A 57671-nucleotide genomic window follows, 5' to 3' on the forward strand; every position below is an offset into this window, starting at 1 on the left:
AAGATTATAAGAAAATCTATTCTGGACAGCTCAAATTATTTTAATACCTCGTGGGCTTGCCCCGAGGTAGTTTATTAAAAAAGTATGTAGAGCTTAACAAGGCGGAGTTTGCGATCCAGCCTATTGAAAACAAAGGAACTCTTGTTATACTTTGTTTTGATAAAAACTAACGCTTATTTTTTGTCTTTATAGCGTTAAAACTATCAAGGGCTACAAAAAAAATGCATACCCACATAGGTATGCATTTTATATTTTAAACACTTATTATCATTAAGCCGTAACTTGAGGCGCCCAGTAAGAACATAACATATCGGGTGCTGCTTTTTTAGGGTGAGCACAAGTAGGGCTCATATATCTTGAACAAGTGGTACAGTTTTCTTTGTCCAAAAATCTATTTTTCATCGTAAAACTATCACACGTATGCCTATCACTTACCGATGTATCGTGTTTTATACAAAAATCATTTTCAAATTTTTTACAGTTTACACAGCTGTTTCCTAATCTAATACTCATAGCTCTCTTTTTTTAGTGAATAACTTAAAAATAGAAGTTTAATAAGGAAGAAGCAATATAAATAACTGAATTTGAGTATTTTGTAATTGGATTGATTGAAAATAAAAAGCTACTCTATACAGAGTAGCTTAAAATAATTTGGGTGGTATTGGCTAATTAATTTAGAATCAACTTTTGAGTTGTACTATGACTTCCTGCTTGATATTTAACAATGTAAGTACCATTTGCTAATTGCGACAAGTTTAATCTTTGATTGGTAAACCCAGCATTTTTCAATTGAGAAGTGTATACTTTTTTACCCATAAGGTTATAGATTTCTACCGTTTGATTAGCATCTTCGCTTTCAACTAAAATATTAATTTGTTTGTCTGAAGAAGGGTTAGGGTAGATACTAAATGAATTTTCAGCATCAAAAGCCACCGTGCTTAACTGGCTAGTTACATCTTCATAGTTAAACTGAATGTTTCCTGTAGAACTTCCTCCAAAATCAGTAAAATTTAATTTGTAAACTGTTCCGTCAAGGTATTTTACATAAAAATAAAGATCTGGTTCTACATCATACGTATAACTTGCATTAAGGGTTTTCCAGTCGTAACCAATTGTATTGATCTCATCTGAATAATTAAGATTACTAGTATCTCCATTTCCGTTAGGCTCTATATTTTCTGCTATGACTAGGTCTGGATGTTGTAAAGCTCCTGTTACTACATACTTCATAGTTCCTCCGCTATAAGCATAATCTGTAGTGAATTTTGTAAATTTTAGATCCCAGTCTGTACTTGCAGGTTCAGCAACTACTTCAGAAGCGGTAGTGAAATTGTAGTAGTTGAACATGTTGTTAGGATTGCTGGTATTAGAAACAGTTTCGGTAGTATCTGCACTCCAAGTAGAAGTGGTCTCGTCCCAAGAAGCATATTTAAATGTATATCCACTAAAATAATCTTCAATGAATAATTTTTTGAAGCTCCCGTCAGCATATTTTAATAAAAAAGTAACGGTTCCCTCTACGTGGTGGTTGGCTGGATTATATTCTCCAAAACCATAAGAAGCAGAACCTGTATTGAAAGCTCCTTCAAACCAACTGATGTCACTGTTATATAGCTGTGTGAAGTTGGCAATATTATTCACATCTACAGTAGTATAATCTGCAGGGGTATTGGCTGCTTCAAAAACTTCTAAACCAATTCCGTCGTTAATTCTAATGGCAAAATTCATATTATTATTTCTCAAAAAAGCAATTTCCCAATCGGTTGCAGTATGGTCGTAACTTTGATTGGTAGAAAACTTATAATAAACTTCGTTTGCATAAGAAGGATCTAAGCTAAGATTTACGGTAGTTTGTGCTGTTGCGGCCAAGCAAAAGCTAAAAAACGCTAAGAAAGATAGTTTTAAATTCATGAGGTGTAGTTTTTAGTTATAATTGTATATTTAATTAAGGATTTGATATTCAAATTTCGGGTAACCGCGTACGCCGTTTTCATTCACCATCGAAGTGAATTTTAATTTATAAGTATTTCCGTCAGTATCTTTAATGATGTAAAAACGTTCGTTAAATAGCCCGTTAAAAACATCTCTCCAGTTGGCTCCAATTACTCTTTGGTCAACTTCATATAATGAATTATCGATATTTGCTGTAGTGAAATCTTGATAAGCAATATCTTCAGTCATTACTTGATAAGCTCTGGTGTTAGAAAGTACGTTAGTAGCAACATAATCAGAAAAACCATAAGCAGATTCTCCACCTTCTGGAAGATCTAACACTTCCGTGAAAACGGTAAAATTAAGATCCCATTTCCCTTTTGCAGGAGCTACATCTACCACATTTTCATTGACCATACTGAAATAGGTGAAATCGTGATGGTTATCCTTTCCAATAGTAATTTCTTGGTGAGTAGTTGCGTCTAAATCGGCATAAAGCAATTTATAAGCACCACTTTCTTGTACAACTCTTATTTTTTTCCAACCTCTATCGGCTCCAGCAACGGCAACACTTCCAGTTTCTGGAGTGTCAGTTCCTATCTCGTTCCCCATTTTGATGAGGTAAACTTTATTCTCTTCAAGGTTGATAGAAATTTCTTCGATCACCGTTTCGTTTAAATTTCCGCTAGGAGCATCTACAAATTCATTAGATCCTTGCACTAGGAAAGCCATTTGTGACTGTAAACTAGCAACATCAGCTTCGGTAATAGCATCAATATTCGTAGTTTCTAATGGGGCAGCCATCATAAATAAAGAGCTATTTAGCTTAACGCGGAATTGATCTCCGTTATAAAAAGCTAAATCCCATTTATCTCTACTGACTACGGTTTCTTGTTGTGTACTTAAATCTAAATACACTTGATTTCCTTCATTAGGTCCTCCTAAATTGGGAGAAATACTTCCGCCAAGAGAAGCAGTATCAGAGAAACTTACAAGATTAGTAATGTTTCCTTGAGTAAAACCATTAGGAATATTTACTTCTGTTATGGAGAACTCAATAGATTTATCAGTGTCATTTTGAGCAGGATTTGAGTTTAATCTTTCTAGACTAAATGAAGTTTGAATGGTTCCCATTACAATAGGAATTTCAATAATTCCGCTTTGCGCGGATGGAGTAGTGCTATAATCCTCACCGTAAGTTAAGTTGGTTTCGGTATAAGTAATAACGAGCATTCCGTCTTGTGGCGCTTCATTAGAAAAAACAAGGTCTATTTCTTTTTCATTATCAGTTTCCGCGAAAGCTGTAGAAGGATTTTTAAAAGCCACGACAAATTCAGAATCATTGGCTGTCGAATCATCATCTTTATTACAAGCCGTAAAGAAGATAATAAAGAGAGAAAAAAGAATTAAATAGTTAGATTTCATAATTAAAAATTTATATGGTATAAAAGTTTTACGAAGAAAGACCTGCCATATCCTAATAACTGGGATGAAGATGCTGCAGAGTGAGTACCACCTTGGCCTGTACTAGAGTTTACTTCTGTAATATCTAATACATTTCTTGCGCCTATAGTGATATCTAAGTCTTTGTAGAATGTCTTTTTGATAGATGTATTTAACCAACCGTACCCGTCTAGTTTTCCTCTAGTAATTTCAGTTTCTCCATCGTCATTAATGCTAGAAACAAATTGATATTGCGGACCATTTACTTTAAAAAAAGTAGAGAAAACAGTATTCCATTTAGGAACTTGGTAAGAAAGATTAGTGTTGAATTGAAAAGCGTATAAGAAATCATCATTATACACATCGCTACTGTTTAATACTTTTGATTCTCCAGAGAAAGCAAGTCCTAGGATAGCAGAAAGGTTTCTGTATTTAAGTGTATTTCTTAAGGATAATCCCCAAGTTTTGTATAGATCTATATTGTTATATTGGTAGGCTAGAGGAGAAGTATTTGTAATAATTAAATCTATTTTATCTTCAACATCTAGATACCAAGCCGATAGTTTTGGAGTATATTTTAATTCGTAATCGTTTAACCAAAATGCTTTTTTAAAATGTAAGAATATAGATTTTCCATATTCCGGATTTAGGTTCTCATTTCCTTGTACATTATGATTGCTATCAACCATATAAAAATAGAGTTGCTCAAACGTAGGCGTTTTTGGTGCTGTACCAATGATAGTTCTTAGTTGATAACCATCTTTAAGGCTATACTTTCCACTAAGGGAAACTGCATACTGAGGTGAAAACTGCGAAGAGGTAATAATTCTAGTTCCAGGTCTTAAGGATAAGCGGGTGGCAGGTTTTATTTCTGAAGAAGCAAAGAAACTATATGAATTAAGGGTATTGTTTTGAGTTCTATTTTCGACGTTCTGAGATGAAAGTCCGCTTGCAGAACCTTCATCCAGCGTAGTTTCATAACCTAATTCTAATTTAAAATTTTCCTTATTAAAAAAGTTGTTGAAAGTTCCTCTTGAGAAAAAGCCTTTGCGGGTATTGTAATCATAATTTTCAATATTAGACTTCTCTTCAGATTTTATGGTGTAAGTAAAAGTTTCAATATTCTTAATTTGTTCTTGGTAAGATGCAGAAATATTGAAGTTGATTTGGTCTCTAATTTTCCCTGTAGCATTTAGATGATGATAAAACCTGTCTGAATTAAAGATCTCATCATTGGCTGTTGGTTTATTAGTTTGCGTAGAACTGTTATGATTTAATAAAACATTGGTATTGTACTTATTAGTTTCTTCCGTAAAGTATTCGAACTTGTAAAAAACGGTAAAGTTTTTAAAACGATAATTAATTAAAGTTTTAATACTATTTTGTTCTTTAGGAAGCCATTCATAACCTCTTAAACCATCATTTTCATCCTCAGGATTAAAATAATTTTTTCCTTGATTTTGATTTAGAAACCCTTGAAAATCATTTCTGGTAAATAATACATTGGCGTAGAGCTTATCTGTAAAATTATGTCCCACTTTCAAAGACTGTATATGTCTACCTTCATCAAACAATCCATATTCGCTACCAATGGTTTCTTCTTGAATATATGGCGTGATTTGCCATTTCGCTTTCGCGGATTTTTTTGTAATAATATTCACCACACCGGTTACTGCATTAGAACCGTATTGTACTCCCATAGCGCCCTCAATAATTTCTATTTGTTGGATATCATCTAAGTTAATTTGAGAAATATCTATAGCATTCCCAAAACCTTCATCCCCTACGATGGGTACATTATCTACTAAAATTTTTACATATTCTGAGTTAAATCCAAACTGTTGAATTCCCGATCTGCCTTCACCAGCTTGCGGAATAATATTCATATTTAATGTTTGGGTAAGAACATCTGCAAGGTTATTTCCTGCCATTAATTGAATGTCTTTTTCTGTAATCACCTGTACTTCAAAAACCGATTTTTTTACAGATTGGGAATTGTACTGTCCTGTGAGAATGATCTCCTCTAGATCATTCACTTTTACGCTATCTTTTTTTTTGTGATTCGTTTCTTTTTTAACCTCAGTCTCTTGAGCTTGAATGTTAAAAAAGTTTAAGAGTAAAATGATAAGTAGAAATCTATTTTTCATTATTTAGACTAAGTCTTAATTAAAATATTTCGACAAATATATATATTATTTTAAATCAATCTAAATAAATTTAATATTTTTGTCACCAGAATCAATCTATAAAAAACTAATAAAAATGAATTTCAAGAATTTATTATTGACAAGTGTTTTGATGGCAGCCACTAGCGTTGGTTTTGCCCAAAAAAATCTAAAAGAAGATAAACAAGCTATAAAAGATATGTGCGGCTGTTTTGAGGTTACCTTTAAGTATACCGAGACATTTTCTCCAGAAATTGATTATGAAAAGCACTATGATTATACAGCTACAGCGTTAGAATGGGCAGAGTTGATAAAAGATGAAAAAGACGAAATTTCTATTCAGCACCTTTTAGTTCTTAATGATACCATGGTCATTAAGCACTGGAGACAAGATTGGTTGTATGAAAATACAAAGCGTTATGACTTTAACCACGATAACCAATGGACTTTTGTAAATATGAATAAGAAAGATGTAAAAGGACAATGGACACAAAATGTATATCAGGTAGATGATAGTCCGCGTTACTCAGGTTCTGCAACTTGGATTCATGCAGATGGAAGACATTATTGGAATAATACTACAAGTTCTCCTTTGCCGCGTAGAGAATATTCTAAACGAAGTGATTATAATGTAATGATGCGTGGTAATCAAGTTGAAATTACAAAAGAAGGGTGGTTGCACGAGCAGGATAATGAAAAAGTTATTCGTGAAGATGGTAAAGAAGATGTGCTTTTAGTAGAAGAAAAAGGTTATAACGTATATCGTAAAGTAGCCGATGAAAAATGTAAAGCTGCCAAAAACTGGTGGGCAACTAATAAAGATTTTTGGAGTAGAGTAAGAAATAAGTGGAGTGATGTTTATGGTCGTGATAAAGATTTAGCTTTAGAGAAAGCGGTAAACGGTCAAGCTTTATTTATGCAATTATTCCCAATGGATATTGAAACAAAACAAGCAAAAATTGATAGTACTGTAGAAGAATACGTAAAAAATAAATGATGATTAAAAGGTTATTAGTATTTTGTGGTCTATTAAGTTGTTTTGCTTTTACGATTACGACAACCCAAGATAGGCTTCAAGAAAAATTTGATAAGGCGATAAAAAGCACTTACGAAGTAAAGGATTATGAGTTGGAATCTATTACGGCTTCAGGAAATATAGAAGAAAAAATTCCAGCGAAGACCGCAGCTAAAAACCTTTCAAGAATTTCTGTACAAGGAGAACTTATAGGTTATACCTATTTAGGAACTGCTCCAAGTAAAAAGAAGAAATTTGAATATGTGGTGTTGTTTGATAAAGATTTGAAGATTAAAAAATCTAAAGTTCTTATCTACAGAGAAGATTACGGACTTCAAATAGGGTCTCAGCGTTGGCTTAAGCAGTTTATAGGTATGACACCAGACTCTAAAATTGAGTATGGAGAAAATATAGCTGCCATTAGTGGAGCGACTATTTCTGCCTCATCTATGGCAAGAGCTGTAAATAATGTATTAAAAACAGTGCATATTTTAAAACAGGAAAATCAATTATGATCAACCTTAACGGATTTATCTTTAGGTTACCCAAAGAAGTAAAATTATTAATCGGCGCTTTTCTAGTAGTGTTAAGCGTCGGTTATTTTACGGGTTTGACTTTTGTAAATGATACTACAGAAAATCATCCTCAAGGCATTCAAGAAAACTATTTAGGTAACGAAGAAGACCTGGAAGCAGAAGTGATGAAGTTTAAAAAAACAGAAAGAGAAATGCTTACCATCATTCATACGCACATTCTCTCTATGTCTGTTATATTTTTTCTTCTTGGCGGATTGGTTTCAATAACCAAGTCTAACAAAAACTTAAAGAAAGCTTTGATGATAGAGCCGTTATTGTCGATCTTATTAACCTTTGGCGGAATTTATTTAATGTGGACTGGTTTACATTGGATGCGTTATGTGGTGGTGGTTTCAGGAATACTTATGACTACATCTTTTGTCATATCTGTACTTCTGGTTTTCTCACAATTGTTTAGAAAATAAATAATAACATTATTACAAGTTTCTTAGCATAAAAGCTTACTTTTGCATGCAATTAAATCTTTAATTGCGATGACTGCACACGATAATAAAATTGTAGGAGAAGGATTAACATATGATGATGTTCTTTTAGTTCCTGCATTTTCCGAAGTTCTTCCTAGAGAAGTTAACATTCAAACCAAATTTACCAAAAATATCACTATTAACGTTCCTATTGTTTCGGCAGCTATGGATACGGTGACAGAATCTCGTATGGCTATTGCTATGGCTCGAGAAGGAGGTATTGGTGTTTTGCATAAAAACATGACGATCGAGCAGCAAGCACTTAAAGTCCGTAAAGTAAAAAGAGCAGAAAGCGGAATGATTATAGATCCGGTTACCTTGTCTATTCATGCCAACGTAAAAGATGCCAAAGATTTAATGCGCGAACACAGTATTGGAGGAATCCCAATTGTGGATAAAAATGAAACTTTGATAGGAATTGTTACCAATCGGGATTTACGTTTTGAAAAAAATAACAGCCGACCTATAGAAGAGGTCATGACGACCAAAAATTTGGTTACTGTGGCAGAAGGAACTTCACTAAGTGAGGCCGAAGTAATTTTACAACAAAATAAAATTGAAAAACTCCCCGTTGTTAATAAAGACAATAAGCTGGTAGGTCTCATCACCTTTAGAGATATCACTAAACTTACCCAAAAACCTAATGCTAATAAAGATCAATACGGAAGATTGCGTGTTGCTGCTGCCTTGGGAGTAACAGCAGATGCCGTAGAAAGAGCAGAAGCTTTAGTTAAAGCAGGTGTAGATGCTGTAGTGATTGATACGGCACACGGACATACAAAAGGAGTGGTTCATGTATTACAAGAAGTTAAAAATAAATTTCCAGATTTGGAAGTTGTGGTAGGAAATATTGCTACTGCGGAAGCTGCCAAATATTTAGCAGATGCAGGTGCAGATGCCGTTAAAGTTGGAATTGGCCCAGGCTCTATTTGTACCACTCGTGTGGTCGCAGGTGTTGGTTTTCCTCAGTTTTCTGCGGTTATCGAAGTTGCAGCAGCGCTAAAAGGTACAGGTGTGCCAGTTATTGCTGATGGAGGAATACGTTATACTGGTGATATCCCAAAAGCCTTAGCGGCAGGAGCAGATTGTGTAATGTTAGGTTCTCTTTTAGCAGGAACAAAAGAATCTCCCGGAGAAACCATTATTTACGAAGGAAGAAAATTTAAGTCGTATCGCGGAATGGGATCTGTAGAAGCCATGCAGCAAGGCTCTAAAGATCGCTATTTTCAAGATATAGAAGATGATATTAAAAAATTAGTACCAGAAGGTATTGTTGGTAGAGTTCCATATAAAGGAGAATTACTGGAAAGTATGAATCAATTCATTGGAGGTTTACGTGCAGGAATGGGATATTGTGGAGCTAAGGATATGGAAGCTCTAAAGAACGATGCTAAATTTGTGAAAATTACCTCTTCTGGGATTTTAGAGAGTCACCCTCACGATGTAACCATTACCAAAGAAGCACCTAACTATTCTAGATAGTATAAGAAGTATTATTTAAAAAATGCCTTGTGATTTTTTCACAAGGCATTTTTTTATTCTTGATACAATTGTCCGCGATGAGGTTTTAGAGCATCTCGTATAGGTTTCATTTCTTCTTTATTCACCACCATAAACGCGAGAGAATGCATTTCCGATAAGGTTTCTACGCCTGTAATCTCTAGTTCTGTGTTTTCTATTTTGATATAATCCTTTAAATGGATCTCGTGGTGTTGCGCTGTTTTCTTAGCATGCGGACCTCTAAAATCCCATATGAGTTTAATTTTTTCCATGGCTGCTATGGTTTTCTGCCTAAATACGCTAATTATCTTTTAAGCGATGAGTTAAAGTTTTAAGCTTTTTAATTTAAATTAATTTTTTTAATTTCTTTCTATAAAGTTTCATTCTAAAATATTTTTTTCAGGTTGTTTTAATGCTTATTTGAAAGATGTATATCATAAAATTAAAGTAGAAATTGAAGCATCAAATATAATTAATAATTTATTGCTGCGTTAGTCTTAGCGAGAAGCTTTAATCTCATTATATGATCTTTAAAATAAAATATAAGGTTTCGTTTTTCGCTTCGCGGAATTGCTTCAGGTTCTTAATTTAAATGCTTGTATAACCTTTTATATTTCTTATTTTTGACCACTTTTAAAAATGACACAATGAAAAATCTGCTTTTACTTGTTTTCTTAACAACAAGTTGTTTTGCCTTCGCGCAAAAAAATGAACAAAAAGTATTATTGACCATTAATGATCAACCTGTGTATGCAGAGGAATTTAAGCGCGTATTTTCTAAGAATTTCAACTTGCTGCAAGAGAGTCAAAAAGACGTAAGTGAGTATATGAATCTTTTTGTGGACTATAAGTTAAAAGTATTGGAGGCAGAAGAACAAGGTTTAGATACGCTTCCTTCCTTTATGGGTGAGTATAATATCTATAAAAAACAGCTGGCAGATAAGTACATGAAAGATTCTGAAATTACAGAAAATTTACTTCAAGAAGCTTATGCTAGAAAAAAGCAAGAGATCAATGCAAGTCATATTTTAATCAATGTGGCGCGTAATGCTTCTGCTAAAGACACTTTAAAAGCTTATCAAAAAACGATCAAAGCAAGAAAAGAGATACTTAGTGGGAAATCTTTTGCAGAAGTAGCTAAAAATTATTCAGATGATCCTTCCGTAAAGAAAAATAACGGAGATTTAGGTTGGTTTACCGTTTTCTCCATGGTATATCCATTTGAAAATGCTGCATATAAGACCAATGTAGGAGAGGTTTCAATGCCAGCTAGATCTCAGTTTGGGTACCATATTGTTAAGGTAAATGACAAAAGAGAGGCAGAAGGTACGGTTAAGGTCGCCCATATTATGATAGAGAATAAGGAGGGAAATTCTGACGCTAAGACTCAAATATTTGAAATTAAAGAAAAACTAGATAGCGGAAATGGTTTTTCTGAAATGGCGAGACAATATAGTGATGATAAAAATACAGCCGTGAATGGTGGAGTTATCAATACATTTTCTAGAGGAAAACTTAATTCTGATGCGTTTGAAGATGTAGCGTTTGGTTTAACTGAAATGGATGAGGTTTCTGAGCCTTTTAAAACCGAATATGGTTGGCATATTGTGAAATTGCTAGACAAGAATATAATCAAGTCTTTTGAAGATGAAAAACTAGATCTTTCTCGCAGAATGAAAGGCGATGTAAGAGCGCAATTGATACGAGAAGATATTATAAAAAATATAAAGAATATTTATACCATCAAAGAAGATGATGCTGCTCTGGCTTATTTCAGCAAAAATGTATCTAATGCGATTTTATCTTCCAAGTGGGATAAGAATGATTTAAAAGATATTCCGCAGAAAAATATTATTGAGATAAGAGGAGAAGGAAAAACCTATGAAGATTTTGCTAAATTTATTACCATGGCTCAGCGTCAAATGGCAGAGGAGGATTCTAAAGAAAACCTACTGAATAAATGGTTAGGTATTTTTAAGGAAAACTTTATGATTTCTTACCATAAAGAATATTTAGCCGAGACGAATGTAGAATATGCGCACGTAATTGAAGAATATCGCAATGGACTTTTATTGTTTGAGTTGATGGAAGATAATATATGGAAAGCCGCAAAGAAGGACTCTGTGGCGCTCCAAAATTACTATAAGGAGCATCAACAAGAATTTAAAAAAGAAAAGAGTTTCACTTTAACTATGGCTTCTACAGATACAAAAAAGATGGCTAAGCAAGTTAGAAAGTGGATGAAAAATGACGTGTCTAAGGAGACGATTGAAAAGGATGCTAAAGAAATGGGGCATACGGTTTTATTTAAATCTGGTGACTTTCAAAATAAAAACGATGCTTTGCCTCCCAAAATAAAAACTACAACGGGAGTTTCTAAGGTGTATGAAAATAATGGCGTGTTTCTTGTTTTGGATATTGAAAATATAGAACCAGAAGGAATCAAAACTTTTGAGGAAGCAAGAGGAGAAGTGGTGAGCAAGTATCAGCAGCAATTAGAACAGCGATGGATAGAGAATATTAGAGCTAAAAACGAGGTTGTGATTAATCAGGAGGTACTAAAAAGTTTAGAGAAAGAGTTTGAGTAAAGTTTCAATTTATATACTCCTCTGGTGTTGCACTCTTTTCGTAAGTTGTGAGTATTTTCAATCTAACGAAGAGCGTAAAGTATTGGCAAAAGTTCACGATAAGTACCTTTATGAGGAAGATGTCGTAAACTTAATCCCCAAAGGTTCTTCCGCACAGGATAGCGTTTTATTTATGTCTAATTACATTAATCGTTGGGCGCAAGAAGAATTATTTATGCATCAGGCAAAAATAAATTTATCCGAAGAAAAACAGCGAGATTTTAAGAGACTTGTTGATCTTTATAGAAATGAATTGTATACAGAAGCGTATAAGGATATCGTAATTTCTGGGATGATTGATACCACATTTCAGGACACTATTATTGAAAATTATTTTGAGGCCAATAAAATTAATTTTAAACTCAACCAAGATTTAATTATGTTGAGGTATATAGAATTAGAAAAAGATTATTTGGATGTTAAAGAGCTAAAAAAGAAAATTACTAGGTTTGACCAGGATGATAAAATTGATATTGAAGAGGAATCTCTAAAATTTAAAAATTACAGTTTGAATGATTCCGTTTGGGTAAAACCGAGAGAAATCTATAAAAAAATTACCCCACTAGATGCTTCTATGAGTGATGAGTTTTTAAAAAAGGAAAACTTCTTGCAACTTGAGGATTCTTTAGGAGTATATTTGGTATACATTAAAGATGTATTAAAAAGGAACGACCAAGCACCTTTAGAATATGTAAAGCCCACAATTAAACAAATTCTTCTCAACAGGAGAAAATTAGAATTATCAAAAGAATTAGAAAAAGAAATTATTAAGGATGCAATTAAACAAAAGAAATTTGAAATATATAATTAAGATTTGCTGTATAGCTTTATTTTCTATAACTGCTGTACAAGCGCAAAAAACAGAAATAGATAGTAGTTTGGTAGTAACTGGGGACAAGGAAGTTATTAACGAAGTTCAAAAAACAGATACCATAAAAGCCTTTACACGTTTTAAGGCAGATGGGGTGGCTGCAGTAATTGGAGATTACCTTATTTTAGAAACCGATATTGTAAAAATGCGGGAAGATGTGAAAAATCAAGGGATGGATGCCAATGAAATTTCTAACTGTCAACTGGCAGGCAGATTGATGGAAAATAAACTCTATGCGCACCACGCGGTTCAAGACAGTACTATTAATGTTTCTGAAGATGAGATTAACAATATGATTGATCAGCAAATGGATAGAATGGTGCAGCAAATTGGAAGTATGGAAAAACTTTTGGAGTTTTACCGTAAAGAAAATGAGCGTGATTTGAAAGCCGAATTATTTGTCTTTAATAAAGAGAGAACGTTAAGCGATCGTATGCAAAGTAAAATTGTAAGCGAAATTGAAGTAACTCCAGAAGAAGTAAGACAGTTTTTTGATCGTATTCCAGAAGACGAACGCCCGCAGTTTGGAGATGAAGTGGAGATTTCACAGTTAATTATAGAGCCAAATGTTCCGCAAGAAGAGGAGCAAAAAGTGGTAGATCAATTAACTGAAATGCGTAACGATATTGTGGAGAATGGCGCCAGCTTTGCCACTAAAGCGGTTTTATATTCACAAGATGCCACCAGTACAAAGGGTGGGCAAATGACCATTACTAGAAAAGATCCTTTAGATAAAGATTTTAAGCAAATCGCTTTTAGCTTGCAAGAAGGAGAAGTGAGTAAGCCATTTAAATCTTCTTTTGGATATCATATTATTCAGTTGGATAAGGTAAGAGGTCAAAAGTTAGACATTAGACATATCATTATTATGCCTAAAGTAACTGAGGAAACTATCAAAATTGCTAGAGAGAAATTAGATACGATAAGGACAAGTATTGTAAATAATAAAATTTCTTTTGATGAAGCGGCCAGAAGATATTCAGATGAAGAAGAAACTCGTGGAGATGGAGGAAAATTAATCAATCCAAAAACTGGAGATACGCGATTTGAATTGACAGATATTGATCCGCTTATTTATGAAAAAGTAAATAGCTTAGAGGAAGGCGAAGTTTCTTTAATTTTAATAGATCAAACCAGAACTGGTTCTAAGTTTTTCAAAATCATTACAGTTAATAAAAAGTACAAGGCACATATTGCTGATTATTCTCAGGATTATACCAAAATTAAAGAACTGGCATTGAGAGAGAAACAAATTAAAGCGATTGAAAAATGGCAAAAAGCAAAAATTGGAGATACCTATGTAAAAGTAGGCGATGAATATAAAGATTGTGCTTTTAGTGGTAACTGGTTAAAACAATAGTAAATATGTCTGGAGATGTGCGTGCCATCGAGAATTTTGTAGAAAAGTATAAACAACTTCAAGTAGAGATTGGGAAAGTAATTATAGGACAAGAAAAAGTCGTTAATGAAATTCTATTATCTGTTTTTGCAGGAGGACACGCACTCTTAATAGGCGTGCCAGGCTTGGCAAAAACGCTTATGGTGAATACACTATCTCAGGCTTTAGGATTGGATTTTAAACGCATTCAATTTACACCAGATTTGATGCCAAGTGATATTTTGGGCTCAGAAATTCTGGATGAATCTAGAAATTTCAAGTTTATAAAAGGTCCTATTTTTGCTAATATTGTTTTAGCCGATGAAATTAATAGAACTCCGCCAAAAACACAAGCAGCACTATTAGAAGCGATGCAGGAAAAGAGTGTTACTGTTGCAGGAAAGCGTTACGAACTTTCTCAGCCTTATTTTGTATTAGCTACCCAAAACCCAATTGAGCAAGAAGGAACTTATCCTTTACCAGAGGCACAATTAGACCGTTTTATGTTCTCTATCTTTTTAGAATACCCAACGTATCAAGAAGAAATCAATGTGGTAAAAAGTACTACTTCTACACATAAAGTTGATATAAATCCTCTTTTTACTGCGGAAGAAATTATCGATTTCCAACAACTTATCCGTAGAATTCCTGTAGCAGATAATGTAGTAGAGTATGCGGTAAAATTAGTAGGTAAAACAAGGCCAAGAGGAGAATTTTCTCCGCAGTTGGTAAAAGATTATATAGATTGGGGAGCGGGACCAAGAGCTTCGCAAAACCTTATTTTGGCAGCTAAAGCTAATGCTGCGACCAAAGGAAAATTCTCTCCAGATATAGAAGATGTAAAAGCAGTAGCCAACGGAATTTTAAGACACCGAATTATTAAAAATTATAAAGCGGAAGCAGAAGGTTATTCCGAAGAACAAATTATTAAGGAGTTACTGTAGTTTTTAAGAAAATACTTAACATATAAATCGAAAAAACCTTAGAGACTTCTTTAGGGTTTTTTTTGTTTTGCATTTTCTGCATTAAATCATAGCATTTTTACTCTTTTTTTATCAAATTATCAATTCATTCACTTTAAATTATAGATATGCTAATTATTTCGTAAAATTAGCTTATTTTGATTCATTATAATTAAGGATTTTGCTGTTTCACTGAATTATCTGCGCTAAAAATGCTGCTTTACTAATAATTTTTAAAATTCATTAAAATTTGTTACTTTCGCAGTCACTAAAAAAAACAAACCAATGGCATACGATATTGATATGATTAAGAAGGTTTACTCTCAAATTACAGAGCGTGTAGATAAAGCACGTGAAGTAGTGGGAAAACCATTAACACTTTCAGAAAAAATTCTTTACGCTCACCTTTGGGATGCTGCTTCCAATAAGGCATTTAAACGAGGAGAAGATTATGTAAACTTTTTACCAGATAGAATTGCTTGTCAGGATGCAACCGCACAAATGGCATTGTTGCAGTTTATGCAAGCAGGAAAGAAAAAGGTAGAAGTGCCAACTACAGTGCACTGTGATCACCTAATTCAGGCCAAACAAGGAGCTGTAAAAGATTTAAAAAGAGCAAATGAAACTAGTAACGAAGTGTTTGATTTTTTAGGTTCGGTTTCTAATAAATACGGAATAGGATTCTGGAAGCCGGGAGCAGGAATTATTCACCAAGTAGTATTAGAAAACTATGCGTTTCCTGGAGGAATGATGATTGGTACCGATTCTCACACCGTAAATGCTGGGGGATTAGGTATGGTAGCCGTTGGAGTAGGAGGAGCCGATGCCGTAGATGTGATGGCAGGAATGCCTTGGGAGCTTAAATTTCCTAAACTCATTGGAGTGAAATTGACCGGAGAGTTAAATGGTTGGACTGCCTCTAAAGATGTGATTTTGAAAGTAGCTGGGATTCTTACCGTAAAAGGAGGAACTGGAGCGATTGTAGAATATTTTGGAGAAGGTGCAAAAAATCTTTCTTGTACTGGAAAAGGAACTATTTGTAATATGGGAGCTGAAGTTGGTGCAACCACTTCTACTTTTGGTTATGATGATTCTATGGAGCGTTTCTTAAGAGCTACAAATCGTGATGACGTGGCAGATGCTGCAAACGGAGTTCGTGAATACTTAACTGGAGATGATGAAGTTTATGCAAATCCTGAGCAGTATTTTGATGAAGTAATCGAAATCAACTTATCTGAATTAAAACCACACTTAAACGGACCTTTTACACCAGATTTAGCAACGCCTATTTCTGAAATGAATGTAAAAGCAAAAGAAAACGATTGGCCAATTAATGTAGATTGGGGATTAATCGGTTCTTGTACCAACTCTTCGTACGAGGATTTAACAAGAGCAGCTTCTATTGCTAAACAAGCGGTTGATAAAAAAATTAAGCCAAAATCTGATTTAGGAATTAATCCAGGTTCTGAGCAAATTCGTTTTACAGCAGAACGGGACGGATTGTTACAAATCTTTGAAGATTTAGATGCAACGATATTTACGAATGCTTGTGGACCATGTATTGGACAGTGGGACAGAAGTGACCGTAAAGGAGAAGAGAAAAATACCATTGTTCACTCGTTTAATAGAAATTTTTCTAAACGTGCCGATGGAAATCCAAATACGCATGCTTTTGTAGGTTCACCAGAAATGGTTGCCGCAATTGCTATCTCTGGACGTTTGGATTTTGATCCTACGCGGGATAAGTTAATGAACGAAGATGGAGAGGAAGTAATGTTAGAAGAGCCTCAAGGAATAGAACTTCCTACAAGAGGTTTTGAAGTTGAAGATGCTGGTTATGTAGAGCCAAGAAAAGATGGTAGTGGGGTTGTAATAAATGTAGCAGAAGACAGTGAACGCCTGCAGTTACTTACTCCGTTTAAACCTTGGGATGGTAAGAATTTAATGGGAGCTAAGTTGTTAATTAAAGCTGACGGTAAATGTACTACAGACCATATTTCTATGGCGGGACCTTGGTTGCGTTATAGAGGTCACCTAGATAACATCTCAAATAACTGTCTTATTGGAGCGATTAATTCGTTCAACATGAAAGCTAACTTCGTAAAAAGTCAGATTACGGGAGACTATGCAGGAGTGCCAGATACGCAAAGAGAATATAAAGCGAAAGGAATTCCAACGGTAGTGGTGGGAGATCACAATTACGGAGAAGGTTCTTCTAGAGAGCACGCGGCAATGGAGCCACGTCATTTAGGAGTTTATGTCGTATTGGTAAAATCTTTTGCCCGTATTCACGAAACTAACCTAAAGAAACAAGGAATGTTAGGAGTTACTTTTGATAAGGAAAGTGATTATGATCTTATTAAAGAAGATGATACGTTCAACTTTATAGATTTAGAAGATTTTGCTCCAGGTAAACCCATTACGATTGAAGTAGTACACGCAGATGGTTCTAAGGATATGATTAAAGCAAATCATACCTATAATGAAAACCAAATTGAATGGTATAAAGAAGGTTCTGCTTTAAACTTGATTAAGAAAGCAAATGCTTAATTGAGAGGTTCATTCTTTTTAAATAAATAAAACTCCTGCTATTGCGGGAGTTTTTTTATGAAGATACGCTGACTGCTAAATGATATTGAAACGAAATAAAAGGTTTAATTATTACTGAAATAAAGCCCTAATAAAAGCTTTACTATAAAGTGATTTCACAATTTTAAAATCCTCTAAGACCGAAGTTTCTTCATCTAAAAATTTAAATATAGAAGGAGTAGAATTTTTTAGATATAATTGTTCGAAAATCCATTTTCCTTTAGAATTTTCATTATGAAGCACTTTGAGGAATATGGTATCTAGAAAATGATATTTTTTAGAATGGAAATTGGTGGTAATGGGGAGATTATTCTTGAGGTTTTCTATAAGCAAGCTTGCTTTCTTTTCGGTATGTTTAAACGCATAGCCACTGCTAGGTTTTACCCAACCTCCAGCGGTTCCTATTTTGGTGATTCGCTTATAATTATACTGCTGAAAAGAAAAATTAGTCATAGGAATAATGCCTATTTCCGTAGCGGTAATTTTATATTGCTGAAGTTTTAAAATTTCCTTTATATAACGTTCTAAATTCAAATCGTAAACATTTTCCTCTACCGTAAATGGCGTAAAAAAAGTAAACTCTACAAAGGCTTTCTTTTTAGTAATGGGTAAAACATAGGTAAAACTTGTGCTATTTTTATACTGAAGACGATAATCCATCATGGTAAAAGTTTCTGGATTAAAAAACTCATCTTCGGTTTCTATCATCCAGCCTTTAAAATGCTGATGAATGGAGACCGATTCATTCTTGTTTTCAAAATATTCAGGTGAAATTCTACTGTCAAAAACATGAGATGATGTGTATGTTTTCTTTTTTCCTACAACCATGACCTTACTGTCATTTTCTTTCACGGCAGTAATTGTATCATCTATAAAAGAAATAGAAGGATGAGCCGCTAATTGCGTCTTGGCATTTTCGTAGAAATCTATAGACCTTATCATTTTATAAGTATATGGACTAAGATTTAGGTTGATGTTTTCCTTATCGGAAATAAAAAGGCCTTCGTTCCAAGACTTATGGATAATATTCTCCCATTGGCCTATTCCTTTCTCCCAGAAGCACCAAGTCTTATCGTTATTAGACTTGGAAGATTTATCGATTAAAGCAATTTTCTTATCCGTAAAGAAAGCGTCCTTAGAAAGTGCGAGAGCGAGTTGTAAACCAGCTAAACCACTGCCTACAATGATATAGTCATAGTGGTCATCTTGCATATTATTTTTGTTTAAAATACTTTAGAGGAACAATGAGCATCCCGAAGTTTTCACTTTTCTCTTTTCCTAAATGCTTATGATGTATTTTGTGTGCTCTTCTAACCCCTTTTGAGTACCAATTATTAGCATTTTTAAAAACTTTAAAACGTTGGTGTATAAAAATGTCATGTACCGTAAAATAAGCAATTCCGTAAGCTAAAATTCCTAAACCAATGGGGAGTGTAAACCAAATGTCTTCATATTGCCAAAGTAAGAAACAACCTATGCTTACCAAGGCATAGAAAATAAAAAATAAGTCGTTTCGTTCCCACCAGCTTCCATGATCTTTTTGATGATGGTCTTTATGAAGTGACCATAAAAAACCGTGCATAATGTATTTATGCGTAAACCAAGCCATAAATTCCATGAAGAAAAAGGTGCCAAAAAATAATAGTATCCAATATAGTGTTTGCATCATTAAATGAGATTAAATCTACAAGAGAGATAAGATTTTGCCAAGAGCCCTGCTTTTTGATAATTGGGAACTCGAATTCGCTGTCCTTTTATCTTTAGCGAAGGCGTACTTTTAAGTTTATTTAATAATTTGTAAAAATAGATATATGCTGTGTAAACTCCTAATTTTGCTTCCACGGGTAATTTAGAAATTCCGTTAAGAGCGTGAGCGAAGTCTTCTTCAATTTCTGTAATAATTTCCTTTTTTGTGTCTTCATCGAGTTGCTCTAAATTAGCATTGGGAAAGTAAGAGCGGTTTAAATCTTCATAATCTGCTTTGAGGTCTCGTAAAAAGTTAACTTTTTGAAAAGCAGAGCCTAATCGCATCGCGTCTTCTTTTAACTCGTCATATTTTTCTTGATCTCCATTTACAAACACCTTTAAACACATTAATCCCACAACATCTGCACTTCCATAAATGTAATCTTGATATTCTTCTTGAGATAAATAAGTAGTTTTATGTAAATCTGTACGCATGCTTTTTAAGAAAGCTTTGTACAATTCTTTTGAAATATTATATCTATGTACAGTTTCTTGAAAAGCATTGAGAATAGGATTTAAACTTATTTTGTGTTCTAAGGCTAAATATAAGTCTTCTTCAAATCTATTAAATAAAAATTCTTTATCGTAGTTATGAAAGGTATCTACAATTTCATCAGCAAAGCGCACAAAGCCATAGATATTATAAATATCCTGTCTTATGGAAGGAGCCAAAAGTCTGGTTGCTATAGAAAAAGAAGTGCTGTAAGACTGCGTAACTTCTTTACTACATAGCTTGGAAACAAGATCAAAGGTTGCTTTCATAAATTACTGATTGTGTTTTTTTATTAGTTCTGCTACTAGTTTTCCAGAAATTAATGCCGGCGGAACACCTGGGCCTGGAACGGTTAATTGACCCGTAAAGTAAAGATTATTTACTTTTTTGCTCTTTAGTTTAGGTCTTAAAAATGCAGTTTGAAATAGCGTATTTGCTAACCCATATGCGTTCCCTTTATAAGAATTATATTCTTTAACAAAATCATTTACACAAAAGGACTCTTTAAATATAACATAATCTGACACATTTTGATCAGTTATCTTTTCAAAACGAGTAATTATTTTTTCAAAATAGCGTTCTCTTAAAGATGCATCGTCTTTTAGACCTGGAGCAAGAGGTATTAAAAAAATAGCCGCTTCTTTTCCATCTGGCGCAATGTTGTGATCTGTTTTTGAAGGAAAACTGGCATAAAATAAAGGTTCTTCTGGCCATTGTGCCGTATCATATATCGCTTTGGCATGGGCTTTAAAATCTACATCAAAAAATAGGGTGTGATGCTCTACATTTTTAATTTTCTTATCGAAAGCGACATAAAATAGAAGAGAGGAAGGTGCAAAAGTTTTCTTATCCCAATAATTTTCAGAATACTGTCGGTGTTTTTGGTGTAATAAAGTTTCGGTATGGTGGTAATCTGCTCCGCTAAGAACGATATCTGCTAAATATTCTTTTCCTTCGGAAATGATTCTGGTAGCTTCATTTTTATCGTTGACTAAAATTTTTTCCGCGGAAGCGTTAAGATGAATCTTTACTCCTAGATTTTTAGCTAATTTTTCTAAGCCTAGGATTACTTGATACATTCCGCCTTTGGGGTGCCAAGTTCCCAGTCCAAAATCTGCAAAGTTCATAAAGCTATAAAAAGCAGGAGTATCGCTTGGTTTTGCACCCAAAAACAACACAGGAAACTCTAAGACTTGAATTAGTTTTTCATTCTTAAATTCTCTTCTTACTTCTTTGGCTATCGTGCTAAAAAATTGATTCAGTTTGGTAGCTGTTTTAGGCGTAATAAGTTCTATGGGAGAAACTCCCGGGCGATATACTAAATCTTTTATCGCTATATCGTAATTGTCTTTTGCCTTATCAATAAACTTTTTTAATTTTTTAGAACTGCCTTTTTCAATTTCTTCAAATGCAGCATAAATTTTGTCTAGGGTATCACCAATAGTAATGCTTTCCTCTTTGCTAAAATATACTTTGTAAGCAGGGCTTAATTTTATAAGTTCATAAAATTCTTGCGGGGTCGTATTAAAATCAGCAAAAAAACGCTCGAATACATCTGGCATCCAATACCAGGTTGGACCAATATCAAAGGTGAAACCGTCTTTTTTCAACTGTCTAGCTCGGCCTCCAATCGTTGCGTTTTTTTCAAAAATTTCGACATCGTATCCTTCATTAGCCAAATAGCAAGAAGCGCTCAAAGATGAAAAACCAGAACCTATAATTATTACTTTCTTTTTCATGATTAGAGCTGTAAACTTAGTGAGGATAAATTTTTAAATACAGAGATGTTTTTGTTTAAGAGGTTAGCATCTATTTCTGTAGTTTTTCTTCCCAAGATCCATAATTTAATAGTATCGGAGTCTTGAAGTATTTCTTTTGTAAAATCTTTAATATATTCTGAAGGAAGTTCTGGTTTCGCAGTGAAATAGCTTATAAAATAAACTTCTTTGGCCATATGTGTAAACGTATGTAAATTTTCTAAAGGTATGGTATGTCCCAAAAATATTACTTTATATCCTAAACTTATCAGCTCATAATTGGCAAATAAAATACCTAAATCGTGAATTTCATTTTCGGGTAGAAACAACACAAATAGACGATCCTTGTGAAAAGCTTCTTCATATTGAAGTCTTTCTATATTGCTATATACTTTTTGCCGAATTAAATTAGAGATAAAATGTTCATGAGACGGAGTAATTGTATTGGTTTGCCACAAAATGCCGAGTTGATTTAAAAATGGAATAAAAACATCTTTAAAAACCTCGCTAAAAGTCCTGGTTTCTAATAATTCATCGTATGTTTTTAAAAATAATACTTGATCAAAATTAAACATAGAAACAAGAAAGGACTTTAAAGCTCTATTCTCGTAATTATTAGACGAGGAAGTAGATTGTACCAAATCTGTCACTTCTTTTTCTGAAAGTTTAGAAATTCTAGATATTTTATATCCGTTTTCATTTAAAAACGCAATGTTTAACAATTTTTGCAGCGCAGAGGTATCGTAAATTCTAATATTAGATTCTGTTCGGTTAGGATCTAATATTTGATATCTTTTTTCCCAAATCCTTATCGTGTGCGCTTTTACGCCACTAAGAGTTTCTAGGTCTTTTATGCTAAATTCTTTTCTAATGTAAGACATATGCATGGTTTGAATATTCAAAACTAAGACATAAAAACCAATTTTGTTTACTTTTTTAGTTAAAAGATTAAACAAAAAAATAATCGTCACATAAAATGGACTTCAAGAAGTATACAAATATGGTGTTAAAATATAGATGTAGTATCCTTGAAAAGGCTTGTTGTAAGAAGGAAAGTCAATTGGGAAAAGGATAAAAATTGAAGCGATAAAACTTCTTTGCTATAGGGACTAAAAATGCATTGTTGTCAGAAAATAAAAAAACCCTAACAATTTATTTAAAAAGAGATTAGAGTTTCAAGTAGTACCCAGAATGGGACTTGAACCCACACGCCCTTAAGGACACATGGCCCTCAACCATGCCTGTCTACCAATTCCAGCACCTGGGCTTAAGTTTTAAGAAGATAAATAAAAGTGATCTGGCTGGGGCTCGAACCCAGGACCCTCTCCTTAAAAGGGAGATGCTCTACCAACTGAGCTACCAGATCATTTTTAAGTAAGTGTAAGAACTAATTTCTATGTGATCTGGCTGGGGCTCGAACCCAGGACCCTCTCCTTAAAAGGGAGATGCTCTACCAACTGAGCTACCAGATCTTGTCAAATACATTCATTTCCTGAACGCGGGTGCAAATATAAGAGGTCTTTTTAATTTATCAAGTAAAATGTCTAACAATTTTCAATATCTTTAAAAAAAAATAAATACTCTTTAACCTAAGGCTATGAAAATTGTTTTGTGTGGATATATGGGCTCCGGAAAATCTAAAGTTGGATGTCTGTTAGCCAATAAATTAAGTTTAAAAAATCTAGATTTGGATGAAGTGATTGAAAAAAATGAGCACATGTCTGTCGCTGAAATTTTTTCTCGAAAAAGTGAAATTTATTTTAGAAAAAAGGAAAATGAAGTGCTAAAATTGCTTTTATCTAACTCAGAAAGTTTCATTTTGTCATTAGGTGGAGGCACTCCTTGTTATGCTAATAATCTAGAATTGCTAAAAAAAAATAAGGAAGTGAAACTTTTTTACTTAAAAGCAGATGTAAATGTACTTAGCGATCGTTTGTATAAAGAAATAGAAACAAGACCTCTAATACAGTCTCAAAAGAATAAAGAAGATTTGAATGACTTTATAAGAAAGCATTTGTTTGAGCGCCAGTTTTACTATATGCAAAGTGATGTTATTATAGATGTCACCGAATTGACTATCGAAGAGACAGCAAATTTAATTCAACAAAAATTATAAAAGCTCTGCTTTATATTCCTTGGCTAACGAGACTTTTACACGTTCACTTAAAGAGGTAGAAAGAGAAATACCTTTAAAGTCTGCTTTAATAGGATATTTTTTATGACTTCTATCTACCAAAACAGCCGTTTGTAATTTTTTAACAGGCACATTTAAAAAGTGTTTGATTCCGTAAATTAGTGTTGCGCCAGAGTTGAGTACATCATCTACTATAATGATAGACTTATTGCTGTATTGCTCTTTTTCTAGAGAAGTTTCTACACGATCTAAGGGATTTTTTTTATTAACTTTTACTTCACAAAGAATGATTTGAATAGGAGAAATATTCTCTAAACATTCTTTTAGTTTTTCGGCAAAAATATAACCACTACGGGCTATTCCTGCAAGAACAATCTCCTTCTCTTCTATATTGTTCTCATAAATTTGAAAAGCAATTCGCCTAATTTTATGCTCTATTTCAATGTGGTTTAAAATTAACGTGGTCTCCTTTTTCATAATTTGTCTGTATCTTCTTGATCTGGTTCTTTTTCAGAAGTTGGTTTTTCAAACCAATCATCAATATCTCTTCGATCTTTTTTGGTAGGTCTACCAGTTCCTTTTTTACGGTAATACTCTTTAGAATATTTTAAAAGATCTAGTTTCTCTAAATTTTCTTTTGGGGTAATATCAATAATATACATGTTGACTAATTTTGCGCCAACCCGAGAAGGAGGTAAATCTAAAACCTCTATTTTATAATTGATTTGATTCTTTCTCACCTCAATTTTATCTGTAGCATAAACATCTCTAGAAGGTTTAACGCTACTGCCATCTATTTTTACGTGTCCTTTTTTACAGGCATTGGTAGCAATGCTTCTAGTTTTAAAATAGCGAACACACCATAAAAACTTATCTATTCGCATAGTGGAGTAAATTTAAACTTTAAGTAAAACAAAAATATAAGAAAATTGTATCTTGCGCCCTTAAAAAGTATAAATGATGAAATATAAATTAATTTTTACGTTGATAATCGCCGTTACAATGTTGGCGTCTTGTAATGATGATGATGATGGAGGAAATGAAATTCCAAAAAGAGATAGAGGAGAAGTAGCCGTAGAGAATGAACAACAAATTTTAGAGTTCCTAGAAACTCATTCCTACCGTATGACAGAAAATCCTGCGAATCCTAATTATCAACTCATGGTATTCGATACGATTGCTGAAGATAATGCAGGCGGAACTCCTTTAATAGATTCTCCATTCTTGAAATCTAAAACAGTTTCAGATCAAGGAATAGATTATACATTATATTATTTGCAGGTTAGAAAAGGCGCAGAAAGTGAATACCAGCCTACGTTTGCAGATCGTGTGATTGTAACTTACAAAGGAGAATTGCTAGATGGAGAGCCGTTTGACCAAAGTATAAATCCAACTAATTTTAATCTTCCAGATATTGGAAACGGTGGCTTTATTACTGGTTTTATTGAAGGAGTTAGTCAGTTTAAAGGAGCTTCAGGCTTTGTAAATAATGAAGATGGTACTATAAGTTATAATGATGATTTTGGTATAGGAGCCGTATTTATTCCTTCAGGATTGGGTTATTTTGCAGAACCTCCTATTACGTCGCCTATATTGGCATACGAGTCTTTAATTTTTTCTTTTCAATTGTATAAAGGAATTCAGTTAGATCATGATAATGACGGTATCCCATCGTATATGGAAGACCTTAATAATGACTCTTATTTATTAAATGATGATACAGACGGAGACCGTTTTGCCAATTTTTCTGATAAGGATGATGATGGTGACGGCGTACCTACCATAGACGAAATTGAAGTAAATGATGCCAATGGAGATGGATGGATTTCTCCAGACGAAATCACTTTCCCAGATTCTAACGGAAATGGAAAACCAGATTACTTAGATCCCAGTTTCCCCTAAAACGTAAACAAAAAGCCTTAATTTTAACATTGAGGCTTTTTTTATTCCCTCCTTCAAAAATAAAAACAAACCTATTCCGTTTCCTATCATAAATACTTACTTTTGCCGCTATGCAAAAAATAGGCTTGGTAGTCTTGTTATTTATATGCTCATTCCATTTGTCGGCGCAAATAGGAGGACAATCTACGTACCAATTCCTTAATTTGGTGGCTTCTCCGCGGCAAGCGGCTTTGGGAGGTAAAAATATTACGGCTTATGATTACGATCCTACTGCCGCGATTTACAATCCTTCATTGATTAATTTTAGAATGGACAATCAACTGTCTGTTAATTACGTAAATTACCTTGGTGATGTCAACTACGGTACCGCATCTTACGCTTATTTATGGGATAGAAGAACACAAGTTTTTCATACAGGAATTACCTATATCAATTATGGCCAGTTTGATGGTTATAATGAATTTGGAGAAGCTACAGGAGGTTTTAGCGGGGGAGAAGCAGCGCTTTCTTTTGGGTATGCGTACAATATCCCTTGGACAGATTTTCATGTGGGCGCTAGTGTAAAATTAATCTCTTCTAAGCTAGAACAATATTCCTCTTTTGGCGGAGCTGTAGATTTAGGAATCACTTATTTTTATGAAGATTGGGATTTAGTCGTGGCTGGAGTGGTTAGAAATATAGGAACTCAGTTTACGCCTTATGCTGAAACTTATGAAAAGATTCCTTTAGAAATAGATATAGGAATTTCTCAAAGAGCAGAAAATATTCCTATTCGCTGGCACGTGACTTTAGAGAATTTACAAGAATGGAACATTGCTTTTAGTAATTCGGCTAGGAATGAAACCGATTTGGAAGGGAATGTAGAAAGAGATGATCCTGGATTTTTTAACAATGCCCTTAGACATACCATTATAGGTGCCGAAATTTTCCCAGATGGTGGATTTAATCTTAGACTGGGATACAGCTTTAGACGCGGAGAAGAACTGCGAATTGTAGATCAACGTTCCTTTGCGGGAATTAGTGGCGGCTTATCTGTAAAATTTAATAAACTTCGCCTTAGTTATAGTTATGCCCGTTATAGTAGCGCTTCGAGTTCTAGTTTCTTCGGACTTCAGATTGACTTGCAGTAAGAAAAACTTTTTTCCAATTGTAAGTTCTAAACTTTTAAAAAATATTTTCATCAATACGAGTTCGCTGAAGCTTAATTGCTACAAATAAAAGATCATTATTGTACGGAAAAAGTATCAAAAGCAGTAAGCTCTTAGGTAGTTTTGTTGAATCTAATTCCGTTAAGGATAAAAAACTAGAACACCAAAAGGAGTTAAAAAGAAGCTTTTTCATAGGCTAGAACTGCCAAATAAATTCTATTTTCGTGCATCAGCGAATTTGCATAACGAATATAAACAAATCTAGTTTTGAAAAAAATAATTATTGCCATCGACGGGTTTTCATCTACAGGAAAAAGCACGGTTGCCAAACAATTAGCCAAAGCCTTGGGATATGTTTATATTGATACAGGCGCCATGTATCGCGCTGTTGCTTTATTTGCAATGAAACATGATTTGGTAGGTGAAAATTTCATAAAAAAGCAGGATTTAGAAGATAAGTTAAGCGAGATTCAAATTAATTTTAAGCTCAATTTAAAAAATGATATTGCAGAGGCTTACCTTAACGGAAATAATGTAGAAAACGATATTCGCAGCCTAGAAGTTTCTCAGTTTGTGAGTCCAATTGCTGCGATTTCTTCCGTAAGAAAAAAGCTGGTAGAGCAACAGCAAAAAATGGGCGCTGAAAAAGGCATTGTGATGGACGGTAGAGATATTGGCACAGTGGTTTTCCCCAAAGCCGAACTTAAAATTTTTATGAACGCTTCCGCGGAAAAAAGAGCACAACGCAGGTATGAAGAGCTTACTGCGAAAGGCGATAAAGTGAGTTACGAAAGTGTTTTGAAAAATATAGAAGAAAGAGATCATATTGATACCACCAGAGAAGACTCGCCATTAGTAAAGGCTAAAGATGCTATCTTGTTTGATAACAGTGTATTGTCTAAAGAGGAGCAGTTTGAAAAGCTAAAAGGATTGGCTTTAGAATACATCGAAAAGTAGAATTTATTTAAGGTTTTTAATATTTTCACTAAGCGTTTGAATATCAAAAAATAAGTTGTATTTTTGCACTCCTTTTTACAACGTTTCGGAAAAGAGAGAGGAAACAATCAAATTTATTTATAAACACTTCTGTGTTTTCAGTTGTTTAAATCTTCCGAAGAAATTACAGAATACAAATTGATAATCAGCAATGGCTGAAGAAAAAAACACTCCTGAGATAGAAGAAGTAGCTGGAATGGCAACCGATTCTCAACCCGCTCCAAGCGAGCAACAAGAAAATCCTGAACAGTTTTTAAAAGATTTTAACTGGCACAATTATGAAGAGGGAATTGACCCGATTGATGATACCAAGTTAGAAGAGTTTGAGAAGTTAGTAGCCGAAAACTTTGTAGATACCTTAGATGATGAGGTAGTAGAAGGTACGGTAATCAACATTACAGATCGTGATGCGATTATTGATATCAACGCAAAGAGTGAAGGGGTAATCTCTCTAAACGAATTTCGTTACAATCCAGGTTTAAAAGAAGGAGATAAAGTAGAAGTACTTATTGATGTTCGTGAGGACTCAACAGGTCAATTGATACTTTCTCACCGTAAAGCTCGTGTAATTAAAGCTTGGGATCGCGTTAACGCGGCTCACGAAGAAGCTACTATCGTTAATGGATTCGTTAAATGTCGTACTAAAGGTGGTATGATTGTAGACGTATTTGGAATCGAAGCTTTCTTACCAGGTTCTCAAATTGACGTGAAGCCAATTAGAGATTACGATGCTTACGTAAATAAAACAATGGAATTTAAAGTGGTGAAAATTAATCACGAGTTTAAAAACGTTGTAGTTTCTCATAAAGCGCTTATTGAAGCAGATATCGAGGAACAGAAAAAAGAAATTATTGGTCAATTAGAAAAAGGTCAGGTATTAGAAGGTACTGTGAAGAATATTACTTCTTACGGTGTATTTGTTGATCTTGGAGGAGTTGATGGATTAGTTCACATTACAGATCTTTCTTGGTCTAGAATCAACCATCCAAATGAGATCGTTGAATTAGATCAGAAATTGAATGTTGTAATTTTAGACTTTGATGAGGCTAAAACAAGAATTCAATTAGGTCTTAAACAATTGAGCAAACATCCTTGGGAAGCTTTAGACGAAAACTTAAAAGTTGGGGATAAAGTAAAAGGTAAAGTAGTTGTAATCGCAGATTACGGTGCATTTATTGAAGTAGCCGAAGGTGTTGAAGGATTAATCCACGTTTCTGAAATGTCTTGGTCTACGCACTTGCGTTCGGCTCAGGATTTCGTAAATGTAGGAGATGAGATAGAAGCGCAAATCTTAACATTAGATAGAGAAGAGCGTAAAATGTCTCTTGGTATTAAGCAATTAACGCCAGATCCTTGGACAGATATTACAACTAAATATCCTGTTGGTTCTCGTCACACTGGTATTGTAAGAAACTTTACCAACTTTGGTGTATTCGTAGAATTAGAAGAAGGAATTGATGGTTTAATTTATATCTCAGATCTTTCTTGGACTAAGAAAATTAAGCACCCATCAGAATTCTGTAACGTAGGAGATAAATTAGACGTCGTAGTACTTGAGTTGGATGTTGACGGACGTAAATTAAGTTTAGGTCACAAACAAACAGAAGACAATCCTTGGGATAAGTATGTAACTGAGTTCGCGGTAGGAACAAAGCATACTGCTACTATCGATGAGATGGTAGACAAAGGAGCTACGATTGAGTTTAATGAAGATATTACTGCATTTGTACCAACACGTCATTTAGAGAAAGAAGATGGATCTAAATTAGGTAAAGGAGACGAAGCTGAGTTTATCATCATCGAATTCAATAAAGAATTTAAGCGTGTAGTTGCCTCTCATATGTCTATTCATAAAGAAGACGAAGCTAAAATTGTAAAACAAGCCGCTAAGAAATCTCAAGAAGAGAACAAGCCTACTATAGGTGATGCGAATGCTGACTTACAAGCTTTAAAAGATAAAATGGAAGGAAAGTAATTTTCTAACTATTTATCATTATACAGAAAAGCCTTCTCCTTTGGAGAGGGCTTTTTTATGATTTTTTATAAAATTTTAATTCTGTAGAATTGTATTGATATGGTCATTTTATATCCTAGAATTAGTTCTTTTTCTAAGTCTAATTTTTCTGAAAAATAGCGCATCGAACCGACAGGTTTTGTCGTACTCTTAATTTAATTTTACACTTCAGAAGAATTAAAATCAAACAGATGGCAAACAAAAAAATAGAATTTCCGGCACGAGATAGGTTTCAGGCAAAATTTTTAAAATCCCGAGAAACTATAGGTATTTTGAGAGAAGAGTTTAAAGAAATTAAACAAGAATTTATTCGGTTTAATTGGTACGAAAGAATGATTGAATTTAAAGAGATTGAAGCTCAATTAGAAGAAATGAAAATAGATCTAGAGAAATTGGATGCTAAATTATTTAAACAAAAATAGTGTGAATTTCTTTTTACTTTTTGCTAAAGAGTAGTTTCTAAGGTATTTGCATCTATGCCTAAACCTTGAAAACTCTTTGCAAAACGAGTTTAGTTATGAATAAGTTGCGCTGTTGCTTTCCATACAGATTCCTTTCCAAACTCTTCAAAGTGGCTAATGTATTCTCCATTTTTAGAAATAACTACAAAACTACTACAAGCATAGTGTTCTGGAAAAAATAAACTTTCAACGGTTCCATTGGGATCTTTATGCCAAGTGAGTACATTATGATATATCTCTAAACCCTTTGGGTCTTTATAGATATAAATAGGTTTTGTGGGGGCAATTTGCCGTAATCCATTTTCAAACTCTCCGTACCAACTTTTTCTGGATTCTTTCGTCGCTGAACTACTTGAATTGCAACGGTCTTTACCAGGATAATAAATGATAACCAGTGGTTGATTGGCATCGATTTTTTGTTGGGTTTCTTTTTCAAGTAAGGATTCCAAATGCGCTCTATTGTCAATTTTTCCTCGGTTTTCTCTTATAACCAATTTTCTATGATGTGCGGAGTCCCCATCAATAGCTAAAAACTCATGTTTATACCGAGTTTCATTAAATTCGGATTGACTTATTTTAATATTATTTTCATCAAAATATTTAGTTTCTTTCTTACTAAGCTTTGTTGATGAACAAGAGGCAATTAAAATTCCTAACATGAATGTGAATAGAATTCTTTTCATAAATATTACAAGATTTGCGTATAAGTTTCCAAAGGGGTTATTAATCACTAAGATATAAAAATTATTAGGATATAAAATTCGCGTTATTTTTCCGAAGAATACAGCCGTAGTAGTATTATTTCTCGAATTCAGGTCATAAAACAAACTTATAGTGCTTTAAAAAAGATACTTAGTTTTAATTCTGAAATAAAATAGTAAGCATTTTTAATTTGTGTTGGCGCTTTAAGAACTCCGAAGTAGCGAGCTATTATGGAGAAATATTTTATAATGCTACTTAAAGTGTTTTTTAGTAGGTTTACTTATGTAGTCTTTCTTTAATGAGTATTTTTGCGCTTTGTACCATTTATAAATAAGCATGCAAAATTCCAAAGAAACTTCAAAAAATACAGATAAATCAAAGCCAAAAGTTACCTTAAAACAGGCTTTCAAAACCATCATTTGGCCTAGAAGAAAACTGGTTTTTATAGGCTTGCTGTTAATAGTGATTAGAAGTCTATCGGGTTTAATTTTGCCTTGGCAAAGTAAGGTATTATTGGATGATGTAGTACCTAATAAAGATTACACCCAATTATATACTTTAATTGCAATCGTTATGGGCGCTATAACGGTACAAGCTATCACCTCTTTTTTACTCACTAGAATATTAAGTGTACAAGCTCAATATCTAATAAGTGAATTGAGAGCTCAAGTACAAAAAAAAGTACTTTCCTTGCCTATTAGTTTTTTTGATGACTCAAAGTCTGGTGCTTTGGTTTCCAGAATTATGAGAGATGTGGAAGGCGTTAGAAATCTTATTGGTACCGGTTTAGTACAATTGGTAGGAGGTTCATTTACAGCTGTGGTATCCTTAATTATTTTGATAAAACTTAATGCTTGGATGACTCTTTTTGTGTTTGTACCGTTATCTATATTTGGTTATATCGCTTTAAGAGCTTTCAAATATATTCGTCCTATTTTTAGAACACGTGGTAAAATTAGTGCGGCAGTTACTGGAAGATTAACAGAAACACTTTCAGGAGTTCGAGTTATCAAAGCTTTTAATGCGGAAGAACAAGAACATATAGTTTTTGAAAAAGGAGCCGATAAGTTATATCAAAATGTAAAAAAGAGTTTAACAGCGACAGCTTTAATGACCAGTTCATCCACATTCTTAATAGGAGTTGCCACCACAGGTATTATGGGAATGGGAGGTTATTATATGATGATTGGCGAGATGACTACTGGTGATTTTCTATTTTTCACTCTAGTACTTGGTTTTATGATTTCGCCCATTGTACAAATGAGTAATATCGGAAGTCAGTTAACAGAAGCATTAGCAGGTTTAGATAGGACTGAAGAACTTATGAATATGACGGCAGAAGATGATAACCAAGATCGTACAATTCAGTTAGATAACTTAAAAGGTGATATCGATTTTAATGACGTTTCCTTTTCTTATGAAGAAGGAAAAGAAGTTCTACATCACATTAATTTTAAAGCGCCCGCGGGTTCTGTAACTGCATTAGTGGGAAGTTCGGGGTCTGGAAAATCGACTATTGCTGGGTTATCGGCTAGTTTCTTAACGCCAACTTCAGGAAATATTAGTATTGACAATCAGGATTTATCGAAAGTGAAATTGAGTAGTTACCGTCAATATTTGGGAGTTGTTTTACAAGATGAATTTTTATTTGAAGGAAGTATTCGGGAAAATATCATGTTTCCAAGACCAAATGCTACAGAAGCAGAGCTGCAAAATGCTGTAAATGCAGCTTATGTAAATGAATTTACAGATAGATTTGATGAAGGTCTAGAAACTTTAATTGGCGAAAGAGGTGTAAAGCTTTCTGGCGGACAACAGCAGCGATTAGCAATTGCGCGCGCTATTTTAGCAAATCCAAAAATTATTATTTTAGACGAAGCAACCTCCAGTTTAGATACTGAAAGTGAGGCATTGATTCAAAAGAGTTTAAATGAGTTAATTAAAGATAGAACCACGATTGTAATCGCCCACCGTTTAAGTACTATACGTAAAGCAGATCAAATTTTGGTTATTGAAGCTGGACACATTGTAGAGCGAGGAACTCATGAAGACCTGATTGCCAAAGAAGGCAGGTATTATGAGTTGTACACCTATCAAGCAAAAATATAGGAAATGATATGATGATTCATAGAAAATATGCCTAAGACACTTAAAAAGATAAGCTTAAAACAAATTGAAAACCGGACCTAGCAAAACATAAATAATTATAAAAAGAATAATGGTACCAATACAACCGCATTTACCGCCACCTAATTTTTTTGCTCCCCATCCCGCAAGAAGTGCTCTAAATATTTTTTTCATTTTCTAAAATTTTAACTTTAAATATAGTATTAATTTAGATTGGCTAGATACACATTAACAAAAAATTCACTTTTCTGTGAGAATATTCAATTTGTAGCTTATTCACTTGTGTGTAAGCTTCCGTTAAGTCTAAACCAATCTTTAAATTTACTTCTTGGTTTAAAATAATAAATCTTTTCAGAAAGAATTAATTCTGAATTTTGTAATCGGTAACTAGTCAGTTTTTACTTCAGTAAAATAGTTCCTCGTAAAAAAGACAAGTTAAGGTCTAAAGTTAAAATTTTTGGAAGCTTTTATTTTATCCAAGAAGTATAGTTTTAACGAACTAACAGGGACCATATTATTTCAAATAAGAAAATTAGCCTCGTGCGCTCAGCTTCATTTTCAACATTTTAGCAGCTGAAGTATAGCCGCCTTCTGTGCCATCTACAAAATGTGAATGTTTTGTTTTTCTGTCTAAAACATAGCAAGACATAACCGAAGCGTGCGTGGTATGCAAACCATAAACGATCTTATTTTCATTTTCTAAATTATCTAGAAAGTTAATAAAAAGATCTATCTTGTTTTGATCTGCAGTGAAAATCGTGTTGATCATACCATCTAGCATAAATGTATGGGATAACTGACTTATTTGCTTTAAATATTGTTTTCCATCGCGCGTTAGGTTGAGATAGAAAGTGCCAATAAGTGTCGAAAACCAATTTTTTAATAAATACATCCAATCTTTACGAACTAAACTAATTTTCATTTCTTCCCAAATATTAGAAATGCTATAATTTAATTTTAAATGGGTTGATTTTATAGGCTGTCGGTTCTTAAAAGTGCCAAAAAGTGTATTCATCTTAGAAATTACCTCCTTATAAACAGCTCCCTGCTCATCTTCATGTACAGCATCTAGTAATAAACAAAGTACTTTATTTTTTGTGTCTGAAGGTTTAATTTGATTCCATCTACATTCCATTCCCCTCAAGTTTAGAAGATCTTCTTCAAATTTTTTGAAATTGTTTTCTACAAAAGTATCTTTAATAATTTCTTCCGCGCTTTTTAAACCATTTCCTAAAACAATAGGAATCGTCAACTGCTTAGTAAGCGAATGTTTAGCTAATTTTAGACTACAATTCTCTTTCATTAATTTCTTTACGGAAATAGTTCCAACCCTAAGTAATAATCCCGTGTTGGTTTTAATATGCAAACTAAAATTATCTAATACCCGTGTGACTTTTTCTAATAGAAAATCTGGAATAATAAAAGTGGCACCATCTCCACCGAAGAAATAAGGGATTTCAACGGTTTCTTTACCTTTTCTAATCGTATTTAATACCGAAATAATGGCTCCCGTAGCTGTTAAATTGATTTGATGGTGTTTTCCTGTAGCAACCGCATCGGTTGAATTTTGAATATCTACCACTACCACGTGCCAAGTCTCGGGAACAGCTGTAAAATAAGAGTCATCTGTTAATAAATCTACAAGAGCTTTCTTGGATTTTTTTAATTTGCTGTAGTAATTTATGTCTTCCAATAATTTAAATATAAATGGATGCTGCATTAGAAAACAATAGGTTTTCCAATAAGAAGTACCTGCGGATAGGGTAGAGCTAATTGCAGATACTACCAATTTTATTCTGAATTTTCACAATTATAATCAATTGATAAATTACTAATTAATACCAATCTACACACAGCTTTATCTGCTTAATTTAGTAAAATTTATAAACAAATTTTCTGGTAGTAAAAAATTAAGGAAATAGTCGATGTTATTTCTGGAAATAGTTTCAAAATTAAGGAAGTCTATTTATTGGTTATTCCCTAATATAAATCCTAGTGAATCGTTGTTATTTTCTTTGTATAAGGAATTATTTTAATTCAATTTTATCCAATAGAAGTTTAAAAACTTCATTCTTCTTATTTCCTATAAAAAAAACGACTTCTTCCATATGATCTTCAGAAAAATTGGGTTGGTTTAATTTTTTTCCGCGGAAGCTAGGATACATATTTTTTAAAAGAACCTCTATATTTTGCCATTCTCCACTTGTTTGAAAGGGAACGATGTAAGAATAAGAATCTGCGGAATTAGATTTGATCCTAAATTGATATTTTTTACCATCTCCCTTTAGTTGAATACTTATTTTAGAATAATCCTTTACCATTAATTTCTGAAACTTGTAACGCAGTAAAGAGAAACCACCATTATGCGCCAAAGAAATACTGCCATCAAAAACTCCAAAACCATCTGCATTTAATTTATAATTGCCAGATGATTCTCCGCCCATCACGACATCATCTACAACCACCCAGTCTTTAAGATTAGAATTTTTATCAAAATCATAAATTATTGTTGAATCCATAGAGTAAAATGAGGGTTATAAATGAAAATGAATAAGATCTATATACTTGTAAAATTTTTATTTCTGAAGTAAAATGAAATTTCAAATATGTTGGCATTTCAAATTTACTTTCCTTGTGTATTTCAGCGAAAATCCTGACACCATTTTTATATCTAAATGCCAATTAATATTCTACTTTCTAAAAGTCTTTTAAAATTTGCTATTACTCGGCATTGCATTATACATCTGTGATAAAGAAATTTTTTTTTACATTTTTTGTAAGTCTAAATGCTTCTGAAAATTACGTTCTAACCGATTTTTTAAAAATACTCCGAACAAATAAAAAACTATTCCTACAGCAATTAAAACCATTCCAAAAATGGAAATTTCGTTTTGAAACAAGGCAATCAGAGAGATAATTATTCCGATGGAAATCAAAAGAATAGGAAAGATAGCTATGACAGGATTTGGTTTCAAATTTAAGTTTAAGATGGAGCCTTTTTCTGACTTGATTATTTTTCCTTTTAAATAGGCCATTTGTCTTCTCATATTTGGTACATACCAAGTTATGTATGTCCAAGTGTCATAAGCTTCAAACTCATATAGACTTTTAAATTTTCCAATAAACTTTAATTTCTTTTCTTTAAAAAGTTTTTCCAACGCATCTCTTAAATCAGTATCGCTTAAACTTGAAGAATACATTGTGCTTCTAGTATTTAAAATTCTATCCATAATTTTGATTCGTGTAATTTTAAGTACACATTATTAAGTTGATACTTTTCTCTAAAAAACTCTTATCACATCGTTCTAAAATTACTTAATTTTTTTTAAATGCTTCCTAATAACCTCTTTAAGTTGAAGAAATTATTTTCTTGTTTACGCCTCAATTTCGTCTCATCAAATTTTAAACAATTAAAATCTCTAGATTTATAGGGATAATCGGTGTAAATAGAGGTCTTTCCGTTATTCTTTCAAGTAATTTACTAAGTCCTCTAATTTACTTGCAGAATCGCTCAAACCACCTTCCCGATTTCTTAACATCCAAATCTTTTTATGCTTTTGTATTAAAGTACTCAATTCGGCAGCGAGCTCTTTTTTTCTTTTGGTTGAAATGTTTTCGGTTTTCATTCCTTTGGCTTTTAAACGTTCTAAACCAAGATGAATACCAAACAAGGCTAAATTGGAAGCTTGTTTCATTTCTTTTAAAATAATATCGGCATCTACAGAAGTTGGTTTGGCTTTCTGTAGTTGAGCTAATCCTTTTTTAATTTCCTGTTTTGCTGCGATTAATCCTGTTTTGGTAAGATGTTTCGTTTGGTAATGACCTTTCATAGTCCATTTGTACCTTCGAATCATTAAATGAAAAGCATTGGCATTGCCTGCGGGAATCTCTGCTTTTAAATAAGCATTTCTCAATATTTGTAAAGCCTTAGCTGTGTAACCCGTATTGTCCTTAAAAACATAATTATTTAGCAGAAAATCTAAATTATCTAAAGCTTTTTCTGAATAATTCCAAGCGTAGCTTGCTCCTAAAACCAATGAAGGATAACTCACAGATTTGGGTTGAAAATGTCCATAATCACCCCAATCTGTAATTAAATAACCCTTGGCTTCATATTTTTTCCCTTCTATGGCTGCATTTTTTAAATTTATAAAAGCATTTTGGTTTCTACCAATTTCCGAACGCCAGCTGGAAGTACCAGGACATACATAAAAATCAACTTCAGCTTCGAAAAATTTGGCAAGATTTTCATCAAAAGGATAAGTTGCATCATAGCTCCATACCAATGCGATCATATTTTTTGGGATGTCTGGAATGAGTTCTGGATGGTTTAAAACAATATCACCCCAAAACTGAGTGAGTTTTCCATTTTTATTTATTTCTGAATTTAATTCTTTTAAGAAATTAAGGTACACTTGACCTTTCCCAATCTCATCACTTAAAGCTTTTGATTTTCCCAATCCTAATTCTACCGTTTCATCACCACCTATATTGGCATATTTACTCATGAAATTAGGTAGCAATTCAGCATATAATTCTTGCATCAATTCTAGCGACTTTGGGTTGGTTGGTGCCAATGCCGTTTTTTTTCGTTTTCCCCAAATGGTTTTACAATCTGTTTCGCATTCACTTAAATCCAAATAAGCATCATGTTTTAACCAATTTTCCATATGTCCAAAGGAGTTCTGATTCGGTACTAAATCAATTCCTTTTTTTAAACAATAGGCATCCAGGTTTTGAATTTCAAGAGCCGTTAACGGACTCGCATTCTCCCAAACCACTTTATGGTTTCTGTATGCAAAGGTGTGCTCTGTATACAACTGTAATTCGTTAATTCTCCAATCTCTCAATTGATCAATAAGTTGGTATAAACTTTCCATCCTAGGTACTTTATCCCGACTTACATCCAACATATAACCTCTTCTTTCAAAATTAGCCCAATCATTGATATCTATTCTCGGAAGTGATTTGTTTTCTGATTTGGCATAATTCAACAATTGTAGTAGGGTTTGCTTTCCGTATAGCAACGCATTACGGTTTTTTGCAATTAACTTAATTTCTGATGTATGGACCTCAAGTTGATACGCATCATAATTATTTAAGCTGGCATCTATTTGAAAATCTATAGGTATAACTCCATTTTTGGTATTGACTTTCCATTTTCCAGCGGATGCATTTTGAATACTTGTATTCAAAAAGCTTTTCAAATCTGCTATTTGCGAAGAACGAATAGCAATCACATCATTTTGAATAGTCATTTTTTGGGGTGAAAAAAGTAAGTGTTTTGATATACTGTCAGTTGCAAACAAGACACTATTGGAAAATAGGCTAAGTAAGACGATTATAAGCTTAAATTTCATAAGTTGAATTTGGATTTTTTAAATCTGTGGCAATTAATTGCATCAACTCAAACTTACTTCTTTAAGATTGAAAATCACAAATTAACTGTCTTAATTTTGGGGGAGTCGACCTATAGAATGTTATACACAATTATCTCATTTCTATATTTATTAAATCTTTAAAGCATACGAGTATGAAGCATTCGTATACAATTTTAGTTTTATTATTTCCTGCTCTTTTATTTTCTCAAGAAAAATACAAGCGTAAAAGTTATTATAAATTTTAAGATGATATTGAATTTAAAATACCTGGTTTAGGAAAGAGTCAAGCTATAGACGTTAAGACGGCTGGTAACCATTTAGGAACAAAATCAATGTACGAAATATCAAAAAAGGGCTACGAGTTCATTGAATTTTATATAAAAATTAGAAATAATACAGATGTAAAACAATCTATCGACTTAACAAAATTTCAACTCGTAGACGAAAATTCAAATGTTTATGAAGCTAATTTGTGTGCTAGTAATACAGAATTAAATGTGAAAGATTGTAAAGAGTATACGTTTGGAATTAGAGCCAATAGGAGTAAATCGGCACGAATATTTTTTAAGCCCCAAATTCCGAAGAATCTAAATGTTAAGTTTGTGCGTATTGATGAGAATGATATAGTTGAATTCTAACTTTGAAATAAAAGTGTTGAAATGAATTTGATTTAATTCTAATGTATTAAAAAAGTAGTGTTGGGCGTAGGTAAGCGAGTATTTTCGATTGAGGATTCACAAAATTTTTGAATTTTACATTATACAATGTTATATAAACTTAAAAAAACTTAAAATTTGTTCAAAAACAGTTTAGAAGAGTGGCAGGTCTACTAGTTTTTGATTTTAGTTTAAAAAACATTTCACTCAAACTATTTAGATTGTATATAAGTCAATAGTATCAAGGTGTTTTAATACACCGCTAAATATAATAGCGTTCTTAAAATGGCACTATTAGGGTAGTATCTTTTAAAATTAAAGAGTTGTGCAACGCTTACCGGTGTTGGTAAACGTTATTTTAATTTGATACATTCTTTAGTTATGGTAAGAACTTCCTCTTTACCATATTCGGCATAATAAGATATATAATTTCCGTTAGAGTTTATAACTACAAAACTTCCAAATTCAAATTCAAAAGGGAAAAAAATGTTTTCAATAATTCGATTTGAATCTTCAATCCAATTAATCCTATCGTTGTGAAAATATTTCAGGTTTTGATTATCTGGATTATTAATCCAAATTTGGTAGATATTAGGAATTTTATGTAGACTTTTTAAATAATCGTTTTTAAAAATCGTCCATTGTGATACTTTTCCAAAATATGGAGTTTTAGGAGTAGAAGAAAGATAATTAATTACTAACGTTTTAGAGGAATCAATTTTTTCTCCCGATATTCGGGAAAGATATTCTGTCAATTGCTTTGATTGTTTTTTATCCAATTTACCTTGATTCTTTCTTCTTACGAGCATTCCAATTATTAATGAATCAGATTGAATAAAGACATCGAGATTAGTTTTAGAATCATTTTGTTTGTAAAACTGTTTTTTAGTTATTTCATTTTTATTAATATCTAAAAATTTTTTTTGAAATTCCTGTGAAAATGAAAGAAGATTAATTAATAAAAATGAAATTAAAAAAAATGTTTTCATAGCTATGTTTTAATGTTTGCCAACTGGTTACATCAAATCAAAAATACACCTTTAACCTTAAAACTTGCATAATAACTACATTTTTTATAAAAATATATGTTTTTTATAGAAGTATTTGACTTAAAACCCTGCTTTATTTATAATATCAGCGACCAATTGTGGCTTCACTTCGTGTTTTCCTTTAAAAGGATGCAATTGTAATCGGTTTCCAAAAAGCCGAGTGGCGATTTGTTTTTGTACGGCTAATTTTTCTTCGGTGATGTATTGATCTTTATTTCCGTAAAGCAAAAAAACAGGAGTTTCTGGTGCTAGATAATCAAACTGTTCCGCTTGTAACTCAGGCGGAATGCTTCCCGAATGTAAAATAAGAGCTTTGGCAGGCAATTGCTTTGCTGCCATCCATCGGGTGATGATAGAAACGCCTTGAGAATAACCAAATAAGATTAAATTCTTGTCTTTTCCTGCTACTTCTTCCGCAAAGACCGCATCTAAATACTTCAATACATTTTGCATTTCTAAAGCTGTATCCTCTTTGGTGAGCCAACTAGCGCCCACGTGCTTAAAATTAGAAGATTGATAATATTTTGCTTGCGCCTGTGGAGCGATGATGTAATTCTCATCTTCATCCAAAGCTTTAAAATACTGTATAAAATATCTGCTCAAATAACCTAAACCGTGGCAGCATATCCATATATTTTTGGTTTTTGAGGTCAACTTATTTAAGCTAGAGTAGGAGTTGGTGGTTTGGTAAGTTACTTGCTTTTCTATAGAAGTCATCTTGTTGGGATTTTGTACTTTTACAAAAGTAAATTTTTCAATAGGGAATCCTAAATTAAAATGTATGAAATATAGCCACGAAGAGATTCTTGCCGCTTGCGCCAAAATGTGTAAAAATACGTTAATGGAAACGCTAGATATAGAGTTTATTGAGGTAGGGGAAGATTTTCTGACCGCCAAAATGCCGGTGACGCCCAGAGTGCATCAACCCGATGGAGTTTTGCACGGCGGGGCGATGGTCGCTCTGGCTGAAAGTGTAGGCAGCGCTGCCAGTTTCATTTTTCTAGACGGTAAACATTTTTACATTCGGGGGATAGAAATTTCTGCCAATCACATTAAAAGTATCGCTAGCGGGGAGGTTTTTGCCAAAGCTCAATTTCTCCATAAAGGAAGAACCACGCAGGTGTGGGACATTAAAATTACAGACGCCGAAGGCAGCTTAATTTCGGCGGTGAAACTGACTACCATTGCTTTACCTAAAAAATAAATTATGGACTTTTATTCTTTTCAAAATCATATACAGCAACATTTTCAACATCAATTGCCATTTGTAATGTATCGTCAGCCTGGCGAAAGTGAAGTGAAAGCGCAGTTGCAACCTAATAATACGCTAGAATATGTAAACGATTTTCAGGAAAAGGGTTTTGTATTCGCACCTTTTAATTGTTCAAAAAAGCCGATTATTTTTTCATACGCTTCCGCGGAAGCGATATCGTGTACTCAAGAATCTTTGGAGTTAGATTTAAGCATGAATCTCTGCAAAGAAGTGCTTGGCGAGCAAGGACGCTATGAAGAATTGGTGCAAAAAACGATTGATACCATAAAGAAAACCGGAATAGATAAAATAGTAGTTTCCCGAAAAAAAGAAATCTTCAAAAAAACGGATGCTTTTACGTATTTTAAAAACCTCTTAAGCCTTTATCCAGATGCGATGGTGTATTGCTGGTATCATCCCTTAGTAGGAATGTGGATAGGCGCCACGCCAGAAACTTTGGTGAAAACCGAAGGAAAACGCTTAAAATCCATGGCCTTGGCAGGAACTCAAGTTTACCAAGAAACCACAAATGTTATTTGGGGAGAAAAGGAAAAGGAAGAACAGGCAATGGTAACCAGAGCGATTGTAGAGGGTTTATCTTGCATTAAAGCGGTGAGCAATTTGCAAGTAGGAGAGCCCAGTACTGCAAGAGCAGGAAATGTATTACACCTTAAAACCAATATCACAGCTAGTTTTGAACCAGAATGTTTAGGGAAAATCATTAAAGAATTGCATCCTACGCCTGCCGTTTGCGGCTTGCCTTATAAAATGGCTTACGATTACATTCTAAAGGAAGAGAATTACGACAGAAGCTTTTATACAGGCTATTTGGGCGAATTAAATATGCAATATCAAAAAAATAGGAATCCGCGGCGTAGAAATGTAGAAAACTCGGCGTACCAATCGGTTTCTACGCAAACCAATTTATACGTCAATTTGCGTTGCATGCAAGTTTTTAAAGATAGGTTAGAGATTTATGTGGGCGGCGGAATCACAAAAGATTCTATTCCGAAAGATGAATGGGAGGAGACGCAGCGAAAAGCAGAAACTATGCAGAAGGTTTTATGAAAACCCTAACTTTAAAATCAAGCTTTCGTAAATAATAAGGTTATTTTTGTAGGAAAACACGTTATTTATATGCAAATTTCCAGCATTCCTTTGGCACAATCGGTGGTGATGTTGTGTCTTTCCAAAGATATTCACCACGTAGTTATTTCTCCAGGTTCTAGAAATGCTCCTTTAACTTTAAGTTTTTCCAATCATCCGCAAATAGAAGCCTATAGCGTAGTAGATGAGCGCAGTGCTGCCTTTTTTGCATTGGGTTTAGCACAGCAATTAAAGAAACCCGTCGCATTGGTATGTACTTCTGGAAGTGCTTTGCTGAATTATTATCCGGCAATAGCCGAAGCTTTTTATAGCGATATCCCACTCGTGGTCATTTCGGCAGATCGTCCCGTGGAGCGTATTGATATTGGCGACGGACAAACCATCAGGCAGAAAAATGTTTTTCAGAATCATATTTTGTATTCGGCTAACCTTTATTCTGAAGTAGCACTAGATTCTTTTCCTGAAAATCAAAAAATTCAGCAAAAATTCTCTGAAGCGCGAAAGCACAATGAGCGAGAAATTAATTTAGCCTTAAATACTGCCATCGAGCAAAAGGGCCCCGTACATATTAATGTTCCGTTTTATGAGCCGTTGTACGGTATGGTAGATGAGATTTTGATTTCTCCATTGGAGATAGAACCCATTCGAGAACTCAAAACAATTTCCGCGGAAGCTTTAAAAAAATATGCTTCGTTATGGAACCAAGCTAAAAGAAAACTGGTGTTGGTGGGCGTACTACAGCCTAATCAGATTGAGCAAGCTTTATTGGATGAATTGGCAAAAGATCCTTCAGTGTTAATCTTTACGGAAACAACTTCCAATCTACATCATGAAAATTTTGTAACCAGAATAGATAAATTAATTGCGCCTTTAGAAGTAAGCGAAAACCCCGAAGAAGCTTTTAAAACATTGCAACCCGAAATTCTCCTCACGTTTGGTGGTTTGGTGATTTCAAAAAAAATAAAAGCTTTTTTACGAAGTTATAGTCCGCAACAACATTGGCACGTTGATGCTAAAACGGCACTCAACACGTATTTTTGCCTCAATAAACATTTTGATATCGCGCCCAATGAATTTTTTAAACACTTTTTACCGCAAGTAGATGCACCAAAAAGTGGGTATCGAGATTTTTGGCTCGATGTAAAAGAGCGTAGAGACGTACATCACAACCAATATATTAACAGAATTCCGTTTTGTGACCTAAAGGTTTTTAGTCAAATTGTAGAGCATTTCCCTAAGCAGCAACTCATTCATTTTTCTAACAGTAGCATTATTAGGTATGCACAATTGTTTAAGTTTTATAAGGAACAATATGTGTATTGCAACCGCGGTACTAGTGGAATCGATGGCAGTAGTTCTACCGCCGTGGGCGCGGCAGTGGCTTCTAAATTCCCTACTACTTTAGTAAGCGGAGACTTGAGTTTCTTTTACGATAGTAATGCATTATGGAATAATTATATTCCTAAAAATTTTAAAATCATCTTGATCAACAATCAAGGAGGCGGAATCTTTAAAATTTTACCTGGCGCCAAAGAAACCAAAAACTTTTCTACCTTTTTTGAAACCAAGCATGAACTTACGGCAGAGCACTTATGTAAGATGTTTGGGTTGGAATATCAAACGGCGGCCAATGAAAAAGAATTGGAAGCAGGTTTGACTTCGCTGTACGCGGAAGATGAGAAGCCTAAGTTATTAGAGGTGTTTACACCGAGTGAAATTAATGATACCTATTTAAAGGACTATTTTAAGTTTATTTTGCCATAATTCAAGAAAGCTTAACTCATATTGTTTTTAATTCAATAAAAAATGGTTAATTTTAGATTTAATACTAACACTAAACAGAAACCAATATGAGTAAGTTTGATGAAAAAATAGGTGATTACCTAAAACACCTCGATGAAATTGAAGAAAAACACGATGTAGATTTGCTAAGAAAAGTAGCCAAAGGTTGCGGACCTTCAATTTATAATAAAGATGCTTCTACGGTATCTGGATCTGATCCTAAAGAAATGGAAACGGTAAGAAAAAACTTCTTAGTTAAAAAATTGGGTTTAACGGATAGCGACGAGTTAGAAAAAGGTATGAATGCTGTAATTGAAAAATATGGTAAATCTAGAAGCAATAAATATAGAGCTGTAGTGTATTACTTATTAACGAAGCATTACAAAAAAGAAGCTGTTTATAATTAATAGGAAATTTCTTATTAAAAAATAACGATCGTCTTAAAACTTCAGTTTAGATTATAAAAATTGGAGTTTGGAGACGATTTTTTTATGTTTAAATTTATATCTCCTCTTATTTCATTTTCAGATATAACGGGATATCTAACTAGATTTAAACACTTGATTTAACATGAAAAAGCTATTTAGTCGAACTTCTAAAATCTAGTAGCGTCCGCCCGAAAGAATTCTTTCGGGCGGGCAGGTCTAGCTTCTTATTTACTCACAACAAATTATAAAGTATTACCTTTGCAAAAAAATATACGCGCTTATGTTAGCTTTAGGACAAATGCACACCTTAACGATAGATAGAGATACACCTCCTGGTTTATTTCTTAAAGATGATAGTGGAAAGAAAGAGAATGAGGTTTTATTACCTAATAAATATAAACCAGAGCATTTTGAGCTAGAAGATGAGATAGATGTTTTTGTGTATTTAGATCACGACGAGCGACCTGTAGCAACCAATTTAAAACCTTATGTAAAATTAGATGAGTTTGCTTATTTACGCTGTGTAGAAGTGAATGCTATTGGCGCCTTTTTAGATTGGGGATTGGAGAAACACTTGTTCGTTCCTTTTAAAGAACAAGCCTACCCAATGAAAGAAGGACATTGGTACCTTATATTTTGTTATTTAGATGAAGCCACAGAACGTTTGGTAGCTTCTAGTAAAGTGAACCACTTTTTAGATAACGAAGAATTAACTATAGAGCCTTTTGAAGAAGTACGTCTCATTGTGACCAATAAAACAGAATTGGGTTTTAATGTAATCGTAAATGAATTGCACCAAGGTTTAATTTATCACGATGAGATTTTTCAAGAGTTAAAAACCGGTGATCAATTAAAAGGTTGGGTAAAGAAAACTAGAAAAGATAATAAGATTGATATCGGTCTTCAGCGTCCAGGATACAGAAGTATTGAGCCTAATGCACAAGCTATTTTAAATGAGTTAGAATTGCAAAATGGGTTTTTACCTTTGCATGATAAATCTTCTCCTCAAGAAATTCAGTCTCATTTAGAGATGAGTAAAAAGAGTTTTAAGCGTGCCATCGGGACACTTTATAAGCAGAAATTAATTAGTATAGAAGATAAAGGAATCCGCTTGACAGAATCCTAATTCGAACGAAGATGTCGCTTAGTTTTAGATAAGTGGCATCTTTTGCATTGTCCTAAAAAAAAACTTCTACTTTGTAGTTTAAACCTGACAAATATCAGTTTTTACAATGAGTATAGGTGCTATCTTTACCTTGTGAAAAGTGTACTCCTCCTCATAACCGCCTCGATAATGTTGATAAAGCCTTTATGGCCTATCGTAGATTACGTGATCAATTATGATCATATCGTAAGCACTCTTTGTGAGAATAAGGATAAGCCCAAAATGGAATGTAATGGAAAATGTTACCTCAGTAAAATGCTAGCAAAAGAAGCTTCAGAAGAAACGGAGAATCCTTTTAGCCATGAGACTTCAAAAACCGAAATTCCGCATGTAATTATTTCAGAATGTATTGCAGCATATATTTTTACTCCGGAAGTCATTCTGGATGCTAAAGAAAATATAGCTTACCATTCCACTTTGAATTCTTTTCAATTCATTTCAAAACTTTACCATCCGCCAGAGTTAGGATAATTAGCTATAAGTTTTTCTAAACCTTCATAGAATCAATTTAGGGAAATATTCTTTTTAATTATCAAAACTAGTACATCATGAAACTATCTATAACGGTATCTCCCTTTTGGGAGATGCGTATGGGTTGTCTAATGGGGCTTTTATTTGCGGGTGTTTTTACGTCAACACTTTTCGCACAAGAGAAGCCTATAGACAGCTTGAAGCTAACAGAGTTAGGAGAAGTGATTCTCATTTCTACTAAGCAAAATTTAAACCATCAACAACAATACAAACCATTAGCTACTTTAGATGAATTTTTAGAATCTTCCCGTAGCATTCAAATGGTAAAGCGTGGAGCTTATGCTTGGGAGCCTTCTATGAACGATATGGCTTCAGAGCGCTTGGCGATTAGCATTGATGGCATGCAAATTTTTGGCGCTTGTACAGATAAAATGGATCCGATTACCTCTTATGTAGACGTGTCGAACCTAGCAGAAGCGCAAATTGAATCTGGTCAACAAGGAGCCGTATTTGGAAATACCATTGGCGGCGGGATTAACTTAAAATTAGATAAAAGCAATTTTAAGTCTACGGGTTGGAATGCTTCCGTAGAAAGTGCTTTGGAAAGCAACAACCTTGCGCGAGTATTGGGAGGGGAGTTAAATTATTCTGATGAAAAATTTTATATCAATACCGATGCAATTTATCGCAAAGCCGACAATTATAAAGCCGGTGGTGGTAGGGAAGTGGAGTTCTCCCAGTTTGAAAAATACAACTTCTCTGTAAATTCAGGATATGCTTTAGATAAAGATAGATCCATTTCGGCTACGTTAATTTTCGACGAAGCGAGAGATGTTGGCTATCCCGCATTGACGATGGATGTTTCACTCGCAAGAGCGATTATTGGTTCGTTTAGTTTTCATCAGGATAGTCTATTTGGGAGTTTTAAGGACTGGGAAACCAAAATATACTACAATCACATTAAGCATGTGATGGACGATACCAAACGTCCAAATGTTCCAATTCATATGGATATGCCGGGATGGAGTGAGACCACAGGGTTTTACACGCAAGCAAAACTTGATAAAGAGAAGCATAATTTATTTTTTAAGCTGGATGGATTTTACAATAAGTCTTATGCAGAAATGACGATGTATCCCAACAACAGTAATGAGTCTCTCATGTTTATGCTTACTTGGCCAGATGTACGCACCAAAAATTTAGGTTTTTATGCGGAAGACTTAGTCGCATTAAATAAAGCTTCCCTAAAACTTTCAACGCGCCTGGCGTATCATTCCAATACGGTAGCCGATGAGTTTGGACTGAATAGTTTAAGGATCTTTTATCCAGAAATGCATAAAACTAATACGCGCTTTTTAAAAAGTTTTTCTGCTCAATATCACAAAGGATGGAAGGATTTTCATTTGAATACAGGTATTTCTTATGGAGAACGCGCAGCTTCAGTATCAGAAGGCTATGGTTTTTATCTGTTTAATAGTTTTGATAACCATGATTATATTGGAGATCCAAATTTAGATACAGAAAGTTCTACGGAAGCAAATATCTCTCTCAGTTATAAAAAGACAGCTTTTGAGATTACTGCAGAAGCTAATTATTTTCACGTATTTAATTACATTATTGGCGTTGTAGATTCTTCGCTAAGTACCATGAGCATTGGGGCCGAAGGTGTTAAAATCTATACCAATTTAGATTATGCACAGCTTTTTAATGCTTCGGTTTCTGGAAAATATCGTATTTCTCCGGCATTCAAATTATCAGGAAGTCTTTCCTATCACCGAGGAGTGGATAACGAGAAAGAGAATTTACCGTTAATAAGTCCGTTTTCTTATCGAAGTACACTAAATTTCTATAAAAATCAATATTCCGCATCCCTTTTCGTAAAGGGAGCAGGAGAGCAAACCGACTATAATCCTACGTATGGAGAAACAAAAACCGCAGCATACGCCACCCTTTCGGCAAGTTTTGGAAAGCGTTTCTTTATCCAAGAAAATGACTTGTTTTTAAAAGCAGGCATAGAGAACATTTTCGACACCTATTATTCAACCTATACCGATTGGAGCAATATTCCAAGGATGGGGAGAAACATCTACATCAACCTTTCTTACACGTTTAATTAACTTAAAAATCATATCAAATGAAAAATTTAAAATATATTTTTAACATTCTTATTCTTTCTATTTTCTTCGGAAGTTGTTCTAGTGATGACGATGAAATCACAGCTGTAGAAACCAATCCTGTAGAAGATTTAAACTTGTTGTATGAAATCTCTGCGGAAGGGCATACGCTGCAGATGTATTCAGAAAAAGAACAGCTAGAAGTTGGCTACAACGAAATTTCTATCCTAATCAAAGATTTGGAAACTAATCAGTATGTTACTAATGCGTCACCAACTTGGATGCCCATGATGAATATGGAAACTATGAGTCATTCTGCACCGCATACATTGCTGAATAATTCCGAAGAAAATTCTGTTTATAAAGCTTATATCGTTTTTCAGATGCCCAATAATGATTCAGAGCGCTGGGAGCTAAAACTCGATTATACTTTTAAAGAGCAAGTCCTAGAAAAAATAATAGATTTGGACGTCGTATCACCCATAGACGGACTTAAGAAAACACAAGTTTTTACAGGCAGCGATGAGACCCGTTATATTATGGCTTATGTGAATCCCAAAAAATTTCAAGTAGCGCAAAACGAATTTGAAATGGTACTTTACAAAATGGAAAACATGAATACTTTTCCTGTGGTGGAAGATTACAAAATTACCTTGGATCCAAGAATGCCGAGTATGGGCAATCATAGTTCGCCAAACAATCAAGATTTAACGTATAATATTGCTACTCAAAAGTACGAAGGTGTATTATCTTTAACCATGACGGGTTATTGGAAAATCAACTTAAAACTTCTGAATGAGAATGATGAGGTTTTAAAAGGAGAAGAAGTAACAGAAACTCAATCGGAAAGTAGTTTGTATATGGAACTGGAGCTTTAGAAATTCCTAAGAATTAACTCCGTTTAAAATAAAAGAGGTTGTCTAAAAAGTCGATTCTGTCGACCTGAACTTGATTCAGGTTCTCATAAAGATTTACGAATCAATATGATGAGATTATGAAAAAAATTCAGAATGACTGTTTCCAAAACTTTTTAGACAGCCTCTTTATTTTGTAATCCTTTTGGTACTATATTACACTACCGTATTTAAGGCAATTTCTATCATTTTAGAGAAACTGCTTTCTCGATCTTCCGAGCTGGTAGATTCTCCTGTGACTAAAGAATCTGAAATGGTTAAAATCGCTAATGCTCTTACGTTAAATTTTGCTGCAATGGTATAAAGCCCTGCTGCTTCCATCTCCACGCAAAGCACGCCATAATCTGCCCATTTCTTGTAATCTTCGGGGCCATCTTCATAAAATTGATCGCTAGAAAGAATGTTTCCCGCCTTGATGGGAATATCATTTTCTTTGGCATAGCGTGCAGCTTTCAGGAATAAATCAAAGTCGGCGGTGGGAGAATAGTCGCTATTTATAAACCGAGAATTATTAATACCCGAGGTAGAGGATGCAGCCATCGCAATCACAATATCACGCAGCTGGATGTCTTTTTGATAGCTTCCAGCCGAACCCACCCGAATCAAGTTTTTTACGCCATAATCGTTGATAAGTTCGTGGCAATAAATTAGGGCGGAAGGAATTCCCATTCCAGTTCCTTGCACTGAAATTCTTTTTCCTTGAAACGTCCCCGTATAACCTAACATTCCACGAACATTATTGTAACATTTCGCATTTTCTAAAAAGGTTTCTGCAATCCATTTGGCGCGCATTGGATCTCCAGGGAGAAGAACCGATTCGGCTATTTCGCCAGGTTTAGCTTCAATATGTGTACTCATATGTATCTTTATTAGTAGAGGTTACGATCTCGATACCTGATGAGGTACCGATTCTGCTAACTCCCATGTTTATATATTTTATGGCTGTTTGGGTATCTTTGATTCCGCCAGAGGCTTTAATTTTCATCGTATCGCCAACTTCTTCATGCATAATTCTTACATGATGCTCTGTCGCGCCGCCGGTTCCAAAACCCGTTGAGGTTTTTACAAAATCTGCGCCGGCACGTTGAGCAATCTGGCAGGCGATTCTTATTTCTTCATCGCTTAGATAACAAATTTCAAGAATGACTTTTAAAGTTTTTTCTCCAATAGCTTTTTTAATCGCTGCAATTTCTTCTTCAACAGAAGAATGCATATTTGCTTTGAGCCATCCAATATTCAACACCATATCAATTTCATGTGCACCGTTTATTATACAGTTTTCCGATTCATAAATTTTTGCTTCCGAAGAACTTGCACCCAATGGAAAACCAACCACCGCGGCAATTTTTACCTTAGAATCTTTTAATTCTTCCGCAACTAAAGCCACGTGACAACTGTTGACGCAAACGGCAAAAAAATCATATTTTTTGGCTTCCTCACAAAGTGTTACAATATCTTTTGGAGTTGCGGTGGCTTTTAATTGGGTGTGATCTATATAGGTATTTATCTTCATTATTTTTGATGTTGTTGAATGATAGAAACCAAATCGCTTTTTTGCAAAACTCCGCTTTCTCTCCACATTTGTTTTCCTTCTTTAAACAGAATCATTGTAGGAACACCACGTACTTGGTATTGTGTTGCCAGCGGTTGGTTTTTATCTACATCTATTTTTAAGATTTTAATCTGCTCTCCTAATTCTGTCTTTACTTCCTTCAGAATTGGAGCCAGGGATTTGCAAGGTCCGCACCATTCGGCAAAGAAGTCGACTAACACTAGAGTTTCAGAATTAATTATATCTTTAAAATTACTTTTCATAGTTTACAATTTTATGTTTTATCTCCACTTATTTCTACAATTAATGATCGTCAGCTTTTGGGTCTACCATCTAATTTCTTAACGCATAAAACTAAGGGTTTTTAGGCTAAGATTTTATGATAAAGGTCATTTTAGACCAGACTATACGACAAGAATTATTTAGTCTGGTATTTTTTTCAAGGTAAGACTTAGCGCTTGTTTAATCATCAGGTTTAAGAAAAAAGAGGTAAAATTAGTCGAACTTAAAAAATTCATTCAGTTTATGATTTGCATCTTTTACTATTTGTGGCGCATTAAAGCGATAACCCACCAAGAAAGAAATAGATCTTATGGTATCGTCACCCACTACATTGGCATCGTTATTTTGTTTTTGTAATGTTCCTTTCGTAATTACTCCTGCATAGAAATTCTTGGTATTATAACCCACCGATACATCTACAGAGCTCGTTGTAAGCAAGGAGGTAACGCTGCGATCGCTATCTATGGTTTGGGTCATTCCCAGTCCTAAAGAAATTCCTCCCGATACCAAAAAATGCTCATCAATTACCCAATTGTAGTGATAAGCGGGGGCAAAGGCTATGTTCACAAACCTTGCTTTGGTATTGTAATCTGCTTCTTTGGTTTGTTGCAAAGAACTGTAGTAATACAATAAAGAAGGAATAAAACTACCTGCACTTTGCAATTGCCTCTCGTTTTCAAAATTTTTGGCTTTGTAAGAGAAGTTAGGATTAAAATTAAAGGAAGTACTTCCGCCAATTTTAAAGGTTTTTAAGTTTTTTAGGTAGATGGAAGGATCATTTAATAGCTCTAAAGTCATTCCTTTTTGGTAATACATATCTAAATGCTGTATCCAGCCTCCTAGAAATAAATCGGTTGAAAAAGCGACGAGTTTAGAGGTTTTATTATCCTTATTTTCGGCTAGAAAGCCTGGTGCAAAACTCAAACTAACTGCCAAAATATCGTAATTGGCAGAAATACCTAAAGAAGTTTTTCTATTGGGTGTTAATCTTATACGTTGATCAACATTTTCATCATACAATTCAAAATTATTGGACCTGTTGAGCGTAAACATTTTGGCAGATAATTTATCCTCAAAACGTTCGTAATGGGCTTGGTCTACAATGCTGTCTTGTTGTGCAAAACCAGAATAGGAAGCGCATAAAAATAATAATATAAAAAATTTATTCATAAGAAAGGAAGAGAAATTTTGTAGTAATTTTAGTAGCGAGTAATATGAAAAGTAGGGCGGTTAGATCTTCTGTGATAAGAATTACTTCTGTAATACGGAGTAAAATAAAACGGACGCTCTTGACTTTCGTAGACCTCATTTCTTATGCCGCCGTCTGGCGTAGTACCGTTATAATTAAAATCGGAATTGGTTCGTCGGTCAAAATTAAACTGATTCACGAAAATTTTAACGTTAGAATTCATCTGAGATATTTGATTCTCTGGGAACTCATATCTATCTGCTGCCAACTGTTTTTGACGTTCTTTTGCCCACGCCATTCCTTGCATATCGATAGTCTTTTTTACATCTTCCCCATATACACTTCCTTGCGGAATGCTAAATTCTCTTTTTTTAATCTGTAATCCATAGAAATGCGTCAAAGAAGTGGCATTTCGCAGGGAGATAAAATTATCGAATCCATTGTTAGGAAAGGAGAAGCTATTAGAACCAGAAAATTCTTGCGCTTTCGCGGAAGAAAATATAATGACTAAAAAAATGAATAATGCCTTTTTCATACCAAACAATATAAGCTATAAACAGCAAAGATGGTGCTAAAGTATAAGAAACTAAAAAAGTTTTTTAGAATTTAGACTTTAGTCTATGGGTCTACTTCGGGAAAGGATTTTATGGTAAGGCGGTTACTTCCTTCCATTAAAATTCCGCTAGGATACTTACTATTGGGATACAGTGTCTCCATATATTTAATATCTTTTGAATATTGCATCGTGGTAAAAGATGAACTACGAAAGAATTTTCTAAAGCTAATTCCTTTCGGATTTAAAAAATTTCTGTCGAAATTAAAATCGTAGTCTTTTTCGAGTTCTATATTTTGAAGAAACCGAGAAAGCTTTGGAGTAGCATCTTCTTTTACCGTCTTTTGAGAATCCAATAACACATTTTTTTCTTGCCCCCAACTGTGGAAGACAAAAAAGCACATAAATACGATATAGAGGAGTGATTTTTTCATTTTTAAAGATACTTCTTTTTTGCTTAGTAAATAAAGATAATTATATGCTAAAAGAGAAATTCTTTGTTACTTCCACATCTATTATAGGATAAGGTTGGCAATTTAAATTGCTGCGGTAAATGCCGTGATTGGGATAATTACAATTAGGATCTAACCGCTTTAAAAGCTTAATTTCTCTAGTATCTCTATGAATAGAGAAGTGATTCCATTGGGAGGTAGAGTTGATTTGTTTTGCAGTGAAACCAAAATCAAATGAATAGGGTTTTTCTTCTCTAGCCATCGCCAACATTGAAAAACCAGATTTATTATCTTGTGCAGAAAATTCTTCCGTAAAGCTTTCCCAGCCAAAGGAAGTGATATTATGTTCTAAAGTTTTTGAATTATTGAGTTCTTGAGCAATTCCGGTAAACGGAAGTGCCAAGAGTAAAAAAAGTAAATAGTTTAAGTTTAAGATCCTCATAAGTTTTTGAATAACTGTCTTTACTACCTTTAATATACAAAATTAAATACAAAAGCCTTAAATTTGAAGTGTTGAAAAATTTGATAAAGCCTATTAATAGACAAGTTAAAATAATAGTAATCATTATTTTTTTAACGCAAAATGAAATTTAGACCAACAAGATTAAACGAAAATTATGAATTCAATTGCTTGGCAAACTGCCAAAGAATACGACGATATTACCTATAAAAAATGCAACGGAGTGGCGAGAATCGCCTTCAATAGACCCGATGTAAGAAATGCATTCCGACCTAAAACTACTTCAGAACTTTTAGACGCTTTTCACGATTCACAAGAAGATACCAGTATTGGTGCAGTTTTGCTTTCGGCAGAAGGTCCTTCTTCCAAAGATGGCGTGTATAGTTTTTGTAGTGGAGGCGATCAAAAAGCCAGAGGCCAACAAGGTTATGTGGGCGAAGATGGCTACCACCGTTTAAATATTTTAGAAGTGCAACGCTTAATTCGGTTTATGCCAAAGGCTGTGATTTGTGTAGTTCCCGGTTGGGCTGTGGGTGGCGGACATAGTTTGCACGTGGTTTGCGATATGACTTTAGCCAGTAAAGAGCACGCTATCTTTAAACAAACCGATGCCGATGTTACCAGTTTTGATGGTGGCTATGGTTCGGCTTATTTAGCAAAAATGGTGGGACAAAAAAAAGCGAGAGAAATTTTCTTTTTGGGAAGAAATTATTCGGCTCAAGAAGCATTTGATATGGGCATGGTAAACGCCGTAGTTCCTCACGAAGAATTAGAAAATGCGGCCTACGAATGGGCTCAAGAAGTCTTGGCTAAAAGTCCAACCTCTATAAAAATGCTCAAATTTGCCATGAACCTTACTGATGACGGAATGGTAGGACAGCAAGTTTTTGCAGGAGAAGCAACACGTTTAGCTTATATGACCGAGGAAGCCAAAGAAGGAAGAGACGCTTTTTTAGAAAAAAGAGCCCCTAATTTTGATAAAAAATGGCTGCCATAGAACCTGAAACTGCATTTATCAATAAAGCCATTCCTTCTAAGGAGTTGCCAGATTACCGTTTAGAAATTTTAGAACATGTTTCTAAAAGATTACTAAGTAAGATTGTGGCGGGATTAAGTGTTTTCTTGATTATTGTCTTAATAGTAGCCACAGTTCTCTACATTAAAGATTTATTAGCAGTTCGCTTTGTAATTTTCGGAATTTTTGGCGCTTTATTTTTGATCGGACTAATTTTTACCTATCATTTCTTTGCGCAAAAAAATTATGGTTTTGTGGTGAGAGAAAAGGATATTCTATTTCAAAAAGGAGTTTTAGTCATCAAGACAACTATTATTCCTTTTAATAGAGTGCAGCACGTGTCTACAACGCAAAGTCTTTTGGATAAATATTTTAAGCTTAAAAATGTAAAGATTTTTACGGCTGGCGGACAAGGGAGTGATATTAAAATTCCTGGACTCACTCCAGAAAAAGCCTTGCATATAAAGGAGTGGATTGCACATAAAATTGTTGATGAAGAAGTAGATGAATAAGCCTTTTTCACAGCCCGAACGGCAATCTCTGGTTGGTATTGTGCTTATTTTTTTAAGCGCTTTATACAAATCCTTAAAAGGACTTTGGGCCATTGCGGTGTACGTGATATTGGGTAAAACATCTTCCTTAAATTATACCTATGTAGTTTTGGGATTAGTTTCTTTTTCTATTCTTATTCTTATTTTCAGTATTTTTTCCTACCGGAAATTTATCTTTCATATTGATTATGAATCCGATGAATTTATATTGAATAAAGGTGTTTTTTCTTCGGAAAACATTGCGATTTCGTTCGATAAAATTCAGCAAGTGTATTTTAAACGCTCTATTATTCAGCGAATTATTGGGGTTTATAGTGTGGTGATTGAATCTGCCGGAAGCAGTGAAAAAGAGATTGAAATTAAAGCACTATCTGAAGGGAAAGCTATGTTGCTTCAACAGAAATTAAATTCTTTTATTGAAGAAAAATCTAAAGCTGAAGAAAACGAAATTGCTACGGAAAGTCTTCCTAAAGAAAAGAAAAAGACAACATATTGGGAGCATCGCTTGACATTTACCGACCTTTTAAAACTGGGGATGACAAGTAACTATTTTAGAGGCTTCGGACTTATTCTCATCTTTTTTAGCTCGTTGTACAATCAGTTCGCCGATTTGTTTACTGAAAATAAATATGCCGATGAAGCTGCGAATTACCTGAATACTTTTCAATCTGTAGGGGAGATTCTTATGGTATTGATTTTTATGTTCGTCGCTGTTTTCCTTGTGGGAATTGTGGTGAGCATTATAGAAACCTTCCTTAAATATTTTGAACTGAAACTTACGCAGAGTAGAGATAGTTTAGAATTAGAAATGGGATTAAAAACCAATACAAAAGTATCTTTACATCCCAATCGGGTTCAAATTTTGCGATTGATCACGAATCCAATTCAGCGAAAGCTAAATATGTATCAATTGCAGCTTTCTTTAACCAGCAGTACAGAAACGCATAAAAAGAATAGAATAAATATTCCTGGTTTATCTTGGGATAAAGCGACTAAGGCAAGCGAATTTTTGCATCATCACGAACGGGAGGAAGGAAAAATTTACAAGCCTCATAAGCTTTGGCTTTACCGTAGATTATTGTGGGGAATCGTTCCTTTACTTACGATGGCGATAGGACTCAACTATATTTTTGAAGTACTTTCTCTTCCTGTTTTGCTTATATTAGCATTGGTATATGTGGTTTTATTTTTCTTTTATCAATATAAAGTATACCAAAAAATAAATTTGGAAATTAGCGAAGAGTTTTTAATAAAATCAACTGGATTATGGAATAAAATTCAAGTGGTAATAGAAACGTTTAAATTACAATCCATTAGTGTAAGTCAGCCTATTTGGTTGAGAAGGCGAAAATTGGTGAATATTACTTTTCATACGGCTTCTGGAGATGTTCGATTTCCGTTAGTGAATGAAGACTTCGTAGAGCAAGTGAATTACCTACTATACAAAATAGAAACATCCACAAAAGCGTGGATGTAACTAGTTTAGTCTAGGTTTAATACGCATCGCTATGCACGCGGGCAACCGCTCTACCGCTAGGGTCATTCATATTTTTAAAACTTTCATCCCAGGCTAAAGCAACAGGACTACTGCATGCCACAGATGGCACTGAAGGCACACTTAAAGCCGCAGCATCGCTAGGGAAATGTTCTTCAAAAATGCTTCGGTAATAAAACTCTTCTTTACTGGTAGGAGTTTGTATCATAAATTGATGATGTGCATTTGCAAACTGTTCATCGCTAATTTTTGCATTTACCATTTCTTTTAAGGAGTCAATCCAGCTGTAGCCAACGCCATCACTAAATTGTTCTTTTTGTCGCCAAGCTACGCTAGCTGGCAGCATGTCTTCAAAAGCTTTTCTAAGAATCCATTTTTCCATGCGTTCCCCGTTAATCAATTTATCTTTAGGATTAATACGCATCGCCACATCCATAAATTCTTTATCTAGAAAAGGCACACGTCCTTCAATTCCCCAAGCGGCAAGGCTTTTATTGGCTCTAAGACAATCGTATTGATGTAATTTATCTAATTTTCTTACGGTTTCTTCGTGAAACTCTTTCGCATTGGGTGCTTTATGAAAGTACAAATAGCCTCCAAACAACTCATCACTACCTTCGCCGCTTAAGACCATTTTAATCCCTAAAGCTTTAATCGCTCTGGCCATTAAAAACATTGGAGTAGAGGCACGAATGGTGGTGATATCATAGGTTTCTAGGTGATAAATGACATCTTTTATCGCATCTATTCCTTCTTGAATCGTAAACTCAATTTCGTGATG

56 protein-coding genes and 3 tRNA genes (1 of these 59 running past the window's edge) are annotated in these 57671 nt (G+C 34.0%); 28 read left to right on the top strand and 31 right to left on the bottom strand.

The genetic code is table 11. The features are described 5' to 3' along the window. Positions 1 to 270: 270 nt before the first annotated feature. The 4 genes from RLT85_RS10550 to RLT85_RS10565 form a co-directional block, all read right to left on the bottom strand. Positions 271 to 513, bottom strand: coding sequence for a hypothetical protein (locus RLT85_RS10550; RefSeq protein ID WP_111541413.1), 243 nt, complete (start codon positions 511 to 513; stop codon positions 271 to 273). A gap of 156 nt (positions 514 to 669) precedes the next feature. Then, a complete protein-coding gene (locus RLT85_RS10555; RefSeq protein WP_311402009.1) occupies positions 670 to 1911 on the bottom strand; it encodes a T9SS type A sorting domain-containing protein in 1242 nt (413 codons plus the stop codon). Positions 1912 to 1941: 30 nt separating this feature from the next. After that, positions 1942 to 3357, bottom strand: a complete 1416-nt coding sequence (locus RLT85_RS10560) for an HmuY family protein (protein ID WP_311402011.1) — start codon at positions 3355 to 3357, stop codon at positions 1942 to 1944. 2 nt (positions 3358 to 3359) lie between these two features. Further along, positions 3360 to 5522 (bottom strand): TonB-dependent receptor plug domain-containing protein, encoded by a 2163-nt coding sequence (locus RLT85_RS10565; RefSeq protein ID WP_311402012.1) that lies wholly within the window; start codon positions 5520 to 5522, stop codon positions 3360 to 3362. Between the two features lie 115 nt (positions 5523 to 5637). Between RLT85_RS10565 and RLT85_RS10570 the strand changes: the two genes are divergently transcribed. The 4 genes from RLT85_RS10570 (at position 5638) to guaB (ending at position 9097) form a co-directional block, all read left to right on the top strand. Beyond that, positions 5638 to 6537, top strand: coding sequence for a DUF6607 family protein (locus RLT85_RS10570; RefSeq protein ID WP_311402013.1), 900 nt, complete (start codon positions 5638 to 5640; stop codon positions 6535 to 6537). Then, positions 6537 to 7070 (top strand): FMN-binding protein, encoded by a 534-nt coding sequence (locus tag RLT85_RS10575; protein ID WP_311402014.1) that lies wholly within the window; start codon positions 6537 to 6539, stop codon positions 7068 to 7070. The genes RLT85_RS10570 and RLT85_RS10575 overlap by 1 nt, the downstream gene beginning before the upstream one ends. Then, on the top strand, positions 7067 to 7555 hold the full coding sequence (locus tag RLT85_RS10580; RefSeq protein WP_311402015.1) for an Aq_1264-related membrane protein: 489 nt from the start codon (positions 7067 to 7069) through the stop codon (positions 7553 to 7555). The genes RLT85_RS10575 and RLT85_RS10580 overlap by 4 nt, the downstream gene beginning before the upstream one ends. Positions 7556 to 7624: 69 nt before the next feature. Beyond that, complete coding sequence (gene guaB / locus RLT85_RS10585) at positions 7625 to 9097, top strand: IMP dehydrogenase (protein WP_311402142.1); 1473 nt, start codon at positions 7625 to 7627, stop codon at positions 9095 to 9097. A gap of 53 nt (positions 9098 to 9150) precedes the next feature. On the opposite strand, the gene RLT85_RS10590 is transcribed toward guaB, so the two are convergent. Beyond that, a complete protein-coding gene (locus RLT85_RS10590; protein ID WP_311402016.1) occupies positions 9151 to 9387 on the bottom strand; it encodes a hypothetical protein in 237 nt (78 codons plus the stop codon). A 375-nt stretch (positions 9388 to 9762) separates the two neighbouring features. Between RLT85_RS10590 and RLT85_RS10595 the strand changes: the two genes are divergently transcribed. The 5 genes from RLT85_RS10595 to RLT85_RS10615 all read left to right on the top strand — a co-directional run bounded on the left by RLT85_RS10595 (position 9763) and on the right by RLT85_RS10615 (position 17503). After that, entirely contained in the window at positions 9763 to 11703 is a 1941-nt protein-coding gene (locus RLT85_RS10595) for a peptidylprolyl isomerase (RefSeq protein ID WP_311402017.1), read from the top strand. After that, positions 11696 to 12553, top strand: coding sequence for a peptidyl-prolyl cis-trans isomerase (locus tag RLT85_RS10600; protein ID WP_311402018.1), 858 nt, complete (start codon positions 11696 to 11698; stop codon positions 12551 to 12553). Before RLT85_RS10595 ends, RLT85_RS10600 begins: the two co-directional genes overlap by 8 nt. Next, positions 12537 to 13973: a peptidylprolyl isomerase gene (locus tag RLT85_RS10605; RefSeq protein WP_311402019.1), complete on the top strand. Its 1437-nt coding sequence runs from the start codon at positions 12537 to 12539 to the stop codon at positions 13971 to 13973. Before RLT85_RS10600 ends, RLT85_RS10605 begins: the two co-directional genes overlap by 17 nt. A gap of 5 nt (positions 13974 to 13978) precedes the next feature. Then, the gene (locus tag RLT85_RS10610) at positions 13979 to 14935 is read left to right on the top strand and encodes an AAA family ATPase (protein ID WP_311402020.1); all 957 of its coding nucleotides are present in this window, start codon (positions 13979 to 13981) and stop codon (positions 14933 to 14935) included. A gap of 303 nt (positions 14936 to 15238) precedes the next feature. Beyond that, on the top strand, positions 15239 to 17503 hold the full coding sequence (locus RLT85_RS10615; protein WP_311402021.1) for an aconitate hydratase: 2265 nt from the start codon (positions 15239 to 15241) through the stop codon (positions 17501 to 17503). A gap of 111 nt (positions 17504 to 17614) precedes the next feature. Here the strand turns inward: RLT85_RS10615 and RLT85_RS10620 are convergent, their stop codons facing one another. From RLT85_RS10620 to RLT85_RS10655, 8 genes are all read right to left on the bottom strand, one after another. Then, positions 17615 to 18754, bottom strand: a complete 1140-nt coding sequence (locus RLT85_RS10620; RefSeq protein WP_311402022.1) for a lycopene cyclase family protein — start codon at positions 18752 to 18754, stop codon at positions 17615 to 17617. Between the two features lies 1 nt (position 18755). Then, positions 18756 to 19208, bottom strand: coding sequence for a sterol desaturase family protein (locus RLT85_RS10625; protein WP_311402143.1), 453 nt, complete (start codon positions 19206 to 19208; stop codon positions 18756 to 18758). 2 nt (positions 19209 to 19210) lie between these two features. Continuing rightward, complete coding sequence (locus RLT85_RS10630) at positions 19211 to 20050, bottom strand: phytoene/squalene synthase family protein (protein WP_311402024.1); 840 nt, start codon at positions 20048 to 20050, stop codon at positions 19211 to 19213. Between the two features lie 3 nt (positions 20051 to 20053). Next, a complete protein-coding gene (gene crtID, locus RLT85_RS10635; protein ID WP_311402025.1) occupies positions 20054 to 21520 on the bottom strand; it encodes a bifunctional phytoene desaturase/3,4-desaturase in 1467 nt (488 codons plus the stop codon). Between the two features lie 2 nt (positions 21521 to 21522). After that, complete coding sequence (locus RLT85_RS10640; protein ID WP_311402026.1) at positions 21523 to 22419, bottom strand: MerR family transcriptional regulator; 897 nt, start codon at positions 22417 to 22419, stop codon at positions 21523 to 21525. A 302-nt stretch (positions 22420 to 22721) separates the two neighbouring features. After that, positions 22722 to 22805 (bottom strand) — tRNA-Leu (locus RLT85_RS10645). Between the two features lie 26 nt (positions 22806 to 22831). Further along, a tRNA-Lys gene (locus RLT85_RS10650) sits at positions 22832 to 22904 on the bottom strand. A 33-nt stretch (positions 22905 to 22937) separates the two neighbouring features. Then, positions 22938 to 23010 (bottom strand) — tRNA-Lys (locus tag RLT85_RS10655). A gap of 125 nt (positions 23011 to 23135) precedes the next feature. Between RLT85_RS10655 and RLT85_RS10660 the strand changes: the two genes are divergently transcribed. Beyond that, positions 23136 to 23654, top strand: a complete 519-nt coding sequence (locus tag RLT85_RS10660; protein ID WP_311402027.1) for a shikimate kinase — start codon at positions 23136 to 23138, stop codon at positions 23652 to 23654. Here the strand turns inward: RLT85_RS10660 and RLT85_RS10665 are convergent. Together RLT85_RS10665 and RLT85_RS10670 are read right to left on the bottom strand one after the other, a co-directional pair. Then, positions 23649 to 24149, bottom strand: a complete 501-nt coding sequence (locus RLT85_RS10665) for a phosphoribosyltransferase family protein (RefSeq protein WP_311402028.1) — start codon at positions 24147 to 24149, stop codon at positions 23649 to 23651. The two genes, RLT85_RS10660 and RLT85_RS10665, sit on opposite strands and share 6 nt — an antisense overlap. Continuing rightward, positions 24146 to 24556: an Hsp15 family ribosome-associated heat shock protein gene (locus RLT85_RS10670; RefSeq protein ID WP_311402029.1), complete on the bottom strand. Its 411-nt coding sequence runs from the start codon at positions 24554 to 24556 to the stop codon at positions 24146 to 24148. The genes RLT85_RS10665 and RLT85_RS10670 overlap by 4 nt, the downstream gene beginning before the upstream one ends. A gap of 76 nt (positions 24557 to 24632) precedes the next feature. Between RLT85_RS10670 and RLT85_RS10675 the strand changes: the two genes are divergently transcribed. From RLT85_RS10675 to RLT85_RS10695, 5 genes are all read left to right on the top strand, one after another. Then, complete coding sequence (locus RLT85_RS10675) at positions 24633 to 25574, top strand: FKBP-type peptidyl-prolyl cis-trans isomerase (RefSeq protein WP_311402030.1); 942 nt, start codon at positions 24633 to 24635, stop codon at positions 25572 to 25574. A 110-nt stretch (positions 25575 to 25684) separates the two neighbouring features. Continuing rightward, entirely contained in the window at positions 25685 to 26704 is a 1020-nt protein-coding gene (gene porQ, locus RLT85_RS10680) for a type IX secretion system protein PorQ (protein WP_311402031.1), read from the top strand. A gap of 285 nt (positions 26705 to 26989) precedes the next feature. Beyond that, on the top strand, positions 26990 to 27679 hold the full coding sequence (gene cmk / locus RLT85_RS10685) for a (d)CMP kinase (RefSeq protein WP_311402032.1): 690 nt from the start codon (positions 26990 to 26992) through the stop codon (positions 27677 to 27679). Between the two features lie 190 nt (positions 27680 to 27869). Continuing rightward, positions 27870 to 29693 carry a 30S ribosomal protein S1 gene (gene rpsA, locus RLT85_RS10690; protein ID WP_311402033.1) on the top strand — a complete coding sequence of 608 codons (1824 nt, stop codon included), beginning with the start codon at positions 27870 to 27872 and terminating at the stop codon, positions 29691 to 29693. A gap of 230 nt (positions 29694 to 29923) precedes the next feature. Further along, positions 29924 to 30154: a hypothetical protein gene (locus RLT85_RS10695; protein ID WP_311402034.1), complete on the top strand. Its 231-nt coding sequence runs from the start codon at positions 29924 to 29926 to the stop codon at positions 30152 to 30154. Positions 30155 to 30243: 89 nt separating this feature from the next. Here the strand turns inward: RLT85_RS10695 and RLT85_RS10700 are convergent, their stop codons facing one another. After that, complete coding sequence (locus tag RLT85_RS10700) at positions 30244 to 30876, bottom strand: hypothetical protein (protein ID WP_311402035.1); 633 nt, start codon at positions 30874 to 30876, stop codon at positions 30244 to 30246. A 355-nt stretch (positions 30877 to 31231) separates the two neighbouring features. Here RLT85_RS10700 and RLT85_RS10705 point away from each other — a divergent pair, with 355 nt between their 5' ends. Further along, positions 31232 to 33004 carry an ABC transporter ATP-binding protein gene (locus RLT85_RS10705; RefSeq protein WP_311402036.1) on the top strand — a complete coding sequence of 591 codons (1773 nt, stop codon included), beginning with the start codon at positions 31232 to 31234 and terminating at the stop codon, positions 33002 to 33004. Positions 33005 to 33058: 54 nt separating this feature from the next. Here the strand turns inward: RLT85_RS10705 and RLT85_RS10710 are convergent, their stop codons facing one another. From RLT85_RS10710 to RLT85_RS10730, 5 genes are all read right to left on the bottom strand, one after another. Next, complete coding sequence (locus tag RLT85_RS10710; protein WP_311402037.1) at positions 33059 to 33196, bottom strand: hypothetical protein; 138 nt, start codon at positions 33194 to 33196, stop codon at positions 33059 to 33061. A gap of 358 nt (positions 33197 to 33554) precedes the next feature. After that, positions 33555 to 34811, bottom strand: coding sequence for a DUF3095 family protein (locus RLT85_RS10715; protein ID WP_311402038.1), 1257 nt, complete (start codon positions 34809 to 34811; stop codon positions 33555 to 33557). Between the two features lie 238 nt (positions 34812 to 35049). Then, on the bottom strand, positions 35050 to 35541 hold the full coding sequence (locus tag RLT85_RS10720) for a CIA30 family protein (RefSeq protein WP_311402039.1): 492 nt from the start codon (positions 35539 to 35541) through the stop codon (positions 35050 to 35052). Positions 35542 to 35787: 246 nt separating this feature from the next. Further along, entirely contained in the window at positions 35788 to 36252 is a 465-nt protein-coding gene (locus tag RLT85_RS10725; RefSeq protein WP_311402040.1) for a hypothetical protein, read from the bottom strand. 231 nt (positions 36253 to 36483) lie between these two features. Then, positions 36484 to 38280: a beta-N-acetylhexosaminidase gene (locus RLT85_RS10730; protein ID WP_311402041.1), complete on the bottom strand. Its 1797-nt coding sequence runs from the start codon at positions 38278 to 38280 to the stop codon at positions 36484 to 36486. Positions 38281 to 38735: 455 nt separating this feature from the next. On the opposite strand from RLT85_RS10730, the gene RLT85_RS10735 reads away from it, so the two are divergent. Next, on the top strand, positions 38736 to 39041 hold the full coding sequence (locus RLT85_RS10735; protein WP_311402042.1) for a DUF4352 domain-containing protein: 306 nt from the start codon (positions 38736 to 38738) through the stop codon (positions 39039 to 39041). A 371-nt stretch (positions 39042 to 39412) separates the two neighbouring features. Here RLT85_RS10735 and RLT85_RS10740 read toward each other — a convergent pair whose 3' ends face one another. Continuing rightward, entirely contained in the window at positions 39413 to 40048 is a 636-nt protein-coding gene (locus RLT85_RS10740; protein ID WP_311402043.1) for a hypothetical protein, read from the bottom strand. A 120-nt stretch (positions 40049 to 40168) separates the two neighbouring features. After that, positions 40169 to 40825, bottom strand: coding sequence for an alpha/beta hydrolase (locus RLT85_RS10745; protein ID WP_311402044.1), 657 nt, complete (start codon positions 40823 to 40825; stop codon positions 40169 to 40171). Positions 40826 to 40889: 64 nt separating this feature from the next. On the opposite strand from RLT85_RS10745, the gene RLT85_RS10750 reads away from it, so the two are divergent. The 8 genes from RLT85_RS10750 (at position 40890) to RLT85_RS10785 (ending at position 49305) form a co-directional block, all read left to right on the top strand. Beyond that, positions 40890 to 41312 carry a PaaI family thioesterase gene (locus RLT85_RS10750; RefSeq protein WP_311402045.1) on the top strand — a complete coding sequence of 141 codons (423 nt, stop codon included), beginning with the start codon at positions 40890 to 40892 and terminating at the stop codon, positions 41310 to 41312. A 3-nt stretch (positions 41313 to 41315) separates the two neighbouring features. Further along, complete coding sequence (locus tag RLT85_RS10755) at positions 41316 to 42428, top strand: chorismate-binding protein (protein ID WP_311402046.1); 1113 nt, start codon at positions 41316 to 41318, stop codon at positions 42426 to 42428. Between the two features lie 69 nt (positions 42429 to 42497). Continuing rightward, positions 42498 to 44231 (top strand): 2-succinyl-5-enolpyruvyl-6-hydroxy-3-cyclohexene-1-carboxylic-acid synthase, encoded by a 1734-nt coding sequence (gene menD / locus RLT85_RS10760; RefSeq protein WP_311402047.1) that lies wholly within the window; start codon positions 42498 to 42500, stop codon positions 44229 to 44231. An 86-nt stretch (positions 44232 to 44317) separates the two neighbouring features. Then, the gene (locus RLT85_RS10765) at positions 44318 to 44656 is read left to right on the top strand and encodes a DUF2853 family protein (protein WP_311402048.1); all 339 of its coding nucleotides are present in this window, start codon (positions 44318 to 44320) and stop codon (positions 44654 to 44656) included. Between the two features lie 301 nt (positions 44657 to 44957). Beyond that, the gene (locus RLT85_RS10770; protein WP_311402049.1) at positions 44958 to 45803 is read left to right on the top strand and encodes a CvfB family protein; all 846 of its coding nucleotides are present in this window, start codon (positions 44958 to 44960) and stop codon (positions 45801 to 45803) included. 168 nt (positions 45804 to 45971) lie between these two features. Further along, positions 45972 to 46313, top strand: coding sequence for a hypothetical protein (locus RLT85_RS10775; protein ID WP_311402050.1), 342 nt, complete (start codon positions 45972 to 45974; stop codon positions 46311 to 46313). Between the two features lie 77 nt (positions 46314 to 46390). Then, positions 46391 to 48430, top strand: a complete 2040-nt coding sequence (locus RLT85_RS10780) for a TonB-dependent receptor plug domain-containing protein (protein ID WP_311402051.1) — start codon at positions 46391 to 46393, stop codon at positions 48428 to 48430. 17 nt (positions 48431 to 48447) lie between these two features. After that, entirely contained in the window at positions 48448 to 49305 is an 858-nt protein-coding gene (locus RLT85_RS10785; protein ID WP_311402052.1) for a hypothetical protein, read from the top strand. Between the two features lie 192 nt (positions 49306 to 49497). On the opposite strand, the gene deoD is transcribed toward RLT85_RS10785, so the two are convergent. From deoD to RLT85_RS10820, 7 genes are all read right to left on the bottom strand, one after another. Continuing rightward, complete coding sequence (deoD, locus tag RLT85_RS10790) at positions 49498 to 50199, bottom strand: purine-nucleoside phosphorylase (RefSeq protein WP_311402053.1); 702 nt, start codon at positions 50197 to 50199, stop codon at positions 49498 to 49500. After that, complete coding sequence (deoC, locus tag RLT85_RS10795) at positions 50183 to 50854, bottom strand: deoxyribose-phosphate aldolase (protein WP_311402054.1); 672 nt, start codon at positions 50852 to 50854, stop codon at positions 50183 to 50185. Before deoC ends, deoD begins: the two co-directional genes overlap by 17 nt. Then, on the bottom strand, positions 50854 to 51156 hold the full coding sequence (trxA, locus tag RLT85_RS10800; protein ID WP_311402055.1) for a thioredoxin: 303 nt from the start codon (positions 51154 to 51156) through the stop codon (positions 50854 to 50856). Before trxA ends, deoC begins: the two co-directional genes overlap by 1 nt. 232 nt (positions 51157 to 51388) lie before the next feature. Next, positions 51389 to 52345 carry a DUF4421 family protein gene (locus tag RLT85_RS10805; protein ID WP_311402057.1) on the bottom strand — a complete coding sequence of 319 codons (957 nt, stop codon included), beginning with the start codon at positions 52343 to 52345 and terminating at the stop codon, positions 51389 to 51391. A 29-nt stretch (positions 52346 to 52374) separates the two neighbouring features. Continuing rightward, positions 52375 to 52899: a hypothetical protein gene (locus RLT85_RS10810; protein ID WP_311402058.1), complete on the bottom strand. Its 525-nt coding sequence runs from the start codon at positions 52897 to 52899 to the stop codon at positions 52375 to 52377. 83 nt (positions 52900 to 52982) lie between these two features. Then, a complete protein-coding gene (locus RLT85_RS10815) occupies positions 52983 to 53351 on the bottom strand; it encodes a hypothetical protein (protein WP_311402059.1) in 369 nt (122 codons plus the stop codon). A gap of 40 nt (positions 53352 to 53391) precedes the next feature. After that, positions 53392 to 53811 (bottom strand): hypothetical protein, encoded by a 420-nt coding sequence (locus RLT85_RS10820; RefSeq protein WP_311402060.1) that lies wholly within the window; start codon positions 53809 to 53811, stop codon positions 53392 to 53394. A 175-nt stretch (positions 53812 to 53986) separates the two neighbouring features. Between RLT85_RS10820 and RLT85_RS10825 the strand changes: the two genes are divergently transcribed. Genes RLT85_RS10825 through RLT85_RS10835 form a run of 3 tightly spaced genes read left to right on the top strand, consistent with a single transcriptional unit; the run spans position 53987 to position 56872 of the window. Continuing rightward, complete coding sequence (locus tag RLT85_RS10825) at positions 53987 to 54826, top strand: 1,4-dihydroxy-2-naphthoyl-CoA synthase (RefSeq protein WP_311402061.1); 840 nt, start codon at positions 53987 to 53989, stop codon at positions 54824 to 54826. Beyond that, positions 54814 to 55356, top strand: coding sequence for a PH domain-containing protein (locus tag RLT85_RS10830; RefSeq protein WP_311402062.1), 543 nt, complete (start codon positions 54814 to 54816; stop codon positions 55354 to 55356). The genes RLT85_RS10825 and RLT85_RS10830 overlap by 13 nt, the downstream gene beginning before the upstream one ends. Beyond that, the gene (locus RLT85_RS10835) at positions 55349 to 56872 is read left to right on the top strand and encodes a PH domain-containing protein (protein ID WP_311402063.1); all 1524 of its coding nucleotides are present in this window, start codon (positions 55349 to 55351) and stop codon (positions 56870 to 56872) included. The genes RLT85_RS10830 and RLT85_RS10835 overlap by 8 nt, the downstream gene beginning before the upstream one ends. 16 nt (positions 56873 to 56888) lie before the next feature. Here the strand turns inward: RLT85_RS10835 and asnB are convergent, their stop codons facing one another. Continuing rightward, on the bottom strand, positions 56889 to 57671 hold the end of the coding sequence (gene asnB / locus RLT85_RS10840; protein ID WP_311402064.1) for an asparagine synthase B. The gene runs 882 nt beyond the window's last position; only the last 783 of its 1665 coding nucleotides appear in the window; its start codon lies off the right edge, out of view; its stop codon occupies positions 56889 to 56891.

It is taken from the genome of Mesonia ostreae, from assembly GCF_031845265.1.
Taxonomy (GTDB): Bacteria; Bacteroidota; Bacteroidia; order Flavobacteriales; family Flavobacteriaceae; genus Mesonia; species Mesonia ostreae.

Excerpts from the sequence above, each read along its gene's own strand:
- RLT85_RS10550 (WP_111541413.1), bottom strand. The coding sequence starts at position 513 with ATGAGTATTAGATTAGGAAACAGCTGTGTAAACTGTAAAAAATTTGAA.
- RLT85_RS10555 (WP_311402009.1), bottom strand. The coding sequence starts at position 1,911 with ATGAATTTAAAACTATCTTTCTTAGCGTTTTTTAGCTTTTGCTTGGCC.
- RLT85_RS10560 (WP_311402011.1), bottom strand. The coding sequence starts at position 3,357 with ATGAAATCTAACTATTTAATTCTTTTTTCTCTCTTTATTATCTTCTTT.
- RLT85_RS10565 (WP_311402012.1), bottom strand. The coding sequence starts at position 5,522 with ATGAAAAATAGATTTCTACTTATCATTTTACTCTTAAACTTTTTTAAC.
- RLT85_RS10570 (WP_311402013.1), top strand. The coding sequence starts at position 5,638 with ATGAATTTCAAGAATTTATTATTGACAAGTGTTTTGATGGCAGCCACT.
- RLT85_RS10575 (WP_311402014.1), top strand. The coding sequence starts at position 6,537 with ATGATTAAAAGGTTATTAGTATTTTGTGGTCTATTAAGTTGTTTTGCT.
- RLT85_RS10580 (WP_311402015.1), top strand. The coding sequence starts at position 7,067 with ATGATCAACCTTAACGGATTTATCTTTAGGTTACCCAAAGAAGTAAAA.
- guaB (WP_311402142.1), top strand. The coding sequence starts at position 7,625 with ATGACTGCACACGATAATAAAATTGTAGGAGAAGGATTAACATATGAT.
- RLT85_RS10590 (WP_311402016.1), bottom strand. The coding sequence starts at position 9,387 with ATGGAAAAAATTAAACTCATATGGGATTTTAGAGGTCCGCATGCTAAG.
- RLT85_RS10595 (WP_311402017.1), top strand. The coding sequence starts at position 9,763 with ATGAAAAATCTGCTTTTACTTGTTTTCTTAACAACAAGTTGTTTTGCC.
- RLT85_RS10610 (WP_311402020.1), top strand. The coding sequence starts at position 13,979 with ATGTCTGGAGATGTGCGTGCCATCGAGAATTTTGTAGAAAAGTATAAA.
- RLT85_RS10615 (WP_311402021.1), top strand. The coding sequence starts at position 15,239 with ATGGCATACGATATTGATATGATTAAGAAGGTTTACTCTCAAATTACA.
- RLT85_RS10620 (WP_311402022.1), bottom strand. The coding sequence starts at position 18,754 with ATGCAAGATGACCACTATGACTATATCATTGTAGGCAGTGGTTTAGCT.
- RLT85_RS10625 (WP_311402143.1), bottom strand. The coding sequence starts at position 19,208 with ATGCAAACACTATATTGGATACTATTATTTTTTGGCACCTTTTTCTTC.
- RLT85_RS10630 (WP_311402024.1), bottom strand. The coding sequence starts at position 20,050 with ATGAAAGCAACCTTTGATCTTGTTTCCAAGCTATGTAGTAAAGAAGTT.
- crtID (WP_311402025.1), bottom strand. The coding sequence starts at position 21,520 with ATGAAAAAGAAAGTAATAATTATAGGTTCTGGTTTTTCATCTTTGAGC.
- RLT85_RS10640 (WP_311402026.1), bottom strand. The coding sequence starts at position 22,419 with ATGTCTTACATTAGAAAAGAATTTAGCATAAAAGACCTAGAAACTCTT.
- RLT85_RS10660 (WP_311402027.1), top strand. The coding sequence starts at position 23,136 with ATGAAAATTGTTTTGTGTGGATATATGGGCTCCGGAAAATCTAAAGTT.
- RLT85_RS10665 (WP_311402028.1), bottom strand. The coding sequence starts at position 24,149 with ATGAAAAAGGAGACCACGTTAATTTTAAACCACATTGAAATAGAGCAT.
- RLT85_RS10670 (WP_311402029.1), bottom strand. The coding sequence starts at position 24,556 with ATGCGAATAGATAAGTTTTTATGGTGTGTTCGCTATTTTAAAACTAGA.
- RLT85_RS10675 (WP_311402030.1), top strand. The coding sequence starts at position 24,633 with ATGAAATATAAATTAATTTTTACGTTGATAATCGCCGTTACAATGTTG.
- porQ (WP_311402031.1), top strand. The coding sequence starts at position 25,685 with ATGCAAAAAATAGGCTTGGTAGTCTTGTTATTTATATGCTCATTCCAT.
- rpsA (WP_311402033.1), top strand. The coding sequence starts at position 27,870 with ATGGCTGAAGAAAAAAACACTCCTGAGATAGAAGAAGTAGCTGGAATG.
- RLT85_RS10695 (WP_311402034.1), top strand. The coding sequence starts at position 29,924 with ATGGCAAACAAAAAAATAGAATTTCCGGCACGAGATAGGTTTCAGGCA.
- RLT85_RS10700 (WP_311402035.1), bottom strand. The coding sequence starts at position 30,876 with ATGAAAAGAATTCTATTCACATTCATGTTAGGAATTTTAATTGCCTCT.
- RLT85_RS10705 (WP_311402036.1), top strand. The coding sequence starts at position 31,232 with ATGCAAAATTCCAAAGAAACTTCAAAAAATACAGATAAATCAAAGCCA.
- RLT85_RS10710 (WP_311402037.1), bottom strand. The coding sequence starts at position 33,196 with ATGAAAAAAATATTTAGAGCACTTCTTGCGGGATGGGGAGCAAAAAAA.
- RLT85_RS10720 (WP_311402039.1), bottom strand. The coding sequence starts at position 35,541 with ATGGATTCAACAATAATTTATGATTTTGATAAAAATTCTAATCTTAAA.
- RLT85_RS10725 (WP_311402040.1), bottom strand. The coding sequence starts at position 36,252 with ATGGATAGAATTTTAAATACTAGAAGCACAATGTATTCTTCAAGTTTA.
- RLT85_RS10730 (WP_311402041.1), bottom strand. The coding sequence starts at position 38,280 with ATGACTATTCAAAATGATGTGATTGCTATTCGTTCTTCGCAAATAGCA.
- RLT85_RS10735 (WP_311402042.1), top strand. The coding sequence starts at position 38,736 with ATGTACGAAATATCAAAAAAGGGCTACGAGTTCATTGAATTTTATATA.
- RLT85_RS10740 (WP_311402043.1), bottom strand. The coding sequence starts at position 40,048 with ATGAAAACATTTTTTTTAATTTCATTTTTATTAATTAATCTTCTTTCA.
- RLT85_RS10745 (WP_311402044.1), bottom strand. The coding sequence starts at position 40,825 with ATGACTTCTATAGAAAAGCAAGTAACTTACCAAACCACCAACTCCTAC.
- RLT85_RS10750 (WP_311402045.1), top strand. The coding sequence starts at position 40,890 with ATGAAATATAGCCACGAAGAGATTCTTGCCGCTTGCGCCAAAATGTGT.
- RLT85_RS10755 (WP_311402046.1), top strand. The coding sequence starts at position 41,316 with ATGGACTTTTATTCTTTTCAAAATCATATACAGCAACATTTTCAACAT.
- menD (WP_311402047.1), top strand. The coding sequence starts at position 42,498 with ATGCAAATTTCCAGCATTCCTTTGGCACAATCGGTGGTGATGTTGTGT.
- RLT85_RS10765 (WP_311402048.1), top strand. The coding sequence starts at position 44,318 with ATGAGTAAGTTTGATGAAAAAATAGGTGATTACCTAAAACACCTCGAT.
- RLT85_RS10770 (WP_311402049.1), top strand. The coding sequence starts at position 44,958 with ATGTTAGCTTTAGGACAAATGCACACCTTAACGATAGATAGAGATACA.
- RLT85_RS10775 (WP_311402050.1), top strand. The coding sequence starts at position 45,972 with ATGTTGATAAAGCCTTTATGGCCTATCGTAGATTACGTGATCAATTAT.
- RLT85_RS10780 (WP_311402051.1), top strand. The coding sequence starts at position 46,391 with ATGAAACTATCTATAACGGTATCTCCCTTTTGGGAGATGCGTATGGGT.
- RLT85_RS10785 (WP_311402052.1), top strand. The coding sequence starts at position 48,448 with ATGAAAAATTTAAAATATATTTTTAACATTCTTATTCTTTCTATTTTC.
- deoD (WP_311402053.1), bottom strand. The coding sequence starts at position 50,199 with ATGAGTACACATATTGAAGCTAAACCTGGCGAAATAGCCGAATCGGTT.
- deoC (WP_311402054.1), bottom strand. The coding sequence starts at position 50,854 with ATGAAGATAAATACCTATATAGATCACACCCAATTAAAAGCCACCGCA.
- trxA (WP_311402055.1), bottom strand. The coding sequence starts at position 51,156 with ATGAAAAGTAATTTTAAAGATATAATTAATTCTGAAACTCTAGTGTTA.
- RLT85_RS10805 (WP_311402057.1), bottom strand. The coding sequence starts at position 52,345 with ATGAATAAATTTTTTATATTATTATTTTTATGCGCTTCCTATTCTGGT.
- RLT85_RS10810 (WP_311402058.1), bottom strand. The coding sequence starts at position 52,899 with ATGAAAAAGGCATTATTCATTTTTTTAGTCATTATATTTTCTTCCGCG.
- RLT85_RS10815 (WP_311402059.1), bottom strand. The coding sequence starts at position 53,351 with ATGAAAAAATCACTCCTCTATATCGTATTTATGTGCTTTTTTGTCTTC.
- RLT85_RS10820 (WP_311402060.1), bottom strand. The coding sequence starts at position 53,811 with ATGAGGATCTTAAACTTAAACTATTTACTTTTTTTACTCTTGGCACTT.
- RLT85_RS10825 (WP_311402061.1), top strand. The coding sequence starts at position 53,987 with ATGAATTCAATTGCTTGGCAAACTGCCAAAGAATACGACGATATTACC.
- RLT85_RS10830 (WP_311402062.1), top strand. The coding sequence starts at position 54,814 with ATGGCTGCCATAGAACCTGAAACTGCATTTATCAATAAAGCCATTCCT.
- RLT85_RS10835 (WP_311402063.1), top strand. The coding sequence starts at position 55,349 with ATGAATAAGCCTTTTTCACAGCCCGAACGGCAATCTCTGGTTGGTATT.